At 29.5% G+C, this 57,671-nt stretch carries 42 protein-coding genes and 1 other annotated feature (2 of these 43 running past the window's edge); of the genes, 13 read left to right on the top strand and 29 right to left on the bottom strand.

Features of this window, described 5'->3' with window-relative positions; genetic code table 11:
- The 6 genes from ACQ3F0_RS16445 to ACQ3F0_RS16420 form a co-directional block, all read right to left on the bottom strand.
- Nucleotides 1–1,539 carry the 5' portion of an ABC transporter ATP-binding protein gene (locus tag ACQ3F0_RS16445; protein WP_428866458.1) on the bottom strand. The gene continues 252 nt to the left of window position 1, outside the view, so only the first 1,539 of its 1,791 coding nucleotides appear in the window; its start codon is at nt 1,537–1,539; its stop codon lies off the left edge, out of view.
- On the bottom strand, nt 1,539–3,275 hold the full coding sequence (locus ACQ3F0_RS16440; protein WP_428866457.1) for an ABC transporter ATP-binding protein: 1,737 nt from the start codon (nt 3,273–3,275) through the stop codon (nt 1,539–1,541). Before ACQ3F0_RS16440 ends, ACQ3F0_RS16445 begins: the two co-directional genes overlap by 1 nt.
- Before the next feature lie 271 nt (nt 3,276–3,546).
- Nucleotides 3,547–3,693 (bottom strand): hypothetical protein, encoded by a 147-nt coding sequence (locus tag ACQ3F0_RS16435; RefSeq protein ID WP_428866456.1) that lies wholly within the window; start codon nt 3,691–3,693, stop codon nt 3,547–3,549.
- A gap of 99 nt (nt 3,694–3,792) precedes the next feature.
- Nucleotides 3,793–5,352, bottom strand: coding sequence for a hydantoinase/oxoprolinase N-terminal domain-containing protein (locus ACQ3F0_RS16430; protein WP_428866455.1), 1,560 nt, complete (start codon nt 5,350–5,352; stop codon nt 3,793–3,795).
- A gap of 1 nt (nt 5,353) precedes the next feature.
- Nucleotides 5,354–6,442 carry an S-methyl thiohydantoin desulfurase family protein gene (locus ACQ3F0_RS16425; protein ID WP_428866454.1) on the bottom strand — a complete coding sequence of 363 codons (1,089 nt, stop codon included), beginning with the start codon at nt 6,440–6,442 and terminating at the stop codon, nt 5,354–5,356.
- A gap of 160 nt (nt 6,443–6,602) precedes the next feature.
- On the bottom strand, nt 6,603–7,868 hold the full coding sequence (locus ACQ3F0_RS16420; RefSeq protein ID WP_428866453.1) for a cytosine permease: 1,266 nt from the start codon (nt 7,866–7,868) through the stop codon (nt 6,603–6,605).
- A 268-nt stretch (nt 7,869–8,136) separates the two neighbouring features.
- On the opposite strand from ACQ3F0_RS16420, the gene ACQ3F0_RS16415 reads away from it, so the two are divergent.
- The 3 genes from ACQ3F0_RS16415 (at nt 8,137) to ACQ3F0_RS16405 (ending at nt 12,359) form a co-directional block, all read left to right on the top strand.
- A complete protein-coding gene (locus ACQ3F0_RS16415) occupies nt 8,137–9,798 on the top strand; it encodes a sigma-54 interaction domain-containing protein (protein ID WP_428866452.1) in 1,662 nt (553 codons plus the stop codon).
- Nucleotides 9,799–9,833: 35 nt separating this feature from the next.
- Nucleotides 9,834–10,934: a DUF917 domain-containing protein gene (locus ACQ3F0_RS16410; RefSeq protein ID WP_428866451.1), complete on the top strand. Its 1,101-nt coding sequence runs from the start codon at nt 9,834–9,836 to the stop codon at nt 10,932–10,934.
- Between the two features lie 99 nt (nt 10,935–11,033).
- Nucleotides 11,034–12,359 (top strand): hypothetical protein, encoded by a 1,326-nt coding sequence (locus ACQ3F0_RS16405; RefSeq protein ID WP_428866450.1) that lies wholly within the window; start codon nt 11,034–11,036, stop codon nt 12,357–12,359.
- A gap of 8 nt (nt 12,360–12,367) precedes the next feature.
- Here the strand turns inward: ACQ3F0_RS16405 and ACQ3F0_RS16400 are convergent, their stop codons facing one another.
- Together ACQ3F0_RS16400 and ACQ3F0_RS16395 are read right to left on the bottom strand one after the other, a co-directional pair.
- Nucleotides 12,368–13,699, bottom strand: coding sequence for a PTS transporter subunit IIC (locus ACQ3F0_RS16400; RefSeq protein WP_428866449.1), 1,332 nt, complete (start codon nt 13,697–13,699; stop codon nt 12,368–12,370).
- Nucleotides 13,700–13,818: 119 nt separating this feature from the next.
- Nucleotides 13,819–15,159 carry a PTS galactitol transporter subunit IIC gene (locus ACQ3F0_RS16395; RefSeq protein WP_428866448.1) on the bottom strand — a complete coding sequence of 447 codons (1,341 nt, stop codon included), beginning with the start codon at nt 15,157–15,159 and terminating at the stop codon, nt 13,819–13,821.
- A gap of 255 nt (nt 15,160–15,414) precedes the next feature.
- Nucleotides 15,415–15,609, top strand: a binding site (T-box leader).
- Between the two features lie 498 nt (nt 15,610–16,107).
- Here ACQ3F0_RS16395 and ilvB point away from each other — a divergent pair.
- Entirely contained in the window at nt 16,108–17,712 is a 1,605-nt protein-coding gene (gene ilvB / locus ACQ3F0_RS16390) for a biosynthetic-type acetolactate synthase large subunit (RefSeq protein ID WP_428866447.1), read from the top strand.
- A gap of 10 nt (nt 17,713–17,722) precedes the next feature.
- Nucleotides 17,723–18,208: an acetolactate synthase small subunit gene (gene ilvN / locus ACQ3F0_RS16385; RefSeq protein ID WP_428866446.1), complete on the top strand. Its 486-nt coding sequence runs from the start codon at nt 17,723–17,725 to the stop codon at nt 18,206–18,208.
- A gap of 104 nt (nt 18,209–18,312) precedes the next feature.
- Here ilvN and ACQ3F0_RS16380 read toward each other — a convergent pair whose 3' ends face one another.
- A complete protein-coding gene (locus ACQ3F0_RS16380) occupies nt 18,313–20,109 on the bottom strand; it encodes a DUF4153 domain-containing protein (RefSeq protein ID WP_428866445.1) in 1,797 nt (598 codons plus the stop codon).
- Nucleotides 20,110–20,328: 219 nt separating this feature from the next.
- On the opposite strand from ACQ3F0_RS16380, the gene ACQ3F0_RS16375 reads away from it, so the two are divergent.
- The 4 genes from ACQ3F0_RS16375 to ACQ3F0_RS16360 are packed head-to-tail and all read left to right on the top strand — an operon-like array spanning nt 20,329 to nt 24,331.
- Nucleotides 20,329–21,837: a spore germination protein gene (locus ACQ3F0_RS16375; RefSeq protein WP_428866444.1), complete on the top strand. Its 1,509-nt coding sequence runs from the start codon at nt 20,329–20,331 to the stop codon at nt 21,835–21,837.
- 26 nt (nt 21,838–21,863) lie between these two features.
- Nucleotides 21,864–23,021 (top strand): Ger(x)C family spore germination protein, encoded by a 1,158-nt coding sequence (locus ACQ3F0_RS16370; protein WP_428866443.1) that lies wholly within the window; start codon nt 21,864–21,866, stop codon nt 23,019–23,021.
- 2 nt (nt 23,022–23,023) lie between these two features.
- Nucleotides 23,024–23,233, top strand: a complete 210-nt coding sequence (locus ACQ3F0_RS16365; protein WP_428866442.1) for a hypothetical protein — start codon at nt 23,024–23,026, stop codon at nt 23,231–23,233.
- 15 nt (nt 23,234–23,248) lie between these two features.
- Complete coding sequence (locus tag ACQ3F0_RS16360) at nt 23,249–24,331, top strand: GerAB/ArcD/ProY family transporter (protein ID WP_428866441.1); 1,083 nt, start codon at nt 23,249–23,251, stop codon at nt 24,329–24,331.
- Between the two features lie 93 nt (nt 24,332–24,424).
- Here the strand turns inward: ACQ3F0_RS16360 and recQ are convergent, their stop codons facing one another.
- Together recQ and ACQ3F0_RS16350 are read right to left on the bottom strand one after the other, a co-directional pair.
- A complete protein-coding gene (gene recQ / locus ACQ3F0_RS16355) occupies nt 24,425–26,578 on the bottom strand; it encodes a DNA helicase RecQ (protein ID WP_428866440.1) in 2,154 nt (717 codons plus the stop codon).
- 10 nt (nt 26,579–26,588) lie between these two features.
- On the bottom strand, nt 26,589–28,034 hold the full coding sequence (locus tag ACQ3F0_RS16350) for a DEAD/DEAH box helicase (RefSeq protein ID WP_428866439.1): 1,446 nt from the start codon (nt 28,032–28,034) through the stop codon (nt 26,589–26,591).
- A 233-nt stretch (nt 28,035–28,267) separates the two neighbouring features.
- On the opposite strand from ACQ3F0_RS16350, the gene brnQ reads away from it, so the two are divergent.
- The gene (gene brnQ, locus ACQ3F0_RS16345; RefSeq protein WP_428866438.1) at nt 28,268–29,572 is read left to right on the top strand and encodes a branched-chain amino acid transport system II carrier protein; all 1,305 of its coding nucleotides are present in this window, start codon (nt 28,268–28,270) and stop codon (nt 29,570–29,572) included.
- A gap of 108 nt (nt 29,573–29,680) precedes the next feature.
- Here the strand turns inward: brnQ and ACQ3F0_RS16340 are convergent, their stop codons facing one another.
- The 12 genes from ACQ3F0_RS16340 to ACQ3F0_RS16285 all read right to left on the bottom strand — a co-directional run bounded on the left by ACQ3F0_RS16340 (nt 29,681) and on the right by ACQ3F0_RS16285 (nt 44,588).
- On the bottom strand, nt 29,681–30,562 hold the full coding sequence (locus ACQ3F0_RS16340) for a YitT family protein (protein WP_428866437.1): 882 nt from the start codon (nt 30,560–30,562) through the stop codon (nt 29,681–29,683).
- Nucleotides 30,563–30,788: 226 nt separating this feature from the next.
- Entirely contained in the window at nt 30,789–33,134 is a 2,346-nt protein-coding gene (gene gshAB, locus ACQ3F0_RS16335; RefSeq protein ID WP_428866436.1) for a bifunctional glutamate--cysteine ligase GshA/glutathione synthetase GshB, read from the bottom strand.
- Entirely contained in the window at nt 33,121–34,968 is a 1,848-nt protein-coding gene (locus ACQ3F0_RS16330) for a diguanylate cyclase (RefSeq protein ID WP_428866435.1), read from the bottom strand. The genes gshAB and ACQ3F0_RS16330 overlap by 14 nt, the downstream gene beginning before the upstream one ends.
- 119 nt (nt 34,969–35,087) lie before the next feature.
- Nucleotides 35,088–35,630 (bottom strand): Gx transporter family protein, encoded by a 543-nt coding sequence (locus tag ACQ3F0_RS16325; protein WP_428866434.1) that lies wholly within the window; start codon nt 35,628–35,630, stop codon nt 35,088–35,090.
- An 82-nt stretch (nt 35,631–35,712) separates the two neighbouring features.
- Nucleotides 35,713–36,834, bottom strand: a complete 1,122-nt coding sequence (locus tag ACQ3F0_RS16320) for a DegV family protein (RefSeq protein WP_428866433.1) — start codon at nt 36,832–36,834, stop codon at nt 35,713–35,715.
- A gap of 130 nt (nt 36,835–36,964) precedes the next feature.
- Nucleotides 36,965–38,692, bottom strand: a complete 1,728-nt coding sequence (locus tag ACQ3F0_RS16315; RefSeq protein ID WP_428866432.1) for an FAD-binding oxidoreductase — start codon at nt 38,690–38,692, stop codon at nt 36,965–36,967.
- 68 nt (nt 38,693–38,760) lie between these two features.
- On the bottom strand, nt 38,761–39,141 hold the full coding sequence (locus tag ACQ3F0_RS16310; RefSeq protein ID WP_428866431.1) for a DUF1667 domain-containing protein: 381 nt from the start codon (nt 39,139–39,141) through the stop codon (nt 38,761–38,763).
- Nucleotide 39,142: 1 nt separating this feature from the next.
- Nucleotides 39,143–40,411, bottom strand: coding sequence for an NAD(P)/FAD-dependent oxidoreductase (locus ACQ3F0_RS16305; RefSeq protein WP_428866430.1), 1,269 nt, complete (start codon nt 40,409–40,411; stop codon nt 39,143–39,145).
- Entirely contained in the window at nt 40,412–42,127 is a 1,716-nt protein-coding gene (locus tag ACQ3F0_RS16300; protein WP_428866429.1) for an NAD(P)/FAD-dependent oxidoreductase, read from the bottom strand.
- 108 nt (nt 42,128–42,235) lie between these two features.
- Nucleotides 42,236–42,970 carry a GntR family transcriptional regulator gene (locus ACQ3F0_RS16295; RefSeq protein WP_428866428.1) on the bottom strand — a complete coding sequence of 245 codons (735 nt, stop codon included), beginning with the start codon at nt 42,968–42,970 and terminating at the stop codon, nt 42,236–42,238.
- 216 nt (nt 42,971–43,186) lie between these two features.
- A complete protein-coding gene (locus tag ACQ3F0_RS16290) occupies nt 43,187–44,053 on the bottom strand; it encodes a DUF4392 domain-containing protein (protein WP_428866427.1) in 867 nt (288 codons plus the stop codon).
- A gap of 211 nt (nt 44,054–44,264) precedes the next feature.
- A complete protein-coding gene (locus ACQ3F0_RS16285; protein WP_428866426.1) occupies nt 44,265–44,588 on the bottom strand; it encodes a DUF3870 domain-containing protein in 324 nt (107 codons plus the stop codon).
- Between the two features lie 139 nt (nt 44,589–44,727).
- Here ACQ3F0_RS16285 and ACQ3F0_RS16280 point away from each other — a divergent pair, with 139 nt between their 5' ends.
- Entirely contained in the window at nt 44,728–45,669 is a 942-nt protein-coding gene (locus tag ACQ3F0_RS16280) for a 3-hydroxyacyl-CoA dehydrogenase family protein (RefSeq protein ID WP_428866425.1), read from the top strand.
- Nucleotides 45,670–45,740: 71 nt separating this feature from the next.
- Here ACQ3F0_RS16280 and ACQ3F0_RS16275 read toward each other — a convergent pair whose 3' ends face one another.
- From ACQ3F0_RS16275 to ACQ3F0_RS16265, 3 genes are read right to left on the bottom strand one after another with little or no spacing between them, the layout of a single operon-like run.
- Nucleotides 45,741–46,742, bottom strand: a complete 1,002-nt coding sequence (locus ACQ3F0_RS16275; protein ID WP_428866471.1) for an electron transfer flavoprotein subunit alpha/FixB family protein — start codon at nt 46,740–46,742, stop codon at nt 45,741–45,743.
- Nucleotides 46,743–46,778: 36 nt separating this feature from the next.
- On the bottom strand, nt 46,779–47,561 hold the full coding sequence (locus ACQ3F0_RS16270; RefSeq protein WP_428866424.1) for an electron transfer flavoprotein subunit beta: 783 nt from the start codon (nt 47,559–47,561) through the stop codon (nt 46,779–46,781).
- Between the two features lie 10 nt (nt 47,562–47,571).
- The gene (locus ACQ3F0_RS16265; protein ID WP_428866423.1) at nt 47,572–48,711 is read right to left on the bottom strand and encodes an acyl-CoA dehydrogenase; all 1,140 of its coding nucleotides are present in this window, start codon (nt 48,709–48,711) and stop codon (nt 47,572–47,574) included.
- Between the two features lie 709 nt (nt 48,712–49,420).
- Here ACQ3F0_RS16265 and ACQ3F0_RS16260 point away from each other — a divergent pair.
- Nucleotides 49,421–50,779 (top strand): glycosyltransferase family 4 protein, encoded by a 1,359-nt coding sequence (locus ACQ3F0_RS16260; RefSeq protein ID WP_428866422.1) that lies wholly within the window; start codon nt 49,421–49,423, stop codon nt 50,777–50,779.
- Nucleotides 50,780–50,854: 75 nt separating this feature from the next.
- Nucleotides 50,855–51,478 (top strand): flavin reductase, encoded by a 624-nt coding sequence (locus ACQ3F0_RS16255; RefSeq protein ID WP_428866421.1) that lies wholly within the window; start codon nt 50,855–50,857, stop codon nt 51,476–51,478.
- A gap of 32 nt (nt 51,479–51,510) precedes the next feature.
- Here ACQ3F0_RS16255 and ACQ3F0_RS16250 read toward each other — a convergent pair whose 3' ends face one another.
- From ACQ3F0_RS16250 to gltA, 3 genes are all read right to left on the bottom strand, one after another.
- The gene (locus tag ACQ3F0_RS16250) at nt 51,511–52,752 is read right to left on the bottom strand and encodes an HD-GYP domain-containing protein (RefSeq protein WP_428866420.1); all 1,242 of its coding nucleotides are present in this window, start codon (nt 52,750–52,752) and stop codon (nt 51,511–51,513) included.
- A 279-nt stretch (nt 52,753–53,031) separates the two neighbouring features.
- Nucleotides 53,032–56,406 (bottom strand): AAA family ATPase, encoded by a 3,375-nt coding sequence (locus ACQ3F0_RS16245; protein ID WP_428866419.1) that lies wholly within the window; start codon nt 56,404–56,406, stop codon nt 53,032–53,034.
- A 202-nt stretch (nt 56,407–56,608) separates the two neighbouring features.
- A protein-coding gene (gltA, locus tag ACQ3F0_RS16240) for an NADPH-dependent glutamate synthase (RefSeq protein WP_428866418.1) crosses the window boundary here: on the bottom strand, nt 56,609–57,671 show its 3' portion. It continues 320 nt past the right edge of the window; the window shows 1,063 of its 1,383 coding nt (coding positions 321–1,383); the start codon falls outside the window, past its right edge — the gene reads right to left on this strand; it ends in the stop codon at nt 56,609–56,611.

Below are 57,671 nucleotides of genomic sequence, written 5' to 3'. Positions count from 1 at the left end.
CAAAATCAAAATTCTAGGATTAGCAAGTAACGCTCTTGCAAATGAAATTAGTTGTCTTTGCCCTACTGACAACCTTGAGCCTCTTTCATTTACTTCAGTATCATACCCTTTTTCCAATTTATTAATAAATCCATGAGCATTAACAGCTTTAGCTGCTTCAATAACTTCTTCATCAGTAGCATCTAATTTCCCATATCTTATGTTTTCCATTATTGTTGTTGAAAACAAGAAAGTATCTTGAAGCATTATACCCATTTGAGTTCTAAGAGATTCCAGTTCAACTGATTTTACATCCCTTCCATCTATTAATACTTTACCTTTTGTAATATCATAGAATCTACTTAAAAGATTAACAATAGTTGTCTTTCCTGCACCAGTTGGTCCTACAAGCGCAACCGTTTCTCCTTGTTTAACTTTAAAGTTAATATTTTTAAGAACTTCATTTCCGTCATCATATCCAAATGTAACATTTTTAAACTCTACTTTCCCTTTGATTTTAGGCATTTTTATTGCATCTCTGATATCTTTAATATCCGGTTCAATATCCATTATTTCGAATATTCTTTCTGCAGCAGAAAAGTTAGTAATTAAAGTATTATAAAATTGAGTAATATTTATGATTGGTCTCCAAAACATTCCAACATACCAAATAAAAGCAACTAAAGTACCAACTGTTAAAGTGCCTTCTCCAGAAATCAACCTAGTTCCATACCAATAAACTACAATAGATCCAATACCCCAAGATAGTTCAACAACTGGCCAAAATAAATCATTAAGCCTAATAGCAGACATAAATTTATCCATTAAGTCTGTAACAAGTCCATTAAAATTCTTGGATTTATTCTTTTCTACCGCGAAAGATTGAATTATTTTAACTCCCGAAAAACTTTCATGAGTAAATGCATTAAAATTAGATCTTTTTTGTCTGAATTTTTGCCACCTTCTCCTACTAAAAGTTTCTACTACAAAAATAATTACAAGTAAAACTGGTAATACAATAATTGATGCTAGCGCTAATCTAAAGTTCATATAAAACATGATAAAAGTTACGCACAAAAGATTTAGTAAATCTGGTATAAAATTAGTAATGCTATTATTAAATAATTCTTGAAGGGAATTAACATCCCCCATTACCCTGGCTAAAATTTTTCCAACTGGTCTATTATCAAAGAAAGAAAATGTAAGTTTTTGAATATGAGAATAAAGTTCCTGCCTAATATTTATCAATACTGTATTTGTTACTGAAGCCATCATTCTCATTCTAATCATTGAAACAACCATTGCTATAAAATTATATATGACCATAATTACAGCAAGTATCATTAACCCTTTTAGATTTCCATTACTAATAAAATCATCCATACAAATTTGTAGCAAATATGGATTAATAACTCCACAAACCATTACAAAAATCATCATTAGAATTATTCCCAAAACTTTTAACCTAAAAGGCTTTAAATAGCTAAGTAACCGGACAATAATCTCCCTTCGATTATGCTTTATTAAAATTTCATCATTATTAACAGAATTTCTAGCCATTAAATCACTTCCTTTTCTACATCATGAAAATCTTTGAACTGCTCTAGATAAACTTCATAATATTTACCCTTTAAATCGAGAAGTTCATTGTGATTTCCTCTTTCAACAATTTTACCATCCTCTAAAAATACAATTTGGTCAGCATTTTTTACTGCTGAAATCCTGTGCGCAATAATGAATGTGGTTACTTTTTTATCTCTCTTGTTCAAGTTACTCAATAAATCATATTCAGTTTCCATATCTAGTGCAGAAGTAGCATCATCTAGTATTAGTATACTTGCCTCTCGAATCAAAGCTCTAGCTATAGAAATTCTTTGTTTTTGTCCTCCTGAAAGTCCAATACCTCTTTCCCCTATTATAGTTTCATATCTTTGAGGTAGCTCATTAATGAATTCATACGCACATGCACATTTGCAAGCTTTATCCATTTCTTCTTTGGTAGCATCATAATTCCCCATTTTTATATTCTCTTCAACAGTATCAGAGAAAAGAAAAATATCCTGAGAAACTACAGCCATCTTTTTTCTAAAACTATTAAGTTTAAGTTCTCTAACATCATGTCCATCAATAGAAACTGAACCTTCAGCTACATCATAATACCTACCTATTAAATTTATTAGAGATGTTTTTCCACTACCTGTAGTTCCCATTATTGCAACAGTTTCTCCCACATTTACTTCCAAATTAATATTCTTTAGTACTTCCTCTCCATGATAGTTAAAAGATACATTTTTGAATTTTATATCTCCTTTAATATTCTTAAGTTCAATTGAATCTTCAGAATCTTTTATATCAGGAGTAATATCCATTATCTTAAATATTTTTTTTGAAGAAGCTTTGTTCTGAGCTAACATATTTGTTAACCATCCAAGCATCCTCATAGGCCAAACTAGCATGCCACTATACATAATAAATGCTACCAAAGTTCCAGTAGACATTCCTTCTTTAACAACTAAATACCCACCCAAACATAAGATAGCGACTATTGATAAATTAGTTAAAAACTCTATAAGTGGAAAGTACTTCGCCATTATACCTGCTTGTTCTAAATTCAAATCATAATTAACCTTATTTAGTTTCAATAACTTTAATATTTCAAATTTTTCTCTTGCAAATGCTTTTACTAATCTTACACCTGATATGTTTTCTTGAGCTGCTGTATTAATAACCGCTGTTTGGTCACTGATTTTTCCATAAGTTATCCCAATTTCTTTTTCTAATTTTAAAGCAATGTATGCAATTGGTAACACAACTAAAGTAGTCACTATAGCCAACTTCCAGTTCAAATAGAATAATATGCTAGTTGCTATTATAAAATACGCAGCATTTTCTATCAACAATCTAAACCCAAAAGAAACTGTTCTCCAAATATTATCTATATCTTCTCCTATTCTTGACATTAACTCTCCAGTATTCATACCATCAAAATAACTATATGGAAGACTTTGAATATGATTGTATAAATCTCTTTTTAAATCTTCACTTACTTTTGATGCAAGGTCGTCTGCTACATATTCTTTTACATATCCAAAAACAGCTCTTATTATTGTTATTCCAAGAATGCTAAGAAGTAGTACCGCTAACAAATCATATTCTTTTTTTTCTATTACTTTATCTACTATTACTTTTGATATATACGGGTTAAACATATCTGCAATCATAGCTATAACCATAGTCACTGTTGGAATTACTATCCTTATAGGATACTTAGTTATATATTTTATTAATCGTTTCAAGTTAAAACCTCCTTTTCTATGTTGTCATATAATTCATTAAAATTTAACTTTCTTTAACTCCTAGAAAATAATTTTTAATCATAAATATTCCCCCTTTATTAAACTTTTTATTTTTATAAACAAAAAAACCATGGGTTTACCCATGGTTTTAGAGATATAAATATTAATTTTTACTGTAATTAATAATTATAAAAAAGCCATGAGCTAAACAGCCCATGACAGATTATCTTTTTATTAGGTTTAACAAAATATTTACTACAAAGTTGAATCATTAAAACCTAGTTAATTTCTGTAAGGTAGGGCTGCAATATTTAATTTTTGACATAACATTAAATCTAGGCATAGATACACCATTGAATTTAAAGAAATTAGTATTTTGTTTAATGGTTGCTTTTGTATCTCTTTTAATGTTATTCATAATCCTACCTCCTTTTATCTATTCAACTAATTTTAATTACATTTACCATAATAGCCTTTTTTTATTTATATGTCAATAATAAATTGTAAATTTTTACTTTTAATCTTTAATCATTAGATTTCCAGCAGCTTTTACTTTTATCCTTGTAGCATTTCCAGGATGGTAAGCCAATGGTACATCCTCTACTTCAACTATTTCTATAGTATTAGGGTCTGCTCCTGCATTTGTAGCTATTGTAATAGCTTCTTCTTTAGCTTCATTTAAAGCCATATCTCTAGTAATGGAATCTAGAATAAAAAGTCTCTCAAAGGTTCCACTTACTTGAGCTATTGCAGATCCTAAAGCGTTAGCAACTGGAAAGTTATCAGGCTTAATCACTTCTGATACACCTTTTAATCTATCTTTTACAATAACACCTCCACCACCAACTAAAACAACCGGCACAGCTTCTGCAGAAAGTTTCATTTTATCGATAGCTTCCTCAATCATTTCCATCATAATATTCATTGTTTTTTCTGCAAACTCTTTATCAATATGTTCTACTTTTGATTTATCTCCTATTTCTGTCATTCCTAATCTAACTGCTATATCAGATGCAGTTAATGTGTCTCCGCCAAATACCAATGCCTTCTCTGTTAACTTATATCCAACGCTTTCAGGTCCAACCTTTATGATTCCATCTTGCTCTCTTATTACTGTACCTCCACCAAGACCTATTGCAATAATATCAGGCATTCTAAAATTAGTTCTGGCTCCACCTACATCAGTTGCAAGTGATGATTCTCTAGGGAATGAATTCACGATAACTCCTATATCAGTTGTTGTTCCTCCTACATCTAAAACTATTGCATTTTCCATTTTACTCAAGAAGGATGCTCCTCTAATACTATTAGTTGGCCCACAAGCAACTGTAAGAATAGGAAATCGTTTTGTGTAATTAACGCTCATCAAAGTACCATCATTCTGACATAGGTATATCTCAGCATTTTTTACTCCTTCCCTTTTAAGACCAGTACTAAATCCTTCTGTAACCGTTTCAGCAACTTTCATAAGAGCTGAATTTAAGATTGTAGCATTTTCCCTTTCAAGTAAACCCATACTAGCAACTTCGTGAGACATCGAAACTGGAATATCTCCTAATTCCTCTTTGATGATTTTCGATGTCATAATTTCCTGTTCCTCTCTTACAGGAGAAAATACACATGATATTGCTATAGCTTCTACTTTTCCTTTCATTTTTCTTGCTACTTCTCTTATTTCATTTTCATCAAAGGTACTTAATTCTCTACCATCAAATTCATATCCACCTTTAACAATAAAGAAATTTTCACTTACAGCTTTTCTTAAATCTTCAGGCCAATCAACCATAGGCTCAATTGAATGAGTAGCAGGTGAACCTAATCTGATAACTCCAACTTTACATAATTTCTTTCGTTCTACTATAGCATTGGTACATTGCGTAGTCCCAAGCATTGCATATTTTATTTTATCTTTTTCTATTCCAGATTTTTCAACAACAGCATGTATAGCCTTAAATATCCCAGTACTAACATCCTCAGTAGTAGGCACTTTTATACTATCAATAAGATTTAACCCTTCATCAATAATTACTGCATCAGTATTTGTACCACCAACATCAACACCTAATCTATAAATCATACTATTCAGCTCCCCTCACACGTTCTTCTATTGGAATATAATCAATATCATATCCAAAATATTTTGGTCCTACTGTTTCTATACCTTTTTCTGTTCTCCATTGGTCATCACATTTTAAGCCTACTACAAGAACACGTCTTCCGTATTTAAGAGCATCAGTAGTTATAGGAGTGATATTTTCTAAATCTACTAAACACACTAAATCTGGAGTTGTAGCGACAACTTCTCCATTTTTCTTTGCTACTAAATTTTCATTTTGGAAATTAACTTCACAACTTTCTCCCTTGTATTCTGCTACACCACTAAGTTTTACTGTTCCAAAGTTGAAACCATTTTTAGTTTCTCTTAGTACATCAGTGATTTTTCCTTTAAACAACTGGTATCCATTAATTTTATCCAACAATTGTTCAATCGGTGGTATATCATATTTACTAGATTCTCTTATAGCTTTACCTATCTCTTCTGAATAAGTCATAATTTTTCTTATACCACATTGTTTTAATTGTTTCCCTGTCATAGGATATATACAAATCATAACAGATCCACCTTGAGCCACAGTCATAGCTCTTGCAATATTTTCAGACCATTTATTGCTAATTGTATCTAGTATAGCAACATTTCCCTTTTCATCAGTAACTACCATAGGTCCTGAAGTTATTCCATGTAAATGATAAGTTACCATCTGTAATTCTGGAAAAGCTCTCCCCATTCCATCAACATCTATAATTGGCACATTCATTTGAGCTGATACTGCCAAAGGAACCATGGAATTAACGCCCCCTGCTTCAATTGGCATTGTAGCATATATCTTTTTACCAAAATATTTTTCCATTGCCTCAAAGGCTCTTTTAAATTCAGAGCCATTAGCTATTTTTTCTATCAAAACTGATGGAGCACCCATCATTGCAGTAGGTACTACTAGTGCATCATCAGGAACCTCTTCCACATCTATCATTGTTACAGGGCCATAATTTTTTATACTTTGGAGGGCCATAAGCTTCCCTACATAAGGATCTCCTCCTCCTCCAGCACCTAAAAGTGCTGCCCCTAAAGCAATATCTTCTATTGCTTGTGAATCTAAATTTCTCATACTATTTCCTCCCTCAATCCACTGATTTTTTTGTTATTTTACAATTCTTTTCTATATTAATTAATTTATATTTTAAGCTGCTGTTGACCAAATTAGTTGACAGTTGACGGTGTAAAGTTGACAGTAAAGGTTGATTTACTGTCAACTTTAAAATAATAAACTACTTATTTGTTGAAGTGATTTTTATAAGCACATAATATAAAATCATTGAAACCAAAATTCCATTTATAGGTTGAATACCAGCTTTTATTAATATTGCAACTATACTTCCTGCAAACCAAGAGATTACCCCTATATAGTTCATTCCTGATTTAACAGAAAATTCTTCAGCCCTACCTTTCTTTACTATCCAATAATCAGCAATCATTACTCCCGCTATTGGAGGAATTGCTGCTGTTAAAATCATTAAAAAATTCACAAAATAATTTATTATTCCTGCAACTGCTAATAATGTACCAATAGCACCAGCAATTCCTGTAGCTATACTTCTCTTTGAATCATCCAATTTAAATAGCTTTGTAATAGCAAGCCCACCAGAATAGGCGTTAACTGCATTTGTAGTCCACGTAGCCAAAACAAGGGTAACTAACCCTAAAGCTGGAATTCCTAAATCAGAAAATACAAGCGTAATATCATAGGTTCCTGATACTAAACTCATAATTGCTCCCATAGTTATCATTGCAATTCCTGCTGGTACAACTCCAAATAATGAAGATTTTATTACGTCACCTCTATCTTTTGCATATCTTGAGTAATCACCAGCTATTACACCACCAACTGCGAAAGAACCAACTGTTAAAGCTATTCCACTAAGAAAACTCATTGGTTGTTCAGGTTTATAAGTTGCTAAAATTCCCGTTCCATACTTTGTTAGTACTGCATACACTCCGTAAATTGATGCTAATATTAATGCAGGAACAGCAATATAATTTAAATATTTTAGTGCATTAAAACCATATATTGCAGTAATAAGCATTATAAATCCCCAAATCAATGATGATATCCATACAGGAATAGTAATTCCTATCGAAGAAGCTAAGATACCACTAAACGCAGAGCCACATACATTTGCTTGAAAGCCAAACCAACCCAAACATGCTACTCCTAAAGCAAATGAAATGATTATTCTAGAACCCGCTTCTCCAAAAGCACTATTTGCAGCGCTAACCGTTGGTAATCCCAAATCAGCTGCCTGCATACCTTGAAAACACATATATAATACTACTATTCCGTACCCTATTGCAGCTGCCCCAAATGCCTGCAATACAGTTAATCCAGAAACTAAAAGACCTCCTGTCATCAATGAAGATACACATATCATTGACCCAGTCCAAATCATAGCAATACTACCCCATGATTGTCGTTTCTCAGACCCTATACTACTAGAATCTTTTTTCGAAACTAATTTTTGATTAATTTCTTCCATTTTTTTCATCCCCTATCATTTTAAATTCATAAAATACAATTGCAATTATCATGCCAATAAAAACACACAATTAATTTACTAAAATCACTTCTTTTTGCTAAATTTTTTACATCTACATAATATTTTACAAACTACTCAATTCCCTATATTTTAATTTATATACCTCTTTCTCATACCTTCTCTTCTTTTCTCATTATTTCTCATTTTCCTGTTATTCTCATTTTATGATAAAATGAGAATAAGATTTTTTGAGAAAGGATTATAAAAAATGAAAAAAGTATCTCCATATAAATTCTTAACTTCTATGGCTAATGGGCTAAATTGTCGCATCTCTCATTTTAGTGAAAAAAATATTCATAAAACAATTTCATCAGATTTTTTGATTGAGTTTGATTCATCTACTAGTTTGAAAAAACCTTCAAGGAAAAAATCTCTTTTACAGTATCACCCAACATTAAAAAGAGAAAATATTACACTCAATAATAAAAGCTATACTTTAGAGGAAGTATTCATACCAATTATTTTTGAAGAAAAAAAGGAAGGACTTTTATGGCAATTTATCACAGATGAAAATATCAATTCCACAAATAATCTTTATTCAAAAATAGATTCAAATTTATTAGAAATGATTATTTCCTTATCAGATACTTTTACTGCTCTGTTAAATGTTGAAAAAACTGAAGAACTAAACTCATTATATAGTCAAACGTCAGCCTTTATAGGAGATAGACTATCAAATGCTCTAATGTTATACGATAAGAATACTAACTTGATTTATATAAATTCTGCAGCAGACACAATGAATATAGCTGGAATTGACTTAAACTTATTAACTAAAAACAAAGCTTTAGATATACTAAATAAAGATTTTTATTATGGAAATAAACTTATTGGTAAAGTTAAATATACTAATTCTCCAAACATCACCAATAACAAATTTCAGTTGCGAAACACTCACATTACTAGCTTTAATAGAATAATAGGTAAAAACCCTCAAATTAATAAAGTAATGTTTATTATAAATCAAGTTGCTACTACCGATAGTACTGTATTGTTAAGAGGAGAAAGTGGTACTGGTAAAGAAGAATATGCAAAATTAATACACAATTTAAGTCATAGAAAGCACAAACCTTTTATTGCATTAAATTGCGCCGCTATTCCTGAAAACTTGCTAGAAAGTGAACTTTTCGGTTATGAAGGCGGTTCTTTTACAGGTGCAAAAAAAGAAGGTAAAATGGGTAAATTTGAACTAGCCGATACGGGAACCTTGTTCTTAGATGAGATTGGAGACATGCCTCTATCAATTCAAGTAAAATTATTAAGAGTTCTTCAAGAGAGATATGTTGAGCCAGTTGGCGGAAATAAGATAATCCCAATAGATGTTAGAATACTATGTGCAACACATAGAAACTTAGAAGATAAAATTGCAAACGGTGAATTTAGAGAAGATTTATTTTATAGAATAAACGTAATACCAATAGATATACCATCTTTAAATAGTAAACATCACGATGTTGAACTTTTACTAACTTACTACGTTAAAAAATATTGCATTCTACAAAAGAAAAACTTTATGTCATTTTCTTATGATACAATAGCTTTTCTTAGAAATTACCCTTGGCAAGGAAATATCCGTGAATTAATAAATGTAGTTGAATATTGTGTTACAATGTCAAATAAATCAATAATTGATATTAACGATCTTCCAACATATATCCAACAGTTTATACCTATTAATAAAACCCTTAATTCAACGGTCTCTTCAATTTCAACAATTGATAAGCAAAAAAAATCTAAAAAACCTTCAAGAGAAGAATTTAAAGAGTTAATAAAAAAATTTGGTAAAGATACCGAAGGTAAAAAAGAATTAGCTAAACACTTAAATATTAGTCTAGCTACTCTTTATAGATGGATTTCTAGTAATAAATAAAACAAAGTGATTAAACATTATAAAAGGAGAAATTTATGAAATATATTGATTATGATTGGGTAAAGCCTCTTTTTTTAGGTAGTATTTTTTTAGGTGCAGGGGGAGGTGGAAAAACAAACAATATTTTAATTTTACTAGAAGAACTATTTTCCAAAAACAAAACTTTACCACTTCTTGATATTGATGACTTAGATGATAATAAAACATATGCATCAGTTGGACTGATTGGATCGCCAGAAATCCTAGATGATTTTTTTTGTTCAGGAAAGGAAGGAATAATAGCATTAAAAAAATTAGAATCAATAACAAAAAATAAAGTAGAAGGTTTGTTTACTCTAGAATGTGCTGGAAGCAATGTTTTATACCCTCTTCTAATTTCTTTACTCCTAGATATACCCTATATTGATGGAGATAGCATTGGACGTGCCTTTCCAGAATTGCAAATGACAACTTTTAACCTTACAAAAAAATCTTTATCACCATTTATTGTTTGTAATGCCCGAGAAAACATTTATCAATTCAACGATAAAGATAATTTTTTATTAGATTTAAATATCAGAAGTATAATAGGACAAGAAGAAAACATAGGTTTTTTTGCTTCTTGTCCAACCAAAGGAAATAGTTTAAAACGTCTATTAATACCTAGGACTCTAAGTCTTGCTTATAGTATAGGAAAAGTATTTACAGAATACTCTACTTATGAAAGTATTTTAAGTAATTTAATAAAAGTCACAAAAAATTCTATCTACGGAGCAAGCATTGAATTATTTATGGGAGAAGTAGAGAACATTGGTTCAGTAGATCATAAAAATTGGCAATCGATAACACTAAAAGGTATAAAAAATAATAAAGAAGATATATTTCAAATTCTTTCTCACAACGAAAACTTGATTGCTCATAAAAATAATTCATTAGCAGTAATGGTTCCTGATTTAATAAGTTTGATTAATTTAGATACTTTAAATCCTATTTGTAACAATGATTTATATAAAGGAATGCAAGTTGCCGTTATTGGTACTCCTTCCCCTTTAGTTTGGAAAACCAAAGACGCTTTAAATATGGTTGGACCTCAGTGTTTTGGCTATAACTCCACCTATAAGTCCTTAGAAGAACTATACTTTAATTATTATTACTAAAGATAAACCATACGTAAACTTAATCTATTCATGTACAAAACCTCAGGCTTTAATGAGTTATGGACTTGTATAGATTAATAGTTGAAGTGGTTTATCTATATGCAAAACTATAAATTAGCAGGTGATATTTTGAAAGGAAACTTAGTTATCGTTGTAAAGAAAAACTCTTATGATATTATATACGCTGTATCTACTATTCCTATAGCGTCTATTACCAGAAAATATCGTAATATTAAAGAATTAAAACATCAATTATCCTCTTTTTTAGTAAAGAACAAAATAGGAACAACTTTTATAAAAAACATACTTATTGTTACAGATTTTTCTGATTTGATAGTTAATAAAAGAAAATATACTTTTGGCTATATAAAAATTGGCTATATCCAAAAAACTACCCTAAACAAAAAAAGACTTTTAAATGGCATTGAATTTAATATATATGATTTTAATATTCACTCAATAGAAAGTGAAAATGAAAAAAATGATTTAAGAGAATATTTAAGAATGCTAAAAGATAAAGGTATAAAAGAAATTGCAATAAATAGTGATTTTTCCACCCTAGATTCGAACAAAGAAAAAGACCTGATTTGTTACATTAATAAAATCTGTCCAAATACTTTCACAATTAAAGGATCTTATTCTTATAATGTTTTTAACTTTGTTTTAAGACAGAATATGCTGTTTTTAGATTTAATGTTACATGATACAGCTAGTAAATTTTCAAAATCTATGAATGAAATCTTTTATGATTTAGGAATCAAATCACCTGTCTATTATATGAAAGGTAATGGAAGATTAATGAGTCCAAATCTTGCATTGACTTGTCCTTTTTTTACATGGCAATCAATATTTACATCAAACTTAATTGGTTCAAGTATTCATATAGGCGAAGAAAATGCCTTTGTTTTAACCCCTTATAACAATGAAATAAAAATGGGTATTATTCAAAATGCTTTCCCAAAACTAGACGATACTTTAAGTTATTACCAAGGATTACAAATTCCAAACTTCTATCCCAAATATACTTTTTTTAAAACGCTACCAAGTAATAACAAATGGAATAAATTTATAAAACATAACAATATATTTAATGGCTCTTCACCTTTGATTAATCTTTTTGATAAAGATAATAATAACTATTTTTTCAACCACAAATTAATTAATATAGAAAATCATCCAACGATAATAGCTGAAGGAGCTTTAAATTCCACATACGAACTAGAGCTCACTAGTACAATATCCTCTTCGGATTTAAAATTTATTGAAATAGAAAAAAATAAACTTAGAAAAAAAGCAGAAGAATTATTAAATAATAATAATACAAATTTTCAATCCATAAGTTATGATTTCAAACTTATCCCAATAAAGTATATGCCCAAAAATTCTATTTTCTTAAAGTTATTTGTTACTGGTAAAATTTATTGAATTTATTATTAAGTTTCGCATTTCTTCTTTGTGTAATACAATATATAAACCACTATAGGAACCAAAAATATTGCCCATGTAGTTCTTGTAAATAAATTCATAATCCAGTATCTCAGTAAGTTACCTCCTGCTAGAAAACCTGTTATTTGTCCATCATAACCGTTGATAGAGTAATTAACATTTTCTGCCAGTTTAGTGTAGAGACCCGCCAAACTTGATGATGCATATAATTTCCCTATAAGTATTGGAATTGCTATTATTATTGATCTTATAACATTTCCTTTACATGCAACAACAATCATTACTACAACCCCCATCATATTTGGCAAATCTCCAAGAGGTATAAAACGAATCCTTGGTAAAGTCAATGCTAGAACTAACGCTACCGGCATTAGTAATATTCCCGTCACAGCAACTGCTGGATCTCTCAGTAAAACTGAAAAGTCTAACCCAATATATGACTTTTCCATCTTAGGGAATCTTTTTATAATATACTCTTTCATACCAGAAGAAATTGGCATCAATCCTTCTATTAATATTCCACACATTTTTGGAATTATAAATACTACTGCCGCAATATTAAAAGCCAACTCTAAAGTATCTTTTATACTATATTTAGCTACTATTCCCAGTCCTAAACCCATAATAAATCCAATAAACATAGACTCTCCAAAAAATCCAAGCTTGTCCTTTATCCCTTCTGGATCAGCCTTTATCTTATTTATGTAAGGTATTTTTTCTAATACACTATTCCCTAAAACCGCTATTGGATAATAACAACTTCCAGTTACAGTTGTTATTGCTACTCCTTCTAACCCTGAAAACTCTTCTACATCACGAGCACTCCAATCTGCAATTTTTAGAGTTATTACCACCAATAAAACTGCCGCACTCAAGGAAATGAAAATATTTCCTGAAATTTCATACATCATCTGACACATAATAATGAAATGCCAAAAATTCCATATATCTATATTAATTGTATGTGTCCATTTAAATATCACCATAACTATATTGGTCGCAAATACTAAAAGTATCATAATAGGTACAAATTCAAAAGACCAAGCCATTGCTGCAAAAGGTGGCCACCCTACTTCTAAAACATCAAAATTCATTCCTGTTCTTCCAATAATAGCTTCTAAAGCAGGTGCAATATTGCCTACAAAGTAATCAAATATAACAAAAATACCTATAAACCCAATTCCCAAAGTCAAACAAGATTTAAAAGCTTTTCTCCATTCAATCCTTATAAAAATCGAAAGAATCATCATTAGCACAGGTAACATAACATAAGCTTTAAAACTTAATACTAAATCTAAAATAGAACCTAAAAATTGCACATAACTCACTTCCCTAATAAAATCTATATAACCATCTTTTGTTCTTTGCAATGTTTTATGATAGTGTTGATAATAATTGAAATAAATTGCGAAGCGCTTTTCTTCGCAATTTATAATTATTATTCATAAGCTTCGCATTTTTTCTTTGTATAATATAGTAAAAATAATACTACTGGTGTTAATAGAATACCCCAAGTATTTCCTGTGAATAATTCCATAATCCAGTATCTCATCAAGTTTCCACCTTCTAGAAAACTTGTTATAATTCCGTCATATCCAGATATAGTATAATTAACTCCTGCCGCAAGATTAGTATATATTTCAGCCATTCCAGATGCTACATATAAATGTCCTGTTACTACAAACAATCCTATTATAAAAGATTTAACAACATTTCTTCTACATGCAACAACAATCATAGGAATTGCTCCTATCATATTAGGTAAAGATCCTAAAGGTAAAAATCTAACTCCTGGCAAAATCAAAGCTAATATTAATGCAGCCGGCATAAGTAATATTCCAGTAACTATTACAGCTGAATCACCAAGTAAAACCGCAAAATGTAATCCTATATAGGAATTCTTCATTTTAGGAAATCTTTTCATCATATACTCTTTCATACCAGAAGAAATTGGTAATAACCCGTCTCCCAATATTTTAGTCATTTTAGGAAGTATATATACTACTGCTGATATATTAAATGCAAGTTCTAAAGTGTCTTTTAAACTATACTTAGCCACGATGCCCAATACAGTTCCCATTGTAAATCCAACAAACATAGGATCTCCAAAGAAACCAAGCTTGTCCTTAATTGTATCTGGATCAGCCTTAATTTTATTTATAAACGGTATCTTTTGTAATAACCTATCCCCCAAAATACCTATTGGATAATAACATACACATGGTAAAGTTGTAATTGAAACTCCTTCTAATCCAGTGAATTTTCCCACATCAGAAGCACTCCAATCAGCAATTCTCATAATAATTATCACAGCAAAAACAGCTGCACATATAGATAAATATATATTACCTGTTACTCCATATAAAATTTGAGCTATAAGCATAAAATGCCAATAGTTCCAAATATCTATATTAACTGTTTTCGTCCATTTAGTTAAAAACATTACTACGTTAGTTGCCATAATAACCACTAATAACAATGGTACATACTCAAATGACCAAGTTATTCCCGCAAGTGGCGGCCACCCAACATCTAGAACATTTAGTGCCATTCCAGTTTTTTTGACTATTATATCTAAAACTGGTCCTAAGTGTTCTACAAAATGATCAAAAGTGATAAAGATACCTATAAATCCTATCCCTAATGTTAAACAAGATTTAAATGTTTTTTGCCATGATAGCCCTATTATCAAAGAAATAATCATCATTAATATAGGTAACATCACATAAGATTCAAAGCTTAATAATAATTCTAACCCCCTACTTAAAATGTTTAACACTTAAATTTCCTCCCTACTGATTTTGTCTCACAATTTTAGCCTATTAAATATTACTTTACTAATAAATAAAAGTAAATACTTTTTTTAATGTATGTTAATAAATCTAAAATATTTTATAATAATATAATAATATTCACATATTTATTTTAATAAAATGAAAAAAATTTTAAAATTTCTGACTCTTTTGTTGACATTCTTTTTTTTTCATAGTATTATTATTACCAATAACAAATTTTTGCAAGTTTATGCATTATATAAAAAGCTATGACAGGGATAAGTAAACTTAAAAGACTTTACAGAGAGTGGGGAGTGCTGAAAACCCATAAGTTAATTTTGTTGAACCTCACCCTTGAGCTGCAAGCTGAAGTAGTAGTAAGCTGTGCCGGCATTGCCGTTATTCTAATAAGTTATAAATATGGGTGGTACCGCGATAGATATCTCGCCCCAGAGATAGTCTGTCTTTTTTTATACACAAAAATAATAAACTGAATAATTATACAAATCTGTTTAACTAAATTCTTACGTATTTGAAAGAAAAGTAGAACTAACTCTTAAGCCGACCCATAGATGATGGAATAATGAGCTTTTGCTACGCAAAAGGAATTTTTTTATCTTTAATTTAATTAAAAGCTTTCGTTTACGAAAGGTATCATGAACTTGTAATTTATCACTTGTAACTTGTCACTATAAATTTCGAACTTCTTCGCAATTTATATAAGCTGTGTGCCGCAATAGGCTCTTTCATATTTGAAGGAGGCGGTCTTTTTTTATAGATAAAAACCAATTATTTAACGTTATTTTGCTGTTTTGTGCAATTATTTTTTAATTATCTTTTAATAATGAAAAATTCTTGCTTTTTTAAAATATTACTTTTATGTATTATTTATATTTAACATTTTTAAGGGGGATTAAATTGATTAATTTTAATAAAAAGGGGAGGGAAAGCATATGAATGGTGCAGATGCTATTGTAAAATGCTTAGAAAAAGAAAACGTAACTAAAATATTTGGATATCCTGGAGTTCCTGTGGTTCCGCTTTATGAATCATTAAGAAAATCAAGTATAGAACATGTCTTAGTAAGACAGGAGCAAGCTGCAGGTCATAGTGCTTCCGGTTTTGCACGAACTACTAGAACTACAGGAGTATGTTTAGCAACTTCAGGTCCTGGTGCTACAAACTTAATTACTGCTGTTGCAACAGCTTATATGGATTCTATTCCTTTAGTAGTAATTACAGGACAAATTGAATCAAACTTAATTGGAAAGGATATTTTCCAAGAAGCTGATACTGTTGGGGCAACAGCTTCATTCACCAAACATAACTATATAATTAAAAATGCAAATGATATTCCTAGAATTTTCAAAGAAGCTTTTTATATTGCGGGAAGCGGTAGAAAAGGTCCTGTTTTGATAGATATACCTTTAGATATACAGAAAAAAGAAATTAATTTCGAATATCCAAAAGAAGTCAATATAAGAGGCTACAAACCTACCGTAGAAGGTCATAAATTTCAAATTAAGAAGGCTTTAAATAGAATAAAACAAAGTAAAAAACCTCTAATTTGTATAGGCGGTGGAATAGTTTTAGCAAATGCTGAAAAAGAGTTAGCAGAGTTTATAGATAAATCACATATACCTGTAGTCCATACACTTATGGCTAAGGATGGTGTTAGTTCAAAATCTTCCTATTACATGGGACTTGTTGGTACTCACGGTAATGTTCATGCCAATAGAGCTGTTAAAGAAGCTGATTTAATTATCTTAATAGGTACAAGAGTTGCAGATAGAGCTACTGGCGGTTCTAAGTTTGCAAAAAATGCAGATTTAATTCATATAGATATTGATCCTGCTGAAATAGGCAAAAACTTAGGAACCTCAATACCGCTTGTTGGTGATTCAAAATCTATTTTACACGAACTTAATAAAAATATTTCTATCCTCCAAACAGATACTTGGATAGAAGAAATTATCTCTTATAAAAAAGAATCAAAGAACTTTAATTTAGAGGGATATGTAAGTCCTAAATATGCATTAAATTTGTTATCTGATATGCTTGAAGATGATACTATAATTACTGCTGATGTTGGTCAAAATCAAATTTGGACTGCTCATCATTTTCATATCTTCGGTGAAAGAAGATTTTTAACTTCAGGTGGATTAGGTACCATGGGGTATTCTATTCCAGCAGCTATTGGCGCAAAAATGGGAAACCCTAACAAAAGAGTTATATCTGTATGTGGTGATGGTGGTTTTCAAATGAGCATGTTTGAACTTGGTACTATTCTTGCAAATGATTTAGATATTATTATACTATTATTTGAAAACAGCATACTAGGAATGGTTAATGAATACCAAAATAAAATCTATGGAAGTACTTATGGTATAGATTTACAAAAGAATCCTGATTTCATTAAACTATGCCAAGCTTATGATATTAAAGGAAAAAAAGTTTACAGAAATGAAGACTTAAAAGAAGTTATTGAAGAAGCTATGAATACTAAAGGTTCATATATTATAAATTGTGTTGTATCTAAAGACCAAAGAACCTTATAAGGAGGATGTTATGAATACTTATGTATTATCAGTAATAGTAGAAAATCAACCAAGTGTTTTAAGTAAAATTTCAGGACTCTTCAGTAGAAGAGGTTATAATATTCACTCATTAACAGTTGGACCTACAGAAGATCCTACATTATCGAGAATGACTATTGTAGTAAAGAGCGATAAATACCTTTTAGAGCAGATTCAAAAACAACTAAATAAATTAGTAGACGTTATAAAAGTAACTATTTTAGAACCTGAAAAATCAGTGTTTAGAGAACTTGCTTTAATAAAAGTTTCTGCTTCAGATCCTGCATCTAAATCATCAATTACTGAAGCTGTTAATGTATTTCGGTGTAATATTATTGACATGAATCCCAAAAGTATGACTATTGAAGTAATAGGAGATTCCGGGAAAATAGAAGCTTTTATTAATCTAATGCGGCCTTATGGTATAAAGAAAATAGCCAAAACTGGCTTAACAGCTTTAGAAAGAGGAACATGCTAAAAGAATATAAAATATATTTTATATTCAATAATAATGCTGACATTTAAATATTCTTCAAATTGAAAAAAAATAGTACTTTCCCTCTGGAAAAGTACTATTTTTTATTATTTAAACTTTACCAACATATATCCTTGAATAAAATTAGCATTAAGTTCATCCTCTGCAACTCCTCTAGAACCATCAATACCCGTAAATACAATTTTTACATCTGCCTTTTCGTTACCATTATATATAGTCAACTCCTGAAGGGGTATAGTCACTCTTTTTTCGCTAGTTCCATATTTTTTGTACAACCCCTTAATATGTTCTTTCAAATCATAAGTGTATAAATCTTCCCCATCTTTTGATAAACTTAAAATATTTTCTTCATTAACTATAACTTTTAAACTACCTTCTTCATTTTCGATTTTTTGAGTTAGTGTATCATTATACTTATTGAATCTAAACAATATATTATACCCTGTCACTTCAATAGGTTTTTCATCACTTCTAAAGTTAAAATAGCTTAAATTTACTCCACCTTTTTCATAGTATTCATCGAAACCAAAAGTCTCTTTCATATTCCCTCTTGTAAAATCATCAGGCAAATACTTTAAGTCGCTAAGTTCATGATTATTATCAAAGTAACTAATAATTCCACTTATCTCTTTTTTGTCTTCATCAATAATATTTAAATTTTTATTTACCACTATATTATTATCTAACATATCATATTTAGATAACATTTTATAGAATCGCTTATTTTGACTTCTTTGAGACACATCAAATGCACTCATTGGACCAACAACTGAAATGACAGATACAATTGCAAGACTTATAAACAACATTATATTATTTTTCCCTTTGTTAATATTAATAAAAATCATAGCAGAAGTGGCCCATAACCCAATTATTAATATAAAATATCTATTTTCTGTATACCCGAATTCACCTATCCGAATACCGATTGAAACAAACATCATAATTAACAATAGAAAAATCAATTTAGTATATATCTCTGTAAAAATTCTTACCCATTTATTAATACTTCTCAGTGGCCAAACAAGAAAAACTGTTGCTATTCCAACACCTGCATAAGATACTACAAGATAGGAAACTATACCCTTAGGAAACACTCTTGTAATTAAAATTTTTGCAAAATACAAATACAGTACTATTGTATAAACACTTATGATAGGCAAGACAATATATGCTAGCAATACCTTTAATACTTTATTATAATCTTCTTTTTCATAATTATTTCTATTACCTGGTAAACCATATAAAAAATAAACTGGAGCAAAAACAAACCATCCAAAAATCCAAGTATAGATATATAGATTCTCATTCATATCACTATATAGCAAATTCTCTATGGCAAATAAGATAGCCATTAACCCTAAAGCAAGAACTACTGTAAAAAAACAACTTATAATTAACCTAATGATTATCTTGTTTACATATATTTCGAAATTTTCTTTTTCATAAAAGTATGGTATACATATAAAACAAAGAACTAAAGCAAATGCTAAAAGGATCAACCTTACCATAGGAACCATGTCTGTATTAGGTAATAAAAACTGATAATATAAGAAAATCACAAGAATATCTCCTAACCAAACTCCCACTTTTACAATATTACTAAAGGTTTTCCCTACTCTTTCAAACAATAAACTTATACTAAGAGTAAATGGTACTCCTAGCAATAAAACCGCAATTACTCTATTCAATATTTCATCAATATCTCTTATCTGATCATAAGGAGTCTCTATACGATATACAAATATTGCAGCTATTACAAGAAACAAAAGTATCGTCAAAGGGAATCTATAAAAAGTACTGTAAATTGCATTCATACTATGTTTAGCCATTTCGCCAGGATTTAAGTTCAATCTAAGATTATTTTTAAAATTTTTACTCAAAATAAAAACCTCCTTAATAACCAATTTAATTATTTAATTTGATTATAACATGGTTAAACCAAAAAAAGTAAGATGATATAAAGTTTTACCACTTGTTTAAACTATTTGTATAAATCAATATGTATTAATATTTTAAGGATATTATTCGATTTTATGTAAAAAATATTATTAAGTATTAAAAGAGTGTTAGTTTTAATAAAAATAAAAAGGTGAGATTTTATGGAGAATAATAACAATAATAATACCTCGAATAATTTTAAAGAAAAAAATTTCAGCAATGATTATAAACTTACAACCTCTCTTCAAAGTAATGTTGATATATTTAAAAATAAAATATTAGCTAATGACGATTCCATTGTTTATAGATATTTAAAAAATAAAAAAACCGGCAAACAATTTTGTATAATTTTTGTTGAGAGCCTTATTAACTCAAGAGAAATAAATCAAAATATTATTGAACCACTAATACATGATCCTATGGATAAAATAGTAGAAAGCAATACTTTTCTAGATTATATTTCAGAAAAAGTCTTAACAACTAATAGTATCATGAGAACAAATTCTATTGATTTAGCTGTTAAGTCGATATTATATGGAGATACTTTGTTATTAATAGAGAATTTTGATGAAGTAATTTATATTAATACAAAGGACTGGGAAAGAAGATCCATTTCTGAGCCAGATGCTGAAGGCGCAATCAAAGGTCCTAGAGAAGGATTTGCTGAATCTATAAATACCAACATCTCCTTATTAAGAAGAAAATTAAACACCCCTGATTTAAAATTTAAGAATAGAGATATTGGTGGAGTTATAAAAACAAAAATATGTCTTTGTTACCTAGAAAGTTTAGTTCCTCAAAAAGCATTAGATGATTTGAATAGTAGATTAGATAAAATAAAAGCAGAGGGAATTTTAGGATCAAATTATATAGAAGAATCTATTAAAGACCATCCCAATTCTATTTTTAATACAATAGGTGGTACCGAAAGACCTGACACAGTTATGGGTAAATTACTAGAAGGTAGAATTGCATTAATATGTGATGGAACTCCTTATGTTTTGACAATGCCATTTATATTTCTTGAATATTTTCAAGTTAACGAAGATTATTATAGTAATTTTATTTATGGTTCAATCAATAGACTCCTTAGAATGTTTTCTTTTTTTCTTTCCACTAGTACACCTGCTATTTATGTTGCACTTACAACATTTCATCAGGAACTAATACCTACGCCGTTAATTATTAGTATCGCATCAGCTAAAAAAGAGGTTCCTTTTCCTACTATAGTTGAAGCAATACTTATGTTGATTGTATTTGAATTAATAAGAGAAACTGGTACGCGTTTACCTAAAAATATAGGTCAGGCAATCAGTATAGTTGGGGCACTTGTTTTAGGCGAAGCAGCTGTAAGCGCCACTTTAATAAGTGCACCTATGGTAATAGTAGTTGCTCTTACTGCAATAACTCAATTTGCATTGCCAAAGATGTCTCAAACTATAATCATACTACAGATGAGCCTGTTACTTATATCATCTTTTATTGGTTTATATGGTTATATATTTGGAGTAATTGGTATAAGTATATACTTATTTTCCATGAAATCCTTAGGGGTAGATTATATGTTAAAGTACGGTTCTCTAAATAAAAATGATTTAAAAGATGTTATTATAAGAGCTTCTGAAGAAAACAAAAATAAAAATAATAGATTTATCATATGGAAAAATTAATTCTAACTTAAAGGAAGTAATCTAAAATGAAATCTTTCAAAAAAAAACTATTTCTTTTTATTATGCTCTTGAATACTTTAACTTTATCATCCTGTTGGAACTATAGAGAAATAGATGATCTCGCAATTGTTGCAGGAGTAGCTGTCGATAAAGAAAAATCTACAGGTAAATATATTCTTACAATAGAAATAATGAATCCAGTAGAAGGGCAAGGAATGAATTCAAAACTTGTTAAAACTAAAGGAGATTCAGTTTTTGATTCATATAGACAAATTTTAAAAACATCTGGAAAAAAAGCTTATTGGAGTCATTCAAAGATTCTTGTTTTAAGTAAAGAGATAAGTAAATCTGATTTAATAACTATTATGGATCTTGTAAATAGAGACCGTGAAATGAGAGGAGATATGAAAATACTTGTTTCAAAGGAAGACACAGCAAGTAAAATATTATATAAAGCACATGAACCAGGTGCCGACGTAACTTCATTTAATATTGAGGAATCATTAAAAAATCAAAAACATGTATCACATTATAGTTCTATGAACATATGGGAATTCACAGAAGCACTCCTTGCAGAAGGCTATTCTCCTTTACTTCCTAGTATTGAAATAGAAGTTCAAGAAAAAGTACCATTTTATAAAATTTCAGGTAGTGTTGCATTTAAAGGAGATAAACAAGTTAACGGACTAAATGATACTGAGACAAAATGGGCTTTAATTGTTATGGATAAGCTAGAAGGTGGCTCAATAATAGTAGAAAGCAAAGTAGATGATGAGACCTATAAAAATACGTTAGAGATTTTTAAGAATAAAACTAAAGTTAAACCTGAGTATAAAAATGATAAACTTACTATGAATATCAATGTAGAACTTGATGTAGGTATTATTGAATTAAATAGACAAAAAGACTTTATAGAAGAAAAAGGAAGAATAATTCTACAAGAAGATGCTGAAAACTATATAAAAAGAAAAGTTGAAAAAGTTATAGAAAAATGTCAGAAGGATATAGAAAGCGATATATTTGACTTCTCAGGCATTATAATGAGAGAAATGCCCAAAGAATGGAAATATAAAATACAACCTAATTGGGAATATCACTTCAAAAAATTAGATACTCGTGTAGAAGTAAAAATCAACATTAGAAACAGTGGATTGATTTCAAAACCTATAGAGGTTGGTGAATAAAAATGTTAGTTTTTATTATAATAGTTGCATATATAATAATAATTTATTTCGATGGAATTCCTTTAATTAGAAGAGGCAAAAAAAAAGAAATGCTTTTATATAGTGTAATGATGACGGCATCTTTAGTATTAAGTATTTTGCTAAGTTTAGGAGTCGAAGTACCCAGTCCAGCTGTTTTTATTGAAAAGTTAGTTTCTACAGTTATTAAATAATTAGGGGATGTACATATGCAAAATAGTAATCTGACCTATAAACAAGCTATAATTTTGATTATTTTATTTATTTCAGGAAGTTCTACAATTCTTACTCCTGGAATAGAGGCAAAAAAAGATGTATGGTTAGCTATCCTATTAGCTATGATTTTTGCACTTCCTATCTTACTAATATTCGAAAGGTTCCTTTATCTATTTCCTGATAAAGACCTTTTTGATATATTACAAATTATTTTTGGCAAAGTTTTAGGTAAATTTTTTAGCATATTGTATATATGGTTTTCCTTCCACTTAGGTACCTTAGTTATATGTAATTTTGCTTATTTTATAGATATTGTAAGTTTGGATAACACCCCATTGATTATATTGACTCTATTTATAGCTATAATATGTATAGAAGCAGTAACCTTTGGTATAGAAATTATAGGTAGATGGGGGGAATTTGCTGTTGTTTTTTTAATAATTTCTATAAGTATTCCAGTTATATTGTTAATTAAAGATATGAATATAAATAACTTAATGCCTATACTATATGATGGCTTTACACCAGTATTAAAAGGAGCATTCTCAGTTTTTTCTTTTCCCTTTGCAGAGTTAGTTATATTTACTATGGTATTTACCAGTTTTAAAGAAAAAGAATCGCCTAAGATTTATAGAATAGGCCTCTTTTTAGGTGGAATACTGCTATTAATAACTTCCCTATCTGATATATTAATTCTAGGTGCAGACATAGCAGAAATTGATTATTTCCCTGCCTATACCACAGTTCGTAGAATTAAACTAGGCACTTTCATTGAAAGAATAGAGATATTAATTAGCATGATGTTTTTAATTGGAGGTATTACTAAAATCAGCATATGTCTTTTAGCAGCAAGTAAAGGAGTGACTAAATTATTTGGTTTTAAAGAATATCGATTCATAGTCACTCCTATAGGTATCACTATGAGTATTTTATCAACTTTTATTTATAAAAGTATCATGGAAATGTCGACATGGGCTTTGAAAGTATGGCCTTATTATGCTTTTATTTTTCAAGCTATTCTGCCGGTAATATTTTTTATTGCAGCTGAAATCTATGTTAGATTTAAAAAAGCATAAGCAAAAAAATTAACATATAAAAATTCAACTATGTCAAGAAGAACGATTGGCAATGCTATACAAAGAGTATTGAAGTGAAAACTTCAATACTCTTTACATAACTCCATACTTCACTAAACTTATCCAGAAAAATTCTACTTCCTCAGGTAACTTTTCCTTAACTGGCGTTAATTTATCTTCTTCGCAATTTTTTATTGCCTCAACTATCATAGGAATATAGTTTTCCGGAACTATTCTTTTAACATCCGTTTCCATTCCTTCTTGCAAAGACCTAATAATATGACTTTCAGCGGTTCTTTTCTTTAAGTCTCTGTCCTTTACTATTTCTTCAATAGACTTACCTTCATTAAACATCTCGAATGTTATAACATGACTCGGGGTTTTATCTGAGTTCTTTGATGAATCTATATTTAATACTTTTTCGCTATCAATCCCTTCCTTAAGCGGTTTTCTAAAGGAACTTATATCTATTTTCTTTTCTTCAACATATTCATTAATAGCTGATATGAAATCTTGACCATATCTTTCAAACTTTGCATTACCTACACCTTTCACATTTAGCATCTCAATTTTGTTTGTAGGCATATAAGTACTCATTTCTTTCAATGAAGCATCTGAAAACACAATATAAGGAGGTACATTTTCTTTTGAAGATATTTCTTTTCTTAAGCTTCTTAATAATTCGAATAATTCATTATCAGTAGATAATCGTTTTGTAGCTTTTACGGCCTTCATCTCAACTTTATCACCATTTTTTAAAACTCCCACTGCTTTATTGGTAAGTTTAAGCACTGGATATGCATCATTGGTCAAATTAAGATAATTATCCGCAGTTAATTTATTTATTATATCAACAATTTCTTTTTTAGTATGCTGTTTCATAATTCCATACGTTGACAACACATTTAAATTCCATTGTCGCAGTTTTTTATTTGTTGATCCTTTCAATACATCCGCTACCATTCCACTTCCATATCTTTGCTGCATCCTATAAATACATGAAAATATTTTTTGTGCTTCTAATGTAATATCTACAAGTTCACTGTCATCATTACAATTACTACAATTAGCACAATTATCAGTTTCTAATGTATCTCCAAAATACTCCAATATATACTGCCTTAAACATTTTGATGTATGACAATAATCCACCATAGCTCTTAACTTTTCATACTCATTAATTTTTCTTTCTGGGGACATCATACTTTCTTCAATAAAATAAGCTTGTAATTGTATATCTCTCGGTGCAAACAATAGTATACACTCTGCTTTTTCACCATCTCTTCCGGCACGACCAGCTTCTTGGTAGTAGGCTTCCATATTCTTTGGTATATTATTATGTATAACAAATCGAACATTTGATTTATCAATTCCCATCCCAAAAGCATTAGTAGCCACTACTACATCTATATCATCATATGCAAATTTATTTTGGGTTTCACTTCTTTCTTCATCACTTAACCCTGCATGATAAACTCCTGCTTTTATCCCGTTTTTAATTAATAGATTATAAATATTATCTGCTGCTTTTCGTGTGGATGTGTATATTATACCCGTCAAACCTTTATTCTTATCTAAATAATCTAAAATAAAACTTTCTCTATTCTCACCTTTTAATACTGTAAATGATAAATTTTCTCTATCAAATCCTGTAACATAGATACTTGGTTCATTTAGATTAAGTAAATTTATTATATCATTTTTTACTTTTTCTGTTGCTGTTGCCGTAAATGCCCCTACTATGGGACGCGGTTGTATATTTCTAATAAAATTAGAAACTTTTCTATAACTAGGCCTAAAATCATGACCCCATTGGGATATACAATGTGCTTCATCTATAGCTACAAATGAAATATTCATATTGCACAAAGTATCAACAAAATTCCTAGATTCTAATCTTTCAGGTGCAACATACACAAGTTTATAATCTCCTGAAAGAATTCTAAACATCCTATTATTTATCTCTGTGGTACTTAAAGTACTGTTTATAAAAGTAGCATTAATTCCAGCCTCTTTCAAACTATCCACTTGATCTTTCATTAATGAAATAAGTGGGGAAATTACAATGGTTATACCATCGAACAAAACAGCAGGAACTTGAAAGCACATTGACTTTCCTGCGCCTGTAGGCATTATTGCAACTACATCTCTATTATCTAGTACATCATATATTACTTCTTTTTGTCCTTGGCGAAAACTATCATACCCAAAATATGTTTTCAAAGCTTTTTGTGCATTTTCAATCATATTTTCACCTCTATTTTTTAATAATTTTTCCGCTCACAGTCTTCCCTTTTATTTTTGTATATTTTAGAGCTTTTATTACTATTTGACCTTTATTATTAAGTATATCAATATGTGTCATTGTATCCTGAACGTCAATTATACCAATATCATCAGGTAAAATTCCTTTTATATTTGAAATTGCCCCTAGAACATCACCTGGTCTAATTTTTTTCTTCTTACCAGAGTTTATTCTAATCTTTGTTATTCCTTTATTAATATTGGATTTATTTTCCTTTTTTATTCTTGGCCTAGACATTATTTTTTCGTGGAAAATCTCTTTAGCCTCTTGGAATTCGTCCTCTGTAGGCATATTATTTTTTTGTATTTCATAATTTAAATAATTTTGTAGTTCCATTAAAAATTTGTTTTCATAAGGAGTAACAAATGTAATAGCTTTACCACTTTTACCTGCTCTTCCAGTCCTACCAATTCTATGAACATAGCTTTCTTTTTCATATGGAATTTCATAATTCACCACATGACCAATATTATCTATATGAATTCCTCTAGCTGCAACATCGGTAGCTATTAAAAAATGAAATTCCCCTCTTTTAAATCTTTCCATAGTGTCTAATCTATCATTTTGTTCCATCCCGCCATGTAAGGCTTTGCAATAATACCTTTTTCTTTTCATTTTTTCTGTAACTAATTCAACTGTTTCTCTTGTGTTACAAAAGATTATACAGCTTTCCATTTTTTCTGTATAAATTAACTTATTCAAAAGCATAAATTTCATATCTTTTTCAATTTCATAACAAACTTGATTAATTTTTTCCAAAGTAGAATTTTTTGAACTTACTTCAATATTTTTAGGTTCAATCATATATTTATTGCATATATTTTTTATTTTTTCCGGTACTGTAGCGGAGAACAACATAGTAATTCTATCTTTAGGTAATTTATTTATTATATCCTCTACTTGGTCTACAAAGCCCATATTCAACATTTTATCTGCTTCATCGATAACTAAATGTTTTATTTCTTCAACATTAATATTTCCTCTTACTATGTGGTCCATAACCCTACCAGGTGTACCTACAATAACATGAACCCTTTGACGTAATTCTCTTTCTTGTATATGAACAGGCTGTTTACCGTAAACTGCTGCGCATCTAATTCTTTTAAGTCTGCCAATGTTTGAGATTTCCTCTTTTACTTGAACTGCTAGTTCCCTTGTAGGAGTTAAAACTAAAACTTGTGGATTTTTTTTCTCAATTAAAATTTTTTCACATAGAGGTATTCCAAAGGCTGCTGTCTTACCACTACCTGTTTGGGCTTTTACAACTATATCTTCACCTTTTACTGCATAAGGGATAACTTTCTCCTGAACTTCTGTAGGCTTTTCATATCCTAATTTTTTCAAAGCCTTTACCACTTCGCTATTTATTCCAAATTCTTTAAAACTTTTATTATTCACTTAAAACTTCCTCTCTTTTTATTCATCTAGAAGCAGTTCTAATTATAGCATATAAAAGGGCCAGCTTAAAAACTAATTCTACTTTTCTTTTGAAAATACGCATACTTCAAAGATTTTTTCAAAGAAACTTTATTGAATTATTTTAAACAATTGACTTTCTAAAGGTAAAATACTATAATCAACTATGTTTCCACAAAAGCTAAAAATACATAAATAATATGGAGGAAAATGAAATGCAGAAAAAAACAAAAGACGTTTTAGTATTAGGACTAGCTTTATTTGCAATGTTTTTTGGAGCCGGTAATCTAATCTTCCCACCAGCTTTAGGATTGATCTCAGGTAAGAATTGGATTATATGTGGTTTTGGATTCTTTCTTACAGCTATAGGAATGCCACTTTTAGGTATAGTTGGAATTTCTAAAGTCGGCTCAACTATAGATGATGTAGGTAACAAAGTTCATCCTGTATTCAGTAAAATTTTCGGTACTGTTATTATACTTGCAATTGGACCATTATTAGCTATACCCAAAACAGGTGCGACAACTTTTGAAATGGGTATAAAACCACTATTTCCAGAAATAAATGGAATTATCGTGTCTATTATTTTCTTTGCTCTTACACTTTATTTTGTTATAAAACCTTCACAAATTGTCGATAAAATCGGCAAAATACTTACACCTATGCTATTGTTGACAATGCTAATTATTATTGTCAAAGGAATCATCTCTCCTTTAGGTGCACCACTTACTGAAATGTCAATAAATCCTTTTTCCAAAGGTTTTACTGAAGGCTATCAAACTATGGATGCCCTTGCTTCTTTAGTATTTGGAGGTGTAATTTTAAGTGCTATTATAAATAAAGGCTATCAATCAGAAAAAGAACAAATTCGTTTAACAGTATCTGCAGGTGCCATTGCAGCTTTAGGACTAGCTGTTATTTATGGAGGTTTAATTTATCTAGGTTCTTCAGTAAATGGCGTATATCCTTCTGATATCGCTCAAACTGATTTATTGGTTGGAATAACAACTAGTTTACTTGGAGGTTTTGGGAAAATTGCGCTAGCAATTATTGTTTCATTAGCATGTCTAACAACATCTATAGGACTAACTGCTACTGTAGGTTCATATTTCAATAAATTAAGTAGAAATAAAGTGAGCTACAAAAGTATTGTTATTGCAACAGTTTTATTCAGTGGAATTTTTGCAAATATCGGTGTTCAAAAAATCGTAGTATTTGCAGTTCCATTATTGGTTACCGTATATCCAGTTGCGCTTGTACTTATAATAATGTGTGCATTGAATGATTTTATTCCAGATACAGCATATATCGGTGGAGTAATTGGCGCTTTAATGGTGAGTCTATATGATGGCTTTATGGCTACTGGTATAACTATTGGTTTCTTAGAAAATATTATTGTTTTCTGGGGAAATCTAATAAATAAAATCCCACTTGCATCTGCTGGCTTTGCATGGATTTTACCATCAATAATTCTTGCAGTAATTACTAGTTTAATCTTTAAAAGAAGGGCTACAGTTTAAGATACTGTGGCTTGTTGCAATTTGACCTATAATTAATAACAAACTCAGTAGACAGTATAGGAAGCTTTCCTATACTGTCTACTGTAACATATCAACTGTCACCTATTTTTATGAATCTTCAAGTAAAGTTTCAAACCCTACGCCTTCTCCCCACACTGAAATCACTGGAGACATATATACAAAAGCTTGCAAGTCTGTTCTAGATATATATGCTTTTATTAATGTTGCTTCTCTAGGAGTACAGATAGATACCAATTTTTTTCGTTTTTCATTAGTATATCCTCCCGTTATATCATAACTACTAACCCCTCTTTTTGCCTCATTAACAATAAATTCTCTAATTTTATCACTTTCTTTACTTATTATTTCTAATTTTACTTTTCTAGAACCAAAACCAAATAACACCAAATCTATGGTCTTTGCTAAAACAACTTGTGAAATTGCTGCATATAAAGCAGTATTTCTATCAAATACAACGCTTGAAAGTAGTATTACAGATACATCAGCAACGAGAATAATTTGACTTATACTAACAAAAGGCAAAATCTTCTTATGAATAATTTTTGCAATAGTATCTGTTCCTCCTTGTGAAAATCCTCTCCTCAATGTAATGCCTGCACCTATACCAATCAAAACCCCAAAATAAATACAAGCGAGAAATATATCATTTTCTACAAATAAAATATTCAACTTATCAAAAATAACAATAGTAGTTGGTAATAGAATCGAAAATACTATTATTTTTAGAGCTTCTTTTTTACCTAAAAATATATATGTTACTACCAAAACTAACAAAGATACAAAATAAAATATATATGTATAATTGATTCCTGTTATACTCTCAAGTATTATTGAAAGCCCTGTTAAGCCTCCTGCTATTAAGCCATTAGGCTTTAATATTGATGTTACTGCAAAAGCTATGATGCAGCAGGATAAAAGTATTACAATATAGTCAATAACTAAATCCTTTAAATTTTTATGTGTTTTCATAGTCCCCCTCCAAATCCATCTCTATATAAATTCCAATGCTAGTATAACTTATTTCTAAAAGTTTATAAAGAAATTTTTTCATTAGACTTTATAACTTAAAAGGTCGACATGTTATAAAGAAACCATACGCAAACAAAATCTATACAAGCACAAAATCTCAGGCATCAATGAGTTTTGTATTTGTATAGATTTAAAGTTGAAGTGATATGTCTATATGTCCACTTTATTAAAACCCTAATGCGTCTAGAATTTTATCTCCCAACTTACGATTTTTTCCTCTATATGGATAACAATGTATGTGTATAGCAGGATTGAAATTCAATTCAATTATTCCGTAATTTTCCTCTTTAAATTCTGTATTAATATCATTAATCATCATGTCAACCCCACAAATAGTTGCTCCTACCGCTTTAGCAGCTGCTACAGCAATTTCTTTGTATTCATCAAGAATATCATCTGTATAATCTATACTATCTCCACCAGTACTTATATTAGAATTTTCTCTTAAAAATACAGTTTCATTTAGTTTAGGAATGTAATTAAAATCTTTACCTCGTTCATGTAAAAACATCTCTTCTGCTTCCTCTAACTTGATTTTTTCTAGAGGCGTTTTATAACCTTTTCCTCTAAGAGGATCTTTATTTTTTTCTGCAACGAGCTCAGAAATATTTTTAACACCATCACCTGTTACATTTGCAGGCACTCTGTGTAATATTCCTACAACCTCATCACCAATAACAAATATTCTATACTCTTTTCCTGATATGAATTCTTCTATCATTATTGAATTATCATGATTAAAAGCAATATCAATTGCTCTTTCATACAATTCTCTAGTAAAGTTTTCTTTAAAAATTGTTATACCTAATCCAAAGTTTGTTGATTTTGGTTTGATAACTATTTTTCTATTCTTAAATAAATTGTAATCTTTCTTTGCACCATTGATGTTTCTATAATTTTGTCCCTTTGGAACTCTTATATTACTTTTTTCTAACATCATTTTGGTAATAACTTTATTTTCCATAATCAAAATAGAACTATAGGAATCTAATGATGTTTTTGTCGCTTGTTTTATATACTCAATCTTATTTCCTTTAGATAACATTATAAAATTCTCGTCTCTATCTATAACTTCTACACTTACCCCTCTCTTTATAGCATCTTTTATCAAGATTTGTGTAGACAACTCAAGGTCTTCATATCCAATTAAGTTAAACTCATTTTTATTAATAGCCTCTAACTCTTCCATTATTCTTTCCATATGAAATCCTAGGTATGAACTATCTTTTGTAGCATTAATCAATTTTGAGGATGGAATATTTTCTGAATCTAAAATTTTATTCCTTGCTTCATTAACTATCTTAGTTAATTTATCATCATTTAAGCCTATAAATGAAATCATTTCTGAAATTTCATTTAATATTTGAGACCCCATATCTTTCAAACTAACCTTCTCATTATTATCTTTATAAAGCATCAAGTCTTCTTGCCTACCAAAAGATGCAACTAATTCGTTATTTTGTAATGAGATAAGATAATTATCCCTATGATAATCATCTTCAGATTTAAAAAGTGAGTAAAGCATAAATAAATGAACAAAATAAAGAGTTTCCACATCAATACCAATTTTCATAAATGGATTTATATCTAAAACTCTTATTTCTAAATAATCAATCCCACCTTCAAGCAAATCTTTTAAGATATCATTGCCTTTTTTAGTTTTCAATCTTATATGGCTATAGTACTCTTTTGGGCTCTGTATATCTCCATTTGCAACTACTTTCCTAATATCATTCACGTATTCCTTTAAACTATTATATGATATTGATAAATCTTTTGAATTTTTATAACCATGAACACCATTTCTTAATGATATAGTATCTTTTACTATCATACTATCTTCATTAAAATTTTCTATGTCATTTATTTTTTTATCTTCATAACTTTTATGAACAATAGGACTTGCTCCAAAAAGATATATTAAAATCCATCCATATCTAAAAAAGTTCCTACTTATTTTCAAGTAAATTTCATCTTTAAATTCTCTAAAAGATTTATCTTCATTGATCTCACTATATAAGCGTTTTAATAAATCATCTTGGAAAGAAAAATTATAATGAATACCTGATATCAATAGTTTTTTCTTACCATATGTATTTGCTATATTCTCTCTATACTGCTTAGCTTTTCTACCAATATCACAATCTTCATATTTCGCAATTTTAATTTCATCTTCATTTGGTAATTTTGGTGGTGAACTTTGAGGCCATAAATACTCCTTTTTAATTTCTGCTGAGACAATTCGGTGAATATTTTCTAAGCAATTATAGCACTCTTCTATTGTATTAGATACAGGTGTTATCATTTCCACCTGGCTTTCAGAAAAATCTGTAGTTATATAAGGATTTTCTAATTTGCTCCCAAAAGCTTCAGGATGTATAGTATTTGCTAATTCTCCACTTTCATTTACTCTAACATTTTCTTTTTCTAACCCAAAGTTTCCTTTCATTAGATCATCTTTAATATTTAATTTTTTTATAATATGTAAGAAATCAAATTTATTTACGCTCATACTTCTGTCCTCCTCTAAATTCTAAATATGCCATTCTCTTATTTTCATACATCTTTTTATCTGCATCTTTGATTAACTCATTAAAGCTGATACCATTTTGGGGATAGCATGCAATCCCATAACTAAAGCTATAATTTAAAGAGATATTATTGAAACTCATTTTATCAGTTCTTAATTTTTCTAGTACTCTCTTTAATTTAAGAACTATTTCATTTTTATCATCATTATATATTAAAGCTACAAATTCATCTCCACCAAATCTTCCAATTATATCGCTACTTCTAAAGTTATCTTTTAAAATATTCGAAAAATTCTTTAATACTTCGTCTCCAATAATATGTCCAAAGGTATCATTGATGTTTTTAAATTTGTTTAAATCAAACAATATTAAGCAAAATTTTTCACTATACCTTTGAGATTTTTCGAGCTGATTTTCTAATCTTTCCTCAAAATATCTTCTATTATACACACCTGTAAGTTCATCATACCTTGAAAACTGAATCATTTTCTCATATAACAAACGTTTTTCGATAACCATAGCTATTTGAATTCTAAGATACTCCATAAATTCTTTGTCATTTTCATCAAATACATTATTTTTTTCACTATCTATATTTAATAATCCATACAATTTACCATTTACGATTATTGGTGAACTAATTGAAGATTTAACAAATATTTGACCCTCATTATCTAGTATTTTTGAATATTCTTTGAGTAGCAATTGCTCTATATTTTCAATAATTATAGTCTTTTTTATATTTCCATTAGTTTTTCTATATGTTAATGATTTGTTTAATGGAACACTAAATTTTTCTGCTAATTCTTTTGCATATCCTTTATGAGCTGAAAGTGTTAAGTTGCCCTCTTCATCAAGCAATAATACCGCTCCAATCCGAGCATTTTTTATAGATTTTAAAGCCTTCTCTAAAATAACATCAAAGAGAGTTTTTATGTTATCTATATCCATAATAGTATGTGTAATTTCTACTACCGACTGCTTTAAAGCTAGAAGATTATTTAATTTCTCTTCAGAATTTTTTCTATCAGTTATATCTATCATAACTCCAACAATTCCAATTGTTTTATCATTATCATCATCAAAAGTTGTTTTAATTATATTGCAAACATGGTCTGTATTATCAGCATGTCTTACCTTACTTTCATAAACTTGTTTTCCAGAGTTCATCATAAGCTCTTTATCGGCATTATAATAAATATCACCGTATTGATTAGGTGATATTTCTTTTGCTGTATGTCCAATGATCTCTTTTTCATTCATACCATAAAAATTTTTAAAGGCAGAATTGCACAGTCTATAAACACCCATATTATCTTTATAGAATATAGGTGTAGGAATAGTATCAATCAGTTTTTGCATAAACATAACATTTGATTCTAATCTATTTTCTTTTTTCTTAAATGAAGAAATATCTTGTATAATTCCTTTGAAATTTTTAAGTTTTCCATTAGAACTTTGATAAAACTTTCCATAAATATTAACCCACTTTTTTTCATTTCCTACAGTATTAATTTTCATTTCGAGATTCAAATACCCTATATGATTTGAGCTAAAAGAAAGCTTATCATATAATTCATTTCTAAATTCTTTACAAACAAACAAATCAATAAACTCACTAAGCCTATATTTATTATCTTTCTGGTCTATTCCTAGTGATTTCTCTAACTCTTTCCCAAGAATAATTCTGTTCTTTTTGTAATCAAACTCTATTCCGCCAATTAAATGAAGCTCATTAAGTAAACTAAAGTACTTGATAGAACTTTTTAGGTTTGTGATTTTACTGTAGATATTGGATAAAAAAGCTCGAAACATAACTTTTCCACTCCTCACATTTATGTATATACACATTATACCACAATTTAGGAATTTTCTAATATCATTATAATGTGACTTTTAATTCAACTTATTTCACTACAATAAAGTATATTAAATTAATCATCAAATAACTTTGTTTTTTTCAAATACTTAAGCAAATAATTTGTTGTAATCCCAACAACTATACCTGTTCCTATACCACTCATCATTAAAACAGGTAAATAAGCAACTACATTAATATTTTTAATAATTAGCGCTGCCATTAAAAGTTGACCTAAATTATGCGAAATTGCTCCTGCTACACTGATTCCAATGGTACTAATTCTACTAGATAAAGTAACATATAATACAAACATAACAAAAAAACTAAGGATAGCACCACTAAGACTGTAAATAAAAGTAGAGAATGAACCTAATATAAAAGTTGCCATAATAGTCTTTAATAAGACAATTGATAGCGATTCTTTAAAAGAAAAGAGATAAATAGCAGTTAAAGAAATAATATTTCCTAACCCTAGTTTTACCCCTGGAACACTACTTGGGAAAGGTATTATTCTTTCAATAGCACTCAGAACAATTGCCTGTGCCACAAGCACTGCAGTTAATACAATTTTTCTTGTCATATTTCTTCTAACAGTTTTTTTTGCTTTACAATCCATAAATCTGTACCTCAAAACTTTCTAAAATATTCAAATGCCCTTTTAAAGATTTCTTTAAAAGGACATCCTCTTAGTAAAAATATTATTTCTTGAATTTTTCTAAAATTTCGTTTTTCTTTTCAATAAACTCGTGTTTCTTATCTTCTAAAATTTCATCTCTTTTTTCAAATAACTCATTTTTCTTTTCTAAAATTTCCTTTTTCACTTCATTCAATTCTTGTTTCATTTCTTCAAACTTTTCACTATTCTTTTCAAATAATTCATTTCTTTTTTTAATCATTTCATTTTTCTTCTGAACAAGTCCATGAATTTCATTAACCAACAAGCCATCTTTTCTATTACTTTTCTCTAAAAAGAATAGAGATATTCCTCCAAGTCCTACATGTGTACCAACTGCAACACCCATTTGCATTATAAATATTTCACCATCATATTCAAATTCTTTTAATATTTTATTTTTCAAATTTTCTGCAATCAATTTATCAGAGGTATACCCAATAATTAGAAAATTAGAAATCTCCATATTTATTCTACTTTTTAAATTATCAACATAATGTTTGAGTACTCTTTTTCTTCCACGTTCTTTAGCAACAATTGCTCCTTTTCCATTTTTCATAGACATTATAGGATTTATCTTCAATAACTTACCAATCATTGCACTAGCATTAGATAATCTACCACTTTTAATTAAATTATCTAAATCATTCACAGCTAAATAATGCTTAACGTTGGTCTTAAACATTTCATTAAAATCAATTAGTTCTTCATAAGTAGATCCTTTTTCTCTTAATCTGCAACTTTTTAGAATTAACCATCCACTTCCATGGCTCATACACTTTGAATCCACAATGTAAATTCTTATATTTGAATCTGGATTTTCTTCAAAATAATAATTTTTTGCCAACTCTGCTGATTGATAAGATCCGCTTGTTCCACTAGACATACATATACATAATATTTCTGTATACCCCTTGTTTACTGATTCTTCAAAAATTTTAATGTATTCTGATGGACTTGGCATAGAAGTTGTAGGATGTTCATCTAATTCATCTATAATACTAAAAAATTTATCAGGTGTAATATCTACCTTGTCTCTATAAGTTTTTTCTTCAATTCGTATAGTTAATGGAGCTATACCAATGTCATATTTCTCAATAATTTCTTGCGATAAATCACATGTTGAATCCGCAATAATTCTAGTCATTTTTTAACCTCCACCTATTGACATAAAGTTAATAATTTACATGTCAATATTCAAATTCGAAACCGTCATCATTCGCTTAATAATTTAATAGTAACATACCTTGAATGCTTTAGGAAGACCTTTCCTCTCATTACTTTCTCATTCTTTTTGCTTCTTCTTTTAAATCTAAACCAAGAGTTCCTCCTGGATTCATTATGTTGTTTGGGTCAAAATGGTTTTTTAGTGTTCTAAAAACGTACATTTGATTTTTACCTATTTGATCTTCAAGCCAAGGTGCTGTCATTTTCCCGATTCCATGATGATGGCTCATCGCAGCTCCATATTTTTGAATATTGTCTAATATCCCACCTTGATAATCTAGGTATTCCTCTATATCATTGATTTTTGCTATAAAAATAAAATACAGATTTGCGCCTTGAGGGTATACATGTGACATATGGGTCATACAAATTGTATTAGGTCTGCTCTTGCAAAATTTCCTAACTCCTTCATGAACTTTTCCCATACTATCCCATGTAACTGAACATTCAAGAGTATCAGTTAAAACACCATAATCCTGTAAATCTTCTCTCAAATATGGATCTCTAAATCTTCCATGTTCCCATTTCTTCGTAACATATCCTGTAGTATACATTGCACCATATCTCTTGCATATTTTATGAATCTTTTTCTTTACAACCTTTGTAAAAGATGTCTCACCATCTGTAAATCCAAGGAACATACATCTTTCTCCTGGTTTAAAGCCTCTTGCTGACATTATTGTATCTAAAACTGTTCCTTCTACACCATATAACTTCATTGCTACATCTGTTTCTTCTGGGTCTGATAAACGAAATACAGATGGAAATCCAAATTGTCCTTGCATTATTTCTCTAGCAGCTTCTTGAGCATCTTGCCAATTTTTAAAAATGTAACTGAATTTTCTTTGGTTATCTGGCATATATCTGAAAATTTTCAAAGTAACATTAACTAATATACCATATGTTCCCTCGCTTCCCATCATAATCTGATCTATTGACGGACCTGTAGCCATTGCTGGGTATTCCTCTGTCTTTATTATTCCTTTTGGAGTAACATATTCCTGACATATTACCATATCTTCAATTTTGCCGAAATAAGTAGAATTTTGACCTGCACCTCTTGTTACCACCCATCCACCAACTGCAGAATACTCAAATGACTGTGGAAAGTGGCCGCATGTATATTCTCTTTTTGCTCCAAACATTTTAGGAGCATTATTCAATATTTTTTCATATTCTGGACCAGATAATCCAGCTTGAACAGTAATGGTTTGATTTTTCTCGTTAAAATTGAGTACCTTTGTCATATAAACCCTCATATCAAGAGAAACTCCACCTTTGACACATTCAACCCCTCTTGTAACAGAAGATCCTCCTCCATAAACATAAATTGGAATGTTCTCTTTATCGCAAAACTGAACAATTTTTATAATATCTTCTTTTGACCTTGGATGTATTACTAAGTCAGGAATGTTTTCTACAATACCCTCCCTTAACCTCATCAAATCCACCATAGTCTTTCCATATGCTATCTGTAACCTTGAATAATCATCAGTTCTTATATTCTCTTCTCCAACAATTTCTTTGAATTTATCTATTTGATTTTGAGATAATTTACATGGTTGATCATATGTTACTTTCTCCAAACCTAGTTTTTGTGGCTTTTTAAAATCTTCATCTGTCATATTAAAAGTTTTTTTCATAAGCTTATATAGCCTTTTATTGGGGTGCTTAAACTCATTTGGATCTCCCCATTTTAATATTGACCTATATGAATATTCTGGTGGCGCCTCTTCACACCAATCGGGATAAAATTCTACTTGCTTTTTATCAGACACTTGTATAACCCCCCAACTTGTCACTATATTTTCCAAACTATTTCTTGAAATTTTTAGTTTGGAAATGGTTAGTCGATATAAATATGATTTTCATCATCAACAATTATAGTGCTTGTAGCAACAATATCTACACCACTATCCAACACATTTTCTAAAACTATATCTCCTAAATCAACAGCCTTTTCTACAACAATCTTGTTAATTTCATTCATAACTTTATCTATATCTTTCATAGGTATTTTCCCATCAGTTTTTACTGGTAATCTAGGCATTGTTTTAAAACTTGTTCTTACTGTAGAGCATATAACTCTTTTAGGATTTTTGATTTCTTCTAGAGCAAATTCAAGTCCTTTATCACACGAGTTACCCTTAACAGTATACTCTTCGTGAATTTTTTCTATGATCAACTCACAGCCGTTGGGACATAAAATACACTTAATTTTTCTCATACTAATCCTCCAAATTTTTGAGAATAACTTCAAAACTTGTAATCTTTTTAGTTTTATCTAGATTAAGTTCTAATCGTTTCATTTCTGATGGTTTCAGTTCTTTAAAAGTTTTCTTTTTAAATACTTCTTCATCTATTTTTATTATTACTTCTGTCTTTCTTCTATTAGTTTTAGTTCTAAAGTATAAAATAACTTTTGGATTATTCGATAACAAATCCAACTTTTGAGGAACTACATACAGCAATTTTTTAGAATCATATTGAATTTCAATATTTTTTCTCCTGGATTCTATATGTTCATTAACAGCTGAATATTCAGCAGCATAAATTCCTGCATATTTACCACTTTCTGATACATAGTCTACCAAATCATTTACGTGTAGAGCATTTCCACAAGAATATACCCCTTCAACTGAGGTCATAAAATTTTGATCTACTATAGGCCCCTTTGTAACTTTATGGATCTCAATTCCTAGAGATTCTGCATTTTCATTTTCTGGGATAAGCCCTACTGATAAAATAACAGCATCACATTCTATAATCTCTTCTGTACCTTTAATTGGAACCATCTGATCATCTACAGAACTAATTTCTACTGCTTCTACTCTTTTATCTCCTATTATTCTTGTTATTGTCTTTGATAAATAAAGAGGTATAGAAAAATCATCTAAACATTGAGCTATATTTCTAGAAAGCCCCGATGGATCTGATTTCGCTTCATAAACTCCTAATACTTTTGCACCTTCTAATGTTAATCTTCTAGCCATAATCAACCCAATATCACCACTTCCAAGGATTACACACCGTCTACATGGAAGATATCCAGAAATATTAACAAGATATTGGGCAGTCCCTGCAGTAAAAATCCCTGAAGGTCTTGTACCATTAATAAATATTTGTTTATGTGTTCTTTCTCTACAACCATTAGCTAAAATAAGTACCTTTGATTTTTCTTCAAAAATACCTTTAGATGAATTGACAAGAGTTATTTTAAATATTTCATCTTCTTTTTTTATAGATGTTACATAAGTGGATGTGTATATGTCTATATCTTTCTTTTTTAAAATATTAATATATCTTTCTCCATATTCAGGGCCAGTTAAAATTTCCTTAAAAGTTATAAGGCCAAAACCATCATGTATACATTGCTTTAGAATTCCTCCTAACCTCTTTTCTCTTTCGATAATTAGACATTTAGATCTTCTTTCTTCAGCTCCTATGGCAGCTGCTAAACCCGCCGGACCACCTCCGACAATGATTACATCATACACCTAATCACCTTCTTCTAATTTTGTCTCTTTTAAAACTATCTCAGAACCAAAACCTTTTTTACTTATATCAACCATTTCTTTATTTTTAGCCTCCCTTATTATTTCCATAACAAGAGGAGTACAAAATCCCCCTTGACACCTTCCCATTCCTGCTCTAACTCTTCTTTTAATGCTATCAACACTATCAACCTTGATAGGCGACTTCAGTGCATCTACTATTTCTCCTTTACTTATTTCCTCACATCTACAAACAATCTTTCCATAGTCAGGATTTTGTTTTATCAATTTAGTTCTTTCATTCAAACTCATGTTAGCTAAATTAGGTATCGGTTCTCTAAAAGGTCTCCAATTATCCTTTTTCTTTAATTCAATTTCTTTATTCAACATATCTATCGTTAACATTTCAACTTCTTCTGCAATTGCAGGTGCTGATGCAACCCCTGGAGACTGTATACCAGCAACATGAATCAAATTATCTATATACTCTGACTTTTCTATTATAAAATCTTCCTCATAAGTAGCCGCCCTAGTCCCTGCAAAATACGTTATAACATCACCTTTTGATATACCATTAACAAGTGAAAGTTTATCATTCAATAGCTTATCCAATGTTTCCCTATTTGTAGAGTAATCTTCCCTAAACGGAACATCAAAAGCATTTGGTCCGATAAGTAAATTTCCTTCTACAGTCTTTACAACCCCTCCGCCTTTACTCTTCCTATCCTTCAAACTAATGCTAGGTTTTCCCACAATTGAGTTAAATAGATATCCTTTCTTTTTATCAAGTAATGCTATTTCTCCCTTTCTTGGGTGTATTGAAAAGAATTGATCATTTGCCATTTTAGCAATTCTATCTGAAAATGTACCTGCTGCATTGATAACAATTCTAGGAATAATTGTTCCTTTATTTGTTTCAACTTCAATAATTCCATTCTTTTCTAAATTCATTTTATTAACAACAGTATTTAATGATAGCTCTACCCCATTAGTAATAGCATTCTCAGCATATGCAACTGTCATCCTATAAGGAGAGGTTACTGCTGCGCTTGGAAGATGAATACCCCATAAAATATCTTCATTAAGATTTGGTTCCTTCTTTAAAAGTTCCTGTTTATTTAAAAACTCTATTTCCTTTAAACCTATCTTTTCTGCTTTTCTTTTAAAATAATATTTAACTAATTTTGTATAACTATTATTAAATAAAATTGTTGAACCGCAGCGATCTATTTTTACTCCTAATTCTTTTGATACCTTATCGTATAAATAATTACCTCTAATATTGAATTTTGATTTATTACTTCCTACATGAGGTACTATCCCTGGGTGAATCATCCCATCATTTCTTGAAGAAGTGTGAACTGCAACATCATATTCTTTGTCCACTAATAAAACACTTATATTCCACTTTGATAATTCTCTTGCAATTGATGAACCAATTATTCCGGCACCTATTATTAATACATCAATTTTTCTTCCGTGGATTTCCCTATTATTAACTTTAGGTTTATTCATTTCTGGTATTTTTAGTCCTTTAACAGAAATATTATTTACTACTCCTTTGTACCCTTTCTTAGCAGCATAATAACCAGCCTTAACTACTTTATCCCAAGAATTCACTTCTCCTTCTAATATAATTGACCTATGCCATTCTCTGCATTCTATGCTTACATTCACCTTTTTCTTTAGATTGTGTTCTATAGCCTTCACAGATTTCATGACACCACTCCTTATCCGGTCATCCGGATGTTTATATCTAAATTATAGCACATCAAATTCTATTTTTAAATATAAATAAAAAAAGAGATAATAAAGCTTTACCTCTTTTTAGAATTCATTACTTTTTTTAATTGTAAATGAAGAAAGCTTTGAAGGTACTACAAGATCATAATATTGATATGGTTCTTCATATCCTTCTACATATAGCCATCTATTCATGTTTAGTAGAAGCTTATCTTCTGTTAACTTTAAAGTCTCTGATTCATCCTCATTAGCATCCTTTAATACTACATCTTGTGATATTTTTTTAATGGGTAATTCTAAATCTTCAATAAGAAACTTCCCCAAAGATTCATCTAAATTATAGTCTTTGCAAGTTTCCATAAATTCAAGTTTAAAATAAAATTCTTCTATACCCATAGGATTGTTATCTACATATCTTATTCTTTTAAAATAAAAGCATTTTTCATTGTTATGCCAACGTAATCTTTCTTTCAATTTTGAATCAATAGTAATTACTTTTTTTTCTATAACTTTGTTATGGTGTTGTACCCCATTATTATTAAGAGAATAAGATATACTAATCAATGGTTCAAATCCAAAATAAGCTTCTTTTTTCATTACAAAAGTGCCAATTCCTTGACGCTTTTCCAAATAACCATCATTCACTAATAATGTAATAGCTTCTCTTACCGTAGCTCGCCCAACATTATATTCATCCATCAAATCCTTTTCAGAAGGTATTTTTGAATTTGTTTTCCAATCCTCATTTTTAATTTTCTTCAAGATTTCCTCTTTTAGTTGAATATAAAGAGGGGAATATTTATTTCTGTCTAATGCCATTTCTACCACTCCGTTTATATGTAAGTTTATATTTTATGATATTGTTTAACTTGCAAGTACATGTAAATTATAACTTGCGAACCAGTTCGAAATTTATAGTGACAAGTGACAAGTGACAAGTTCATGATACCTTTCGTAAACGAAAGGTTTCCTTTACTGTGCACTGTCAACTGTGCATTGTGCACTGTTTCTATCGTTATACTAATAATTTTATATTTAACTTACACATTTTGCAATATTGAAATATGATTTAACTACACTTCTTAGCTTTTCCAAAATCTCAATATTTTCTTCTAAGGATATACCATCCACTGTCATTGTTCTTCTTTTTGTACACCCATCTACAGCTCCTGCATTGACCATACTTTTCAGTATTTCTATTTCTATTTCATTATCATGAAGCAGCATAGTACTTGTCAATATGGAAAGTGCTGCACATAGTGCATGTCCACCCCAATTGGATACTCCTGCTACAATTAAATAGTCGGTGCTAATAGACGCACATATTATATCTCCTTGCTCTACTGATTCCCTAACAAAAGATGATACTTTCCCCATACCTACTTCATTACCACCATCACCTACTGCCAATGTGGTGATTCCTAAATGCATCGATTCTTGAAATAATACATCTGTATTAGGAACAACGTCACTTAATTTTTCTCCTCTCATTGAATAACAAAACCCATCATCACTACGTCCAGGTCTTTCTATAGATACTATATGAGATGGTTTGTATTTTTCTAGTAGATAATAGCAAAACTCCTCAGCCTCTATGTATGGAACACTTTCAATTATTGCTTTTACTCCTTTTACTAAAGAACAATTAAATAATATATTTTTAGAATATTTGTCAGTTACAATTATCACCTTTTTACCTAATTTCTCTAATGCACTAGCTAAAGATATCGCTCCAATAGGTCCATCTGTCTCACCTATAAGTTTGTCTTTTATAACAAATCCAGTAACAATCATTACTGTTGTACTACTCAAAAGATCTATTGCACCCTTTTCAAATTCTCCAAACAAATTTATTTTATCCATCCCTCTTCTGTTAAGATTTTTTCTAATTATTTTTTCCATTTGTTTGAAATACTCTTAATTTATATCATTGACTTTCATTTTTTTCACACCTTCTTTACATTATTTTACATGTACGCAAAAAGACCCAGTAACTTTTCGTTAACTGGGTCTTATCTATAGTTGTATATAGCGGATGTCTATATACGAATAAACAAAACTATATTAAGTTTTCTTAAGATTTTCTATAGTATACTCTATTTTATAGTAATTTTCAACCATTTATTATCATCATATATTTATTTCGAGCATCTTTTACCGCTGCGATTACAGCTTTTTGTGCCATACCGTAAAATCTTTCTTGTATTTCCTTAATAATTTCATCAATATCTTCTGTTAAATTATATCCTACAAGAATAGATTTTATAAAATCGTTAGTAACATCTCTCACCATATTACATGTTAAATCAATTACTTTACCGCTATCTCTTTCTAATATAATTCCAACAAAAAAAGTTTCATATATAGCTGAAATTGGATCATTTTTACTTATTCTTGCCGTACCTAATATATAAATTGTATTTTTCTCATAAAACAACTAAATCCCCCCTAAACTCCTGATAATTATATCATAGTGAAGCGAGAATAGTAATATTCAATGCATAATTGCATTACCGTTTTGGTATAATAATTGCTTATAAAAGCTTGAACAACAATTTAAAGGAGCGAAAGTAAATATGAATATTAAAAACATCTCAGTATTAGGTACTGGAACTATGGGCCATGGCATAGCATTGCTTTCTGCAAAAGTAGGATTAAATGTAAAAATGTATGGTAGATCTGATGAAAGTTTGGAAAGAGGTTTTAATAATATAAGAGCCAGCTTAAATAATCTAAAAAATCAAAATAAAATAACAGAAAGAGAATGCCAAGAGGTTTTATACAAAATAAAAGGTGTTAAAACTATTAAAGAAGCTGTAGAAAATACTGATTTTGTAATAGAATCATTAGCTGAAGATTTAGAACTCAAACAAAGAATTTTTAAAGAACTAGATGAAATTTGCGACCCAAAAGTAATTTTAGCTACAAATACCTCAGGACTAAGTCCAACAGCAATTGCTAAGGATTTAAAAAACCCCGAAAGAGTTGTAATAGCTCATTTTTGGAATCCACCTCAATTAATCCCTATGGTAGAGGTAGTACCAGGTGAGAAAACAATTGAAGAAACTATGCTTAAAACCATGGAATGGATTAAATTTATTGGTAAAAAAGCTATCCGTATGGAAAAGGAATGTCTAGGTTTTATAGGCAACCGTCTTCAACTAGCCTTACTTAGAGAAGCTTTATACATAGTTGAGCAAGGTTGGGCAAAACCCGAAGAAGTTGACAAAGCTATAGAATATGGGCACGGAAGGAGATTATCAAGTACAGGACCTTTATGTAGTGCAGATTTAGGAGGTTTAGATATATTTTATGATATATCATCATATCTTTTAAAAGATCTTAGTAATTCTACAGAGCCTTCGAAATTACTAGAAAGTAAAATTAAAAATGGTAATCTAGGAAGTAAAAGTGGAGAAGGTATTTATACATGGACACCTGAAACTTTAGAAAAAAAGCAAAAAGAACGTACAGAAGTTCTATCTTATTTCCTAGAAAGAGATACAAGACAAAAATAAAATTATTAAATAAGGGACAGTTCAACTATGGAAGTTAAACTGTCCCTTATTCTATTACGTAAGGTTTATCTTTACTTATTAGCTTTAACTTTTTTTACTTCTTCAACTAAAGCAGGAATTACTTTGTTTAAATCTCCAACTATACCTAAATCAGCAACTTCAAATATTGGTGCACCTGGATCTTTATTAATAGCAACTATGAATTCTGATTCTTCCATACCTGCTAAATGTTGAATAGCTCCTGAAATACCACATGCAAAATATACATTCGGTCTAACAGTTTTTCCTGTTTGTCCAACTTGGAAGTTTCTATCCATCCATCCAGCATCAACAGCTGCACGAGAAGCTGAAACTAATCCTTTGAACTCATGTGCTAGTTCTCTTAACATTTCGAAGTTTTCAGGATTTTTAAGTCCTCTACCACCTGAAACTAATACACCAGCTTCATCAATATTAGCTTTTTCTTTTTCTTCTTTTACAACTTCTAATATTTTAACATTCATATCTGAATCAACAAAATCAATATTAACTCTCTCAACATTACCTTCTCTTGATTCATCTAATTTAAGTTTTTTCATAACTCCTGGTCTTACTGTAGACATTTGTGGTCTATAGTCTGGACATATAATTGTTGCAAGTATATTTCCTCCAAAAGCTGGTCTTGTCATTAATAGATTTTTTGTTTCATCATCAATTTCTAATGAAGTACAGTCTGCTGTAAGTCCAGTATGAATTCTTGCAGAAACTCTAGGTGCTAAATCTCTTCCTATTGAAGTAGCTCCAAATAAAACTATCTCAGGTTTTTTATCATTTACTATTGAAGCAAATGCTTTTGTATAAGGCTCATTCATGTAGTATTCCAAAGCTTTATCATCTACAAATAAAACTTCATCTGCGCCAGCATATATTAATTCATTTGTTTTATTCTCAATATTGCATCCTAATAATATTGCTGATAATTTTACGCCTAATTTGTCAGCAAGTTCTCTACCTTTTCCTAAAAGTTCAAAAGAAACTTTTTGAATTTCTCCTTCTCTTTGTTCAATAAATACGAAAACACCTTTACTATTCATAACTCCCAAAGTTACCCCTCCTAAATAGAGTATTTATTATAAGTAATATTTTTCTTGTAGTTTTTCCACAATAATTTCTACAGCTTCATTAACTGGTACATCATATACTTTTCCTGCTTGTTTAGCACCTTTAGTAAATGATTTTTTAACTTTAGTTGGAGATCCTTTTAATCCTATTTGTACAGGGTCTAGATCCAAATCTTTCAATGATAAATGCTTAATTTCTTTTTCTCTATAAGCATCATATATACCAGCAATTTGCATATATCTTGGTTTAATATTTTCACTTAAAGTTGTTATTACGCATGGCATTTTTGCTTCTATCATATGATATCCATCTTCAAATACTCTTTTTAAAATTAACTTATCGTCTTGTTTCTTTAAATCATCTACATAACTTACAAGAGGTAATCCTAAATGCTCTGCAATTTGTGGTCCTACTTGTGCAGTATCTCCATCTATAGCTTGTCTACCTGCAACTATTAAATCGAATTCCATATTTTTAATTGCAGATGCAATTGTTAATGATGTTGCCCAAGTATCTGCTCCTGCAAATGCTCTATCACTTAATAAAATTCCTTCATCTGCTCCCATTGCTAATGCTTCTTTTAAGGCTTTATCCGCTTGAGGTGGTCCCATAGTTAGAACTGTTACTTTTGCACCTAACTCATCTTTTAATTTTAATGCTGTTTCTAGTCCAGCTTTATCATCTGGGTTTATGATACTTGGAATACCATCTCTTATAAGAGTTCCTGTTTTTGGGTCTATTTTAACTTCTGTAGTATCTGGAACTTGTTTTATACAAACTATAATATTCATATTATCCCTCCTATTTTAACATTGAAGCTGCTATTACCATTTTTTGAACTTCTGAAGTTCCTTCATATATTTCAGTTATTTTAGCATCTCTCATCATACGCTCAACTGGATATTCTCTTGTATAACCATATCCACCATGTAATTGAACTGCTTTAGTTGTAACTTCCATAGCAGTTTCTGCTGCTACTAATTTAGCCATAGCTGCATATACACTATAATTTTCTTTATTATCCTTAGCTTTTGCTGCTCTATATACTAATAATCTAGCTGCATCTGTCTTTGCTTGCATATCAGCAAGTTGAAATTGAGTATTTTGAAATTTTGAAATTGCTCTTCCAAATTGTTTTCTTTCTTTTACATATTTAACTGTTTCGTCAATGGCTCCTTGTGCTATACCCAATGCTTGAGATGCGATTCCTATACGTCCACCATCAAGAGTTTGCATTGCAATCTTGAATCCTTTACCTTCTTTTCCAAGTAAGTTTTCTTTTGGAACTTTTACATTTTCAAATATTAATTCACAAGTTGCTGAACCTTTGATACCTAACTTAGCTTCTTTTTTACCAATAGTAAATCCTTCATAATCTGCTTCAACTATAAATGCAGATATACCTCTTGTACCTTTGCTTTTATCAGTCATCGCCATAACAATATATGTATCTGCATAACCAGCATTTGTTATAAATATTTTTGATCCATTTAATATGTAATAATCTCCTTCTAAAACAGCAGTTGTTTGTTGGCCAGCTGCGTCAGTACCTGCATTAGGCTCAGTAAGACCAAAAGCTCCTAATTTTTCACCTTTTGCTAAAGGCACTAAGTATTTTTGTTTTTGCTCTTCATTACCAAATTGATAAATTGGTGCTGCACATAATGAAGTGTGTGCAGAAACTATAACACCAGTTGTTGCACATGCTTTAGATAATTCTTCAACAGCCATAGAATATCCTAAGTTGTCTCCACCTTCTCCACCATATTCCTTTGGAAATGGTATTCCCATAAATCCATATTTTGAAAGTTTTTCAACTGTTTCTACTGGAAAACGTTCTTCCTCATCAACCTCTTCTGCTAAAGGCTTAACTTCTACTTCTGCAAACTCTCTGTACATTTGTTGTAGCATTACATATTCATTTGAAATAGAAAAATCCATTACATTACCTCCTTGAAATTAAATAAATTATTATCATAGTGTTAATTCCTTAACGTTAAATACTTAACAATTGCACTTCAAAATTAAGAACTAATTTAAATACCATTTAGTTCCATATAACAATTATCTTTAGTTAGTATTTTACTGCATCGATTTAATAACACTTTTTTTAGATTTATTTGTAGTTTCTTTATTATGAATATATTATTAATCATGTTTATTTTACCTACATAAAATTATAGAGCAATTTTTATGCCATTTTTTTAACAAACTATATGCAACCCTTAATTAAAGCCTTAAAACAACATATTTCTTATCATCTTATATAGTTATCATTCCTATTTTACATGCATTTTTACATCACTTATAATTAGTAGGTTTAGTATTTTTTATTTATAAAATAGATAAAACATGTATCCATCTCATTTTTTTACAACTCCACTCTACGATGCAATAATGCATCGCACTTGCAATATTGCATCACAAATTAGAATTTTCTGAATACAATGGCACCAATTCATCTTTGTCTTATAAAAATCTTTACCATAAATTATGTTTTTATAGTCTATTACTTCAAATTATATCTAATGTATAGTATTATAATATAGAAATAATCAATTAACATTTAAAATCACACTGAATTTTTTATTAATCTTATAGTTTTCAAGATTAATCTTGTATTTTACCAGATAAACATGGAGGAACTAAAATGAAAATATTAATAGCAACAGATGCCTATTATCCTATGATAAATGGTGTTGTTACTTCAACTGTTATTCTCTACGAAGAATTGAAAAAAATGGGGCATGAAGTTAGAATTTTAACATTATCATCTAATAAAAGTGAAAGATTTGAAAATAGTATTTATTATTTGAAATCTATAAAAATAAACATCTACCCAGATGCACGAATAAAATATTTATCGGGTTCAAATATTATTAAGCAAATTGAAGAATGGTCACCAGACATTATTCATACTCAAACAGAATTTTCAGTAATGCTAGTAGCTAAAAAACTTGCAAGTAGATTAAATATTCCTTTAATTCATACATATCATACTATGTATGAAGATTATACTAACTTTTTGATTGGAAGTAAAAAGCTCAACAAAAAAGTAATAATTAAAGTCGTCAAACAATTAGTAAGTAATTTTTCTGGAGTTATTGCTCCCACGGAAAAAACAACTCAAACTTTATTACGATATAAAGTAGCAACCCCAATATATACTATTCCAACAGGGTTAAACTTAGATAAATTTAATAGAACTATTGAAACGTCTGAATACATTTCTTTAAAACAGAAGTATGATTTGATTAATAAAAAAACCTTAGTTTACCTTGGTAGGATTTCTAAAGAAAAAAATATAGATGAAATAATCCATTATATAAAAAACAATAAACCTTATTTTAATGATAAAAGATTTCTAATTGCCGGCGGAGGCCCTTATTTACTTAATTTAAAAAAATTAGTTCATAATTATGCTTTAAATGACATAGTCAAGTTTACCGATTTTATTAATCCTGATGAGGTATATAAATACTATAAATTGGGTGAAGTTTTTGTTACTGCTTCTACAACCGAAACTCAAGGTCTTACTTATATTGAAGCGATGGCTTGCGGTATACCTGTAGTTTGCAGAAATGATGATTGTGTAGAAACTCTAATTAAAAACAATGAAAATGGTTTTAAATACACTGACGAAAATAGTTTTATTTCTTCTCTCAATACAATTTTTTCTTCAAATGAACTTTATAAAACTATGTGTGAGAAAAGTAAATTGAAAACCAATGAATATTCTAGCGAAACTTTTGCTTCAAATGTCTTAAAATCATATACAACTTTAATAACAGCTCATAATCAAAATTCAGAAAATGAATTTTCTTTTGGCAATTTATTTACTGAATTTCAAACTTTATATAATTTAAAAAGAAATTTGGGAGAAACATTTGATTATTCAAAAGACAAAATTAGCTTCAGAATTAATAGAATGAAGGATGGAACTTATGAAATAAGACAACATATGAAAGATAGAATTAACTCAGTCCGTGATAAGTACAAATCTTCTTAATATATTTTACAATTATAGCATTATGGCTTACAATTATTATATATATTTGTAAATTAATCACAAGGAGTGGTAGATATGGATACGAAGGCATTTTTTAAGCTTAGTTGTGGATTATATATTGTTTCAAGTTGCTATGATGGTAAACAAAGCGGTTGTATAGTTAACACTCTTTCACAGGTAACGTCGAAACCCCCAAAGTTATCAGTAACAGTTTCAAAAAACAATTTTACAGAAAAAATCATCCAAAAATCCGGATATTTCAATGCGACTTCCTTAACACAAAATACTAAAATGGATTTAATTCGTGAGTTTGGATTTAAATGCAGTGAAACTGTAGATAAATTCGTGAACTTCAGTACTAAAATAGATGAAAACGGAATCAAGTATGTAACAGATTTTGCATCTGCAAGATATAGTTGTAAAGTTATCGATACCCTTGACCTAGGCACTCATGTAATGTTTATAGGCCAAGTATTAGAATCAGAGGTATTAAGGGATGATGAAGTTATGACTTATAGTTATTATCATAGAATAAAAAAAGGAATCACTCCCCAAAATGCGCCTTCTTATAATGAAGAGCCTTTAAAACAAGGATATCGTTGCAAAATTTGTGGATATATTTTAGAATCTAATGAAATCCCTGAAGATTATATATGCCCTATTTGCAATGCTAAAAGGGATCAGTTTGAAAAAGAGTAAAGAGGCAAACATCTTGCTTCTTCATTCTTTTTTTATTTAAATTTTTTTAAAAATAATGTTACCAAATGGGGATCAAAATACTTTCCTGATTCACTTTTTATTATTTCAATAGCTTTTTTATTAGAAAAGGCCTCTTTATACGATCTCTTGCTTGTTAACGCATCATAGACATCAGCTATTGCCATTATTCTTGCAGATAAAGGAATATTTTCACCTTTCAACCCATCAGGATAACCAGACCCATCGAATTTTTCATGATGATGTCTCGTTAATTCAACACCCATATCAATAAATTTGTTACTATGCATTTCATTTGTTACACTTTTTAAAAGCTCATTACCAATAATAGTATGTTTCTTCATCTGCTGAAACTCTTTATATGTTAATTTACCTTTTTTATTAAGTATAGAATCTTCAATACTTACTTTACCTATATCATGTAAAACGCTAGCTACTTCAATTGTATCCATAAATTCTTGTTTAGATATATCCATTTTATCAAAGTATTTCTCATCAATTTCTTCTGATATTATTTTACAATATTTACTTACTCTCACTATATGAGAACCTGTAAAATTATCTCTAGATTCAACAAGTCTAGCTAGTACAAATACTGTTTCCACCTGTAAATCATTAATTTCTTCTACTTGTACTCTTATCTTATTCTCAAGATTTTTATTATATTCTTCAATTTTTTCACCTTGTAAAAAATTCTTTCTGTTTATAAATTCTAAATTATAACTACCTAACATTCCTATTATATTTGCACCAATGAAAAACAATGATGAAGAAATAAATTGTATAGTTATACTGCCCCCATGTATAAAAAAGCCAAAAATATAAATCAAAAAATTAGTCCATCCTCCTATTACGGAATAAGTATACTTTAATTTAACTAGAAAATAACCCGAAAAATATACCATAAACATGCCACCGTAATATGAAACATTATCTGGCTTTAGTATTAACATTATTGTAACCCCAGCCCCTGCTACAATAAAATCAATAAGTAAAATTTGTTGATAAATGCTCACAAAAAAACTTTTATAGGACAAATAAATAGTAATAATAATTAAAGGAATAACAACATAAAATCTAATGTAAAAAAATAAATATCTATATTCATAACAAAGAAAGTAATCGAATAAACCAAAGAAAGCATACAATAAAGAAAAAGCAGTTAATACTTTTCTAATTTGATTTACTTCTACTTTATATCGACAAAGTAAATATAACTTTTCTTTTTCAGAACTAAATCCTTCTCGAAGTTTCATTATAAAATACTCCTTTCTTGATATAAAATTTATTTTCAAAACACTGTCCTTTTTATCTCCTGCTAAATACTATAATATGTTCTTTTATCCAACAAAATACAAATTAATTATTTATTTTCTTATATTGTACCATGATTTACCTATTATTTGATTATATTTCTTTAGCTTATAAAAAATTAAAAATAGCAATATAATTGACAACCAAAAATATCTACTATCGTCAAAATACGATAATAGATATTTTTAATCTTATAGAATCAAAATAATTACATAAAATTTCTATGTATTTTTATGTAAAAATATTTTTTTTGCCTGGAATAAATCACTACTAATAATAGTATTAATCTTATCATTTCCTATTTTAGAATCGAAAATCCGTATACTCTGCACTCTAATTATATTGTCAAGAAATTGTTTTATCATAAGCCCATTTTTTATAATAATATACTTATTTTCATAAAACTCAGTGATTATTTTTCCAATATTTTCTTCACATTCACTATCGAATGAATAACCTTTATCTTTTAAAACTTTCAAAGCCATATTTATTAGTCCTTCTTCAGAATAGTCGTCAAAATCCAGTAATGTTGGAAATCTATAGCTTAATGCAGGATTTTGTCTCATCAATTCTCGTATATTGTTTTCTTCTCCATTCAAAACAATTATTATTCTATTCCTATATTTATCTATAAATTTAATCAGTTCAACAATAACGTTGTTTGAATCCTCTCCTTCAATAAACAAATCCGTTCTGTCAATAAACAAAACCTTTCCTATACCTTTATTCAGAATATCTTCCAGTTTCTTGCCACTTTTTAATGCAGTATCAATTTCATACTTACTAATCTGCAATGGTGTCTTAGCCTTTACCATACCAATACTGTACAACATTTCAGACAAGATATTCAATGCAATATTTTTTCCTGTTCCTACTTCACCTGTAAAGATAATATTCATATATTTATTTATATCTGAGTTTACACCAATTTTTTTTCTTTTTTCATTAATTCTAAACAGCTTATACTGATTTCTCAAAAAATCTTTAGCCTTTTCGTTATCAGAAATCTTCTTAAGTTTATCTTCAAGATTAAAACTCTTGTCATTTTCTGAAAAAATAAGTTTTTGTACATCTCCAGCAGTAATTAAATTCAATTCATAAGCACTTATCTGTTCTTCAGCAACTCTTACACTTTGTATTCTTATCAAATTTTCAATATGATTCCTTACCATTCTAGCATTACCTGACTGAACATCTGCATTCTCATAAATATCAACAAAGCTTTTCTCAAGCTCTATATTCCCATTTTTTGATAATTCAAACCCTTTTGAATGAAGTAATCTAATACCTATCTCCAATAGTTCATTTGGTCTATAATCTTCAAAATTTGTCCATAACGGAAATCTTGATCTTAATCCAATATTCACATCAAAGAAATCTTCCATTTCTTTGCTATAGCCTGCTAGAATAACAATTACTTCTTTTGAATAATCTTCTATTAATTTAAGCAGTGTTTCTATAGCCTCTCTACCTAATGAATCATTAGCTAGTGTATAAGCCTCATCAATAAATAGTATTCCACCTATAGCTTCTTTAAATTTTGCTTCTGTTTTTATAGGTGTTTCCCCAAGATTTTCTGAAACAAAACTTGATCTATCTGTTTCAATGAGTTGTCCACCTTTTAAAAATCCCATGCTATTCAACATTTCCGCAACCAGTCTTGCTATACTAGTTTTCCCCGTTCCTGGATTACCAGCAAAAACCATATTTAAGTTCTGTTCAATTTTTGTATCAACACCTACAGATTTTCTTTTTTCTTGTGCAATCAATAATTTATATTGATTTCTCAGCAAATTCTTTACTTCTTCTAGTCCAACTATCCCTTTTAATTTCTCCTCTAAATCAAATCTAACTTTAGCATTAAAGTTAAAATTAGATCTATCTAGTATATCTATTTGTCTTTCTAAATCTAAAAGGTATTTTTTAGAAGCATCCATAATGGCATTTTCAATTACATTCCTTACAAATCTTGCATTTCCAAGTCCATTGCTTTCAATAATTTGATTTTTAGTAAATAAATCTATCAAATCATTTTTTACATTATTAGCTATGTAATATCCTTTTTCTTTTGCAATATTAACAGCTATTTCATACATTTCTTCTGGTGTATAATCTCTAAAATGTACTACATTATTGAATCTGGATTTTAATCCTTGATTGTAATTCAATAATCTATCCATATCTTTTTCATATCCTGCTAAAATTACGACTAGATTATCTCTATTATTCTCTATTCCCGTTAAAAGTGTATCTAAAATTTCTCTTCCTACTTTATCATCTGCATTTTCGCATAAAGAGTAAGCTTCGTCAATTAATAGAACTCCCCCAATGGCTGATTTTATGATTTCGTTGGTTGTTTTAGCTATATCATTTGTTTCTCCTGATATAAAATCTGCTTTACTAACTTCTACAAAAACATTTCTAGATAATATCCCAATGGCTTTAAGAAACTCAAAGGTAATTCTAGCAGCATTGGTTTTTCCTCCCCCTGCATTTCCTACAAAAACCATATTTAGTGACATTTTAGCAGTCTTCATATTAAGTCTTTCTCTAATTTTTTGTACCTTAAAGTTATTTTCAATATTATTTATATGTTCTTTGAATTCTTTCATCCCTACTATTGAATCTAACCTATATTTTACCTCTTCAAGGGATGGAGTTACATAATCTTTTAGTTTATAAACTTCATTGTTAATTTTGCTGTATATCTCATTATTTTCAACATACAATAAAATTCTACTATTGCTTTCAGTCTTTTGCTCATCAAATATTTTCGTTAATGGATTGCTTAACTTATATCGTATATAATCCATTAAAGTAAAGTTTTCATCTTCATTAAATTTATTAATATATGATAAAATGCCATAATCTTCTTCTATATCATCGCTTTCTTTATTTCTAAATGTAATATCTACACTATATTTTAACTCTAATTCTTTCAATACTTTAAATATTACCTTTTTCATAAGAATTGTTTTCTCATCAATTGTTAAATTTCTTGTGTATAAAACTTTATCTCTGTTCTTTATGTTGTTTTGTACAAAATCATAGTAATTATTATTCTTCTTTTTATCATATAAAAATACAAGGAACTTGTCCCCACATTTTATCTTATTAATTGCATCTTCTATATTTTCAGATGTTTCTAAAAGAAATCGATTCTTCATAACATAGTTTGATTCTAATTCAATATTTTTGTTAGGATATATTCTAGATAATATACTAAGCATCTGATCTGATGCCATTTCAACATTAGTAAAAATAATACCTTCAGAACTATTACTTAGTATTTCATATAAATCTGACAAAAAAGCATTATATCCATAATTAAAGTTATATGAAGCCAAATCAATTTCTTCAAGAATTCCTTCTTTTAGAATCTTATTAGCTATTAACTCCTGAAACATGTATCTAATACCTACTTTTTTAAATGTGTTAACTTCCCCAACAACAAGTAAAGCACCTTTTTCTTTTTCTATTATTTTTTCTTCGAAATAGCTACTCAATTCTGTAAAATAATCTTCCTGCCCAATAAATTCTTTATTAAGTTTTTCTACTATTTCTGAAAAGACATCTTTTATTATACTCTGTTTCATATTTCTTCTCCCCCTTTTGTATATTTATTCCATTCAAAAACTAGACTACTTGTTTTTGATACTAACTCAAACATAATCCCCTAAAATATTGTAAATTATGACACAAGGTAAAATAATTATAACATAAACAATAATTATGTATATAAAAAATACCTGCAATCTTATTTTTTAGACTGCAGGTATTACACTAAAATCAATTTTATTATAAATTTAAAGCTTTATCAATAGCATTAGCAGCTGTTTTTCCCGCACCCATAGCAAGAATAACTGTTGCAGCACCTGTTACAGCATCTCCGCCAGCATATACTTTATCCTTTGAAGTAAGTCCTGTTTCCTCTTCTACTACGATACATTTCCACTTGTTTATTTGAAGTCCTTTAGTAGTAGATGGGATTAATGGATTGGGATTTGTACCTAGTGACATGATTATTGTATCCACATCCATAACAAATTCAGACCCTTCAATTACTATTGGTCTTCTTCTTCCAGATGCATCTGGTTCTCCAAGCTCCATTCTTACGCATTTCATTCCGTTAACCCAGCCATTTTCATCTACTAAAATCTCCACAGGGTTTGTCAATACGTCCATAACTACCCCTTCCTCTTTAGCATGATGTACTTCTTCAATTCGGGCTGGAAGTTCATCTTCTGATCTTCTATATACAATATGAGAGTCAGACCCTAATCTTAAAGCTGTTCTTGCTGCATCCATTGCAACATTTCCACCACCTATAACAGCAGTTTTCCTACCAACTTTAATAGGTGTAGAATAGTCTTTTCTATGAGCCTTCATCAAGTTTATTCTGGTTAAAAATTCATTAGCTGAGAATACACCATTTGCGTTTTCACCAGGTATTCCCATGAATTTTGGAAGTCCAGCACCAGAACCAATAAATACTGCGTGGTACTTCTCTTTTTCAATCAATTCATCTATTGTAATAGTTTGTCCGATTATTATATTTGTTTGAATATTAACCCCTAACTTTTTAACATTTTCTATTTCATGTTTTACCACTGTATCCTTTGGAAGTCTGAATTCTGGAATACCGTATACTAGTACACCACCAGTCTCATGCAAAGCCTCATAAATAGTTACTTCATAACCTTTTTTAGCAAGATCCCCTGCACAAGTGAGTCCTGCAGGACCACTTCCGATTACTGCAACTTTTTTGCCTTTCTTAGGTTCGGTTTGAGACAAGTCAATATTGTTTTCTCTTGACCAATCAGCAACAAATCTTTCAAGCTTACCAATTGCTACAGCATCA

The organism is Clostridium sediminicola, from assembly GCF_050402865.1.
Classification (GTDB): Bacteria; Bacillota; Clostridia; order Clostridiales; family Clostridiaceae; genus Clostridium_AF; species Clostridium_AF sediminicola.
Note: the sequence above shows the minus strand (reverse complement) of the source record. Positions and strands in the feature narration are given on the sequence as shown.

Bases quoted from the DNA above. Each gene is read 5' to 3' on its own strand.
- ACQ3F0_RS16435 (WP_428866456.1), bottom strand. From the start codon at position 3,693: ATGAATAACATTAAAAGAGATACAAAAGCAACCATTAAACAAAATACT.
- ACQ3F0_RS16430 (WP_428866455.1), bottom strand. From the start codon at position 5,352: ATGATTTATAGATTAGGTGTTGATGTTGGTGGTACAAATACTGATGCA.
- ACQ3F0_RS16425 (WP_428866454.1), bottom strand. From the start codon at position 6,442: ATGAGAAATTTAGATTCACAAGCAATAGAAGATATTGCTTTAGGGGCA.
- ACQ3F0_RS16420 (WP_428866453.1), bottom strand. From the start codon at position 7,868: ATGGAAGAAATTAATCAAAAATTAGTTTCGAAAAAAGATTCTAGTAGT.
- ACQ3F0_RS16415 (WP_428866452.1), top strand. From the start codon at position 8,137: ATGAAAAAAGTATCTCCATATAAATTCTTAACTTCTATGGCTAATGGG.
- ACQ3F0_RS16410 (WP_428866451.1), top strand. From the start codon at position 9,834: ATGAAATATATTGATTATGATTGGGTAAAGCCTCTTTTTTTAGGTAGT.
- ACQ3F0_RS16405 (WP_428866450.1), top strand. From the start codon at position 11,034: ATGCAAAACTATAAATTAGCAGGTGATATTTTGAAAGGAAACTTAGTT.
- ilvB (WP_428866447.1), top strand. From the start codon at position 16,108: ATGAATGGTGCAGATGCTATTGTAAAATGCTTAGAAAAAGAAAACGTA.
- ilvN (WP_428866446.1), top strand. From the start codon at position 17,723: ATGAATACTTATGTATTATCAGTAATAGTAGAAAATCAACCAAGTGTT.
- ACQ3F0_RS16375 (WP_428866444.1), top strand. From the start codon at position 20,329: ATGGAGAATAATAACAATAATAATACCTCGAATAATTTTAAAGAAAAA.
- ACQ3F0_RS16370 (WP_428866443.1), top strand. From the start codon at position 21,864: ATGAAATCTTTCAAAAAAAAACTATTTCTTTTTATTATGCTCTTGAAT.
- ACQ3F0_RS16365 (WP_428866442.1), top strand. From the start codon at position 23,024: ATGTTAGTTTTTATTATAATAGTTGCATATATAATAATAATTTATTTC.
- ACQ3F0_RS16360 (WP_428866441.1), top strand. From the start codon at position 23,249: ATGCAAAATAGTAATCTGACCTATAAACAAGCTATAATTTTGATTATT.
- recQ (WP_428866440.1), bottom strand. From the start codon at position 26,578: ATGATTGAAAATGCACAAAAAGCTTTGAAAACATATTTTGGGTATGAT.
- brnQ (WP_428866438.1), top strand. From the start codon at position 28,268: ATGCAGAAAAAAACAAAAGACGTTTTAGTATTAGGACTAGCTTTATTT.
- ACQ3F0_RS16340 (WP_428866437.1), bottom strand. From the start codon at position 30,562: ATGAAAACACATAAAAATTTAAAGGATTTAGTTATTGACTATATTGTA.
- gshAB (WP_428866436.1), bottom strand. From the start codon at position 33,134: ATGAGCGTAAATAAATTTGATTTCTTACATATTATAAAAAAATTAAAT.
- ACQ3F0_RS16330 (WP_428866435.1), bottom strand. From the start codon at position 34,968: ATGTTTCGAGCTTTTTTATCCAATATCTACAGTAAAATCACAAACCTA.
- ACQ3F0_RS16325 (WP_428866434.1), bottom strand. From the start codon at position 35,630: ATGGATTGTAAAGCAAAAAAAACTGTTAGAAGAAATATGACAAGAAAA.
- ACQ3F0_RS16320 (WP_428866433.1), bottom strand. From the start codon at position 36,834: ATGACTAGAATTATTGCGGATTCAACATGTGATTTATCGCAAGAAATT.
- ACQ3F0_RS16310 (WP_428866431.1), bottom strand. From the start codon at position 39,141: ATGAGAAAAATTAAGTGTATTTTATGTCCCAACGGCTGTGAGTTGATC.
- ACQ3F0_RS16300 (WP_428866429.1), bottom strand. From the start codon at position 42,127: ATGAAATCTGTGAAGGCTATAGAACACAATCTAAAGAAAAAGGTGAAT.
- ACQ3F0_RS16295 (WP_428866428.1), bottom strand. From the start codon at position 42,970: ATGGCATTAGACAGAAATAAATATTCCCCTCTTTATATTCAACTAAAA.
- ACQ3F0_RS16290 (WP_428866427.1), bottom strand. From the start codon at position 44,053: ATGGAAAAAATAATTAGAAAAAATCTTAACAGAAGAGGGATGGATAAA.
- ACQ3F0_RS16280 (WP_428866425.1), top strand. From the start codon at position 44,728: ATGAATATTAAAAACATCTCAGTATTAGGTACTGGAACTATGGGCCAT.
- ACQ3F0_RS16275 (WP_428866471.1), bottom strand. From the start codon at position 46,742: ATGAATAGTAAAGGTGTTTTCGTATTTATTGAACAAAGAGAAGGAGAA.
- ACQ3F0_RS16270 (WP_428866424.1), bottom strand. From the start codon at position 47,561: ATGAATATTATAGTTTGTATAAAACAAGTTCCAGATACTACAGAAGTT.
- ACQ3F0_RS16265 (WP_428866423.1), bottom strand. From the start codon at position 48,711: ATGGATTTTTCTATTTCAAATGAATATGTAATGCTACAACAAATGTAC.
- ACQ3F0_RS16260 (WP_428866422.1), top strand. From the start codon at position 49,421: ATGAAAATATTAATAGCAACAGATGCCTATTATCCTATGATAAATGGT.
- ACQ3F0_RS16255 (WP_428866421.1), top strand. From the start codon at position 50,855: ATGGATACGAAGGCATTTTTTAAGCTTAGTTGTGGATTATATATTGTT.
- ACQ3F0_RS16250 (WP_428866420.1), bottom strand. From the start codon at position 52,752: ATGAAACTTCGAGAAGGATTTAGTTCTGAAAAAGAAAAGTTATATTTA.
- ACQ3F0_RS16245 (WP_428866419.1), bottom strand. From the start codon at position 56,406: ATGAAACAGAGTATAATAAAAGATGTCTTTTCAGAAATAGTAGAAAAA.